Origin of the sequence: Nocardioides marinquilinus, from assembly GCF_039543705.1 — a bacterium.
Classification (GTDB): Bacteria; Actinomycetota; Actinomycetes; order Propionibacteriales; family Nocardioidaceae; genus Nocardioides; species Nocardioides marinquilinus.
On record NZ_BAABKG010000007.1, the window covers coordinates 55,037 to 112,707 of the forward strand.

At 74.6% G+C, this 57,671-nt stretch carries 55 protein-coding genes, 1 pseudogene and 1 riboswitch (2 of these 57 running past the window's edge); of the genes and pseudogenes, 27 read left to right on the forward strand and 29 right to left on the reverse strand.

The genetic code is table 11. The features are described 5' to 3' along the window. The 4 genes in view from ABEA04_RS21455 to ABEA04_RS21470 are tightly spaced (at most 33 nt apart) and all read right to left on the reverse strand, a layout consistent with a single transcriptional unit that may run on beyond the window. Positions 1-1,619, reverse strand: partial view of a S49 family peptidase gene (locus ABEA04_RS21455; RefSeq protein WP_345463844.1) — the 5' portion only. It extends 100 nt beyond the left edge of the window; the window shows 1,619 of its 1,719 coding nt (coding positions 1-1,619); the start codon lies at positions 1,617-1,619; the stop codon falls past the left edge of the window. Between the two features lie 33 nt (positions 1,620-1,652). Further along, positions 1,653-2,999: a hemolysin family protein gene (locus tag ABEA04_RS21460; protein WP_345463847.1), complete on the reverse strand. Its 1,347-nt coding sequence runs from the start codon at positions 2,997-2,999 to the stop codon at positions 1,653-1,655. 29 nt (positions 3,000-3,028) lie between these two features. Beyond that, the gene (gene ybeY, locus ABEA04_RS21465) at positions 3,029-3,478 is read right to left on the reverse strand and encodes an rRNA maturation RNase YbeY (protein WP_345463850.1); all 450 of its coding nucleotides are present in this window, start codon (positions 3,476-3,478) and stop codon (positions 3,029-3,031) included. 19 nt (positions 3,479-3,497) lie between these two features. Beyond that, a complete protein-coding gene (locus ABEA04_RS21470; protein ID WP_425577060.1) occupies positions 3,498-4,562 on the reverse strand; it encodes a PhoH family protein in 1,065 nt (354 codons plus the stop codon). 109 nt (positions 4,563-4,671) lie between these two features. Here ABEA04_RS21470 and ABEA04_RS21475 point away from each other — a divergent pair, with 109 nt between their 5' ends. Then, positions 4,672-4,941 (forward strand): hypothetical protein, encoded by a 270-nt coding sequence (locus ABEA04_RS21475; protein ID WP_345463854.1) that lies wholly within the window; start codon positions 4,672-4,674, stop codon positions 4,939-4,941. 51 nt (positions 4,942-4,992) lie between these two features. Here ABEA04_RS21475 and ABEA04_RS21480 read toward each other — a convergent pair whose 3' ends face one another. Beyond that, complete coding sequence (locus tag ABEA04_RS21480; RefSeq protein ID WP_345463857.1) at positions 4,993-5,340, reverse strand: HIT domain-containing protein; 348 nt, start codon at positions 5,338-5,340, stop codon at positions 4,993-4,995. Between the two features lie 74 nt (positions 5,341-5,414). Here ABEA04_RS21480 and ABEA04_RS21485 point away from each other — a divergent pair, with 74 nt between their 5' ends. From ABEA04_RS21485 to ABEA04_RS21505, 5 genes are all read left to right on the forward strand, one after another. Then, the gene (locus tag ABEA04_RS21485; RefSeq protein WP_345463859.1) at positions 5,415-5,987 is read left to right on the forward strand and encodes a SigE family RNA polymerase sigma factor; all 573 of its coding nucleotides are present in this window, start codon (positions 5,415-5,417) and stop codon (positions 5,985-5,987) included. After that, positions 5,984-7,030: a Gmad2 immunoglobulin-like domain-containing protein gene (locus ABEA04_RS21490; protein WP_345463862.1), complete on the forward strand. Its 1,047-nt coding sequence runs from the start codon at positions 5,984-5,986 to the stop codon at positions 7,028-7,030. Before ABEA04_RS21485 ends, ABEA04_RS21490 begins: the two co-directional genes overlap by 4 nt. Positions 7,031-7,067: 37 nt before the next feature. Further along, positions 7,068-8,033 carry a Gmad2 immunoglobulin-like domain-containing protein gene (locus ABEA04_RS21495; RefSeq protein ID WP_345463865.1) on the forward strand — a complete coding sequence of 322 codons (966 nt, stop codon included), beginning with the start codon at positions 7,068-7,070 and terminating at the stop codon, positions 8,031-8,033. Next, positions 8,030-9,085, forward strand: a complete 1,056-nt coding sequence (locus ABEA04_RS21500) for a winged helix DNA-binding domain-containing protein (RefSeq protein ID WP_345463868.1) — start codon at positions 8,030-8,032, stop codon at positions 9,083-9,085. The genes ABEA04_RS21495 and ABEA04_RS21500 overlap by 4 nt, the downstream gene beginning before the upstream one ends. Before the next feature lie 70 nt (positions 9,086-9,155). Further along, positions 9,156-10,844 (forward strand): alkaline phosphatase D family protein, encoded by a 1,689-nt coding sequence (locus ABEA04_RS21505; RefSeq protein WP_345463871.1) that lies wholly within the window; start codon positions 9,156-9,158, stop codon positions 10,842-10,844. A gap of 460 nt (positions 10,845-11,304) precedes the next feature. Here the strand turns inward: ABEA04_RS21505 and ABEA04_RS21510 are convergent, their stop codons facing one another. The 3 genes from ABEA04_RS21510 to hrcA all read right to left on the reverse strand — a co-directional run bounded on the left by ABEA04_RS21510 (position 11,305) and on the right by hrcA (position 14,297). Next, positions 11,305-12,045, reverse strand: a complete 741-nt coding sequence (locus ABEA04_RS21510) for a 16S rRNA (uracil(1498)-N(3))-methyltransferase (RefSeq protein WP_345463874.1) — start codon at positions 12,043-12,045, stop codon at positions 11,305-11,307. A gap of 10 nt (positions 12,046-12,055) precedes the next feature. After that, positions 12,056-13,219: a molecular chaperone DnaJ gene (dnaJ, locus tag ABEA04_RS21515; RefSeq protein ID WP_345463876.1), complete on the reverse strand. Its 1,164-nt coding sequence runs from the start codon at positions 13,217-13,219 to the stop codon at positions 12,056-12,058. A gap of 67 nt (positions 13,220-13,286) precedes the next feature. Further along, positions 13,287-14,297 carry a heat-inducible transcriptional repressor HrcA gene (gene hrcA / locus ABEA04_RS21520; protein ID WP_345463879.1) on the reverse strand — a complete coding sequence of 337 codons (1,011 nt, stop codon included), beginning with the start codon at positions 14,295-14,297 and terminating at the stop codon, positions 13,287-13,289. A 176-nt stretch (positions 14,298-14,473) separates the two neighbouring features. On the opposite strand from hrcA, the gene ABEA04_RS21525 reads away from it, so the two are divergent. From ABEA04_RS21525 to ABEA04_RS21545, 5 genes are all read left to right on the forward strand, one after another. Then, positions 14,474-15,214, forward strand: coding sequence for a hypothetical protein (locus tag ABEA04_RS21525; protein WP_345463882.1), 741 nt, complete (start codon positions 14,474-14,476; stop codon positions 15,212-15,214). A gap of 88 nt (positions 15,215-15,302) precedes the next feature. Continuing rightward, entirely contained in the window at positions 15,303-16,181 is an 879-nt protein-coding gene (locus tag ABEA04_RS21530) for an MBL fold metallo-hydrolase (protein ID WP_345463885.1), read from the forward strand. 90 nt (positions 16,182-16,271) lie between these two features. Next, on the forward strand, positions 16,272-16,502 hold the full coding sequence (locus ABEA04_RS21535; protein WP_345463888.1) for a hypothetical protein: 231 nt from the start codon (positions 16,272-16,274) through the stop codon (positions 16,500-16,502). Positions 16,503-16,537: 35 nt separating this feature from the next. Then, the gene (locus tag ABEA04_RS21540; RefSeq protein WP_345463891.1) at positions 16,538-17,368 is read left to right on the forward strand and encodes a DUF3097 domain-containing protein; all 831 of its coding nucleotides are present in this window, start codon (positions 16,538-16,540) and stop codon (positions 17,366-17,368) included. Between the two features lie 47 nt (positions 17,369-17,415). Continuing rightward, positions 17,416-17,841 (forward strand): DUF4870 domain-containing protein, encoded by a 426-nt coding sequence (locus ABEA04_RS21545; RefSeq protein ID WP_345463894.1) that lies wholly within the window; start codon positions 17,416-17,418, stop codon positions 17,839-17,841. Positions 17,842-17,994: 153 nt separating this feature from the next. On the opposite strand, the gene hemW is transcribed toward ABEA04_RS21545, so the two are convergent. The 15 genes from hemW to ABEA04_RS21620 form a co-directional block, all read right to left on the reverse strand. Next, positions 17,995-19,227, reverse strand: a complete 1,233-nt coding sequence (gene hemW / locus ABEA04_RS21550; protein WP_345463897.1) for a radical SAM family heme chaperone HemW — start codon at positions 19,225-19,227, stop codon at positions 17,995-17,997. Between the two features lies 1 nt (position 19,228). Continuing rightward, complete coding sequence (locus ABEA04_RS21555; RefSeq protein ID WP_345463902.1) at positions 19,229-20,473, reverse strand: serine hydrolase domain-containing protein; 1,245 nt, start codon at positions 20,471-20,473, stop codon at positions 19,229-19,231. Next, positions 20,470-23,388 (reverse strand): aminomethyl-transferring glycine dehydrogenase, encoded by a 2,919-nt coding sequence (gene gcvP / locus ABEA04_RS21560; RefSeq protein WP_345463905.1) that lies wholly within the window; start codon positions 23,386-23,388, stop codon positions 20,470-20,472. Before gcvP ends, ABEA04_RS21555 begins: the two co-directional genes overlap by 4 nt. An 86-nt stretch (positions 23,389-23,474) precedes the next feature. Next, positions 23,475-23,582, reverse strand: a riboswitch (glycine riboswitch). 131 nt (positions 23,583-23,713) lie between these two features. Then, the gene (locus ABEA04_RS21565; RefSeq protein WP_425577061.1) at positions 23,714-24,322 is read right to left on the reverse strand and encodes a MerR family transcriptional regulator; all 609 of its coding nucleotides are present in this window, start codon (positions 24,320-24,322) and stop codon (positions 23,714-23,716) included. 125 nt (positions 24,323-24,447) lie between these two features. Next, positions 24,448-24,918: a bifunctional nuclease family protein gene (locus ABEA04_RS21570; protein ID WP_345463908.1), complete on the reverse strand. Its 471-nt coding sequence runs from the start codon at positions 24,916-24,918 to the stop codon at positions 24,448-24,450. A gap of 34 nt (positions 24,919-24,952) precedes the next feature. Beyond that, a complete protein-coding gene (ftsR, locus tag ABEA04_RS21575) occupies positions 24,953-25,732 on the reverse strand; it encodes a transcriptional regulator FtsR (protein ID WP_345463911.1) in 780 nt (259 codons plus the stop codon). 25 nt (positions 25,733-25,757) lie between these two features. After that, entirely contained in the window at positions 25,758-26,294 is a 537-nt protein-coding gene (locus tag ABEA04_RS21580) for a zinc-ribbon and FHA domain-containing protein (protein WP_345463914.1), read from the reverse strand. Between the two features lie 149 nt (positions 26,295-26,443). Beyond that, a complete protein-coding gene (gene gcvH / locus ABEA04_RS21585; RefSeq protein WP_345463917.1) occupies positions 26,444-26,830 on the reverse strand; it encodes a glycine cleavage system protein GcvH in 387 nt (128 codons plus the stop codon). 158 nt (positions 26,831-26,988) lie between these two features. Beyond that, on the reverse strand, positions 26,989-27,741 hold the full coding sequence (locus tag ABEA04_RS21590) for a DUF881 domain-containing protein (RefSeq protein ID WP_345463920.1): 753 nt from the start codon (positions 27,739-27,741) through the stop codon (positions 26,989-26,991). Then, complete coding sequence (locus tag ABEA04_RS21595) at positions 27,734-28,066, reverse strand: small basic family protein (RefSeq protein ID WP_345463923.1); 333 nt, start codon at positions 28,064-28,066, stop codon at positions 27,734-27,736. The genes ABEA04_RS21590 and ABEA04_RS21595 overlap by 8 nt, the downstream gene beginning before the upstream one ends. After that, on the reverse strand, positions 28,063-28,995 hold the full coding sequence (locus tag ABEA04_RS21600) for a DUF881 domain-containing protein (protein WP_345463926.1): 933 nt from the start codon (positions 28,993-28,995) through the stop codon (positions 28,063-28,065). The genes ABEA04_RS21595 and ABEA04_RS21600 overlap by 4 nt, the downstream gene beginning before the upstream one ends. After that, the gene (gene clsA / locus ABEA04_RS21605; protein ID WP_345464411.1) at positions 28,988-29,569 is read right to left on the reverse strand and encodes a cardiolipin synthase ClsA; all 582 of its coding nucleotides are present in this window, start codon (positions 29,567-29,569) and stop codon (positions 28,988-28,990) included. The genes ABEA04_RS21600 and clsA overlap by 8 nt, the downstream gene beginning before the upstream one ends. Positions 29,570-29,734: 165 nt before the next feature. After that, positions 29,735-30,781 carry a hemolysin family protein gene (locus ABEA04_RS21610; RefSeq protein ID WP_345463929.1) on the reverse strand — a complete coding sequence of 349 codons (1,047 nt, stop codon included), beginning with the start codon at positions 30,779-30,781 and terminating at the stop codon, positions 29,735-29,737. Next, positions 30,778-31,896 carry a hemolysin family protein gene (locus tag ABEA04_RS21615; protein ID WP_345463932.1) on the reverse strand — a complete coding sequence of 373 codons (1,119 nt, stop codon included), beginning with the start codon at positions 31,894-31,896 and terminating at the stop codon, positions 30,778-30,780. Before ABEA04_RS21615 ends, ABEA04_RS21610 begins: the two co-directional genes overlap by 4 nt. Further along, positions 31,893-33,248: a hemolysin family protein gene (locus tag ABEA04_RS21620; protein ID WP_345463935.1), complete on the reverse strand. Its 1,356-nt coding sequence runs from the start codon at positions 33,246-33,248 to the stop codon at positions 31,893-31,895. Before ABEA04_RS21620 ends, ABEA04_RS21615 begins: the two co-directional genes overlap by 4 nt. A gap of 322 nt (positions 33,249-33,570) precedes the next feature. Here ABEA04_RS21620 and ABEA04_RS21625 point away from each other — a divergent pair, with 322 nt between their 5' ends. From ABEA04_RS21625 to ABEA04_RS21660, 8 genes are all read left to right on the forward strand, one after another. Further along, the gene (locus tag ABEA04_RS21625; RefSeq protein WP_345463938.1) at positions 33,571-35,178 is read left to right on the forward strand and encodes a DUF1800 domain-containing protein; all 1,608 of its coding nucleotides are present in this window, start codon (positions 33,571-33,573) and stop codon (positions 35,176-35,178) included. Between the two features lie 46 nt (positions 35,179-35,224). Then, positions 35,225-36,511 (forward strand): DUF1501 domain-containing protein, encoded by a 1,287-nt coding sequence (locus ABEA04_RS21630; protein WP_345463942.1) that lies wholly within the window; start codon positions 35,225-35,227, stop codon positions 36,509-36,511. A 125-nt stretch (positions 36,512-36,636) separates the two neighbouring features. Continuing rightward, a complete protein-coding gene (locus ABEA04_RS21635; RefSeq protein WP_345463945.1) occupies positions 36,637-36,798 on the forward strand; it encodes a hypothetical protein in 162 nt (53 codons plus the stop codon). A gap of 43 nt (positions 36,799-36,841) precedes the next feature. Further along, positions 36,842-37,156: a DUF1330 domain-containing protein gene (locus tag ABEA04_RS21640; protein ID WP_345463948.1), complete on the forward strand. Its 315-nt coding sequence runs from the start codon at positions 36,842-36,844 to the stop codon at positions 37,154-37,156. Between the two features lie 54 nt (positions 37,157-37,210). Further along, the gene (locus tag ABEA04_RS21645) at positions 37,211-37,348 is read left to right on the forward strand and encodes a hypothetical protein (RefSeq protein ID WP_345464441.1); all 138 of its coding nucleotides are present in this window, start codon (positions 37,211-37,213) and stop codon (positions 37,346-37,348) included. Between the two features lie 16 nt (positions 37,349-37,364). Beyond that, a complete protein-coding gene (locus ABEA04_RS21650; protein ID WP_345464414.1) occupies positions 37,365-37,958 on the forward strand; it encodes a glycoside hydrolase family 25 protein in 594 nt (197 codons plus the stop codon). Between the two features lie 128 nt (positions 37,959-38,086). After that, positions 38,087-40,039 (forward strand): N-acetylmuramoyl-L-alanine amidase, encoded by a 1,953-nt coding sequence (locus ABEA04_RS21655; protein WP_345463951.1) that lies wholly within the window; start codon positions 38,087-38,089, stop codon positions 40,037-40,039. Positions 40,040-40,099: 60 nt separating this feature from the next. Then, positions 40,100-41,902, forward strand: coding sequence for a metallophosphoesterase family protein (locus ABEA04_RS21660; RefSeq protein ID WP_345463954.1), 1,803 nt, complete (start codon positions 40,100-40,102; stop codon positions 41,900-41,902). Between the two features lie 187 nt (positions 41,903-42,089). Here ABEA04_RS21660 and ABEA04_RS21665 read toward each other — a convergent pair whose 3' ends face one another. Then, complete coding sequence (locus ABEA04_RS21665; RefSeq protein ID WP_345463956.1) at positions 42,090-42,896, reverse strand: CPBP family intramembrane glutamic endopeptidase; 807 nt, start codon at positions 42,894-42,896, stop codon at positions 42,090-42,092. Positions 42,897-43,054: 158 nt separating this feature from the next. Beyond that, positions 43,055-43,471, reverse strand: coding sequence for a hypothetical protein (locus ABEA04_RS21670; protein ID WP_345463959.1), 417 nt, complete (start codon positions 43,469-43,471; stop codon positions 43,055-43,057). Between the two features lie 243 nt (positions 43,472-43,714). On the opposite strand from ABEA04_RS21670, the gene ABEA04_RS21675 reads away from it, so the two are divergent. From ABEA04_RS21675 to ABEA04_RS21710, 8 genes and pseudogenes are all read left to right on the forward strand, one after another. Next, positions 43,715-45,091, forward strand: a complete 1,377-nt coding sequence (locus tag ABEA04_RS21675; protein WP_345463962.1) for a lytic transglycosylase domain-containing protein — start codon at positions 43,715-43,717, stop codon at positions 45,089-45,091. Positions 45,092-45,167: 76 nt separating this feature from the next. Continuing rightward, positions 45,168-45,878, forward strand: coding sequence for a nickel pincer cofactor biosynthesis protein LarB (gene larB, locus ABEA04_RS21680; RefSeq protein ID WP_345463965.1), 711 nt, complete (start codon positions 45,168-45,170; stop codon positions 45,876-45,878). Continuing rightward, on the forward strand, positions 45,875-46,702 hold the full coding sequence (larE, locus tag ABEA04_RS21685; protein ID WP_345463968.1) for an ATP-dependent sacrificial sulfur transferase LarE: 828 nt from the start codon (positions 45,875-45,877) through the stop codon (positions 46,700-46,702). The genes larB and larE overlap by 4 nt, the downstream gene beginning before the upstream one ends. Continuing rightward, positions 46,699-47,985 carry a nickel pincer cofactor biosynthesis protein LarC gene (gene larC / locus ABEA04_RS21690; protein ID WP_345463971.1) on the forward strand — a complete coding sequence of 429 codons (1,287 nt, stop codon included), beginning with the start codon at positions 46,699-46,701 and terminating at the stop codon, positions 47,983-47,985. Before larE ends, larC begins: the two co-directional genes overlap by 4 nt. A 153-nt stretch (positions 47,986-48,138) precedes the next feature. Then, the gene (gene dhaK / locus ABEA04_RS21695; protein ID WP_345463974.1) at positions 48,139-49,137 is read left to right on the forward strand and encodes a dihydroxyacetone kinase subunit DhaK; all 999 of its coding nucleotides are present in this window, start codon (positions 48,139-48,141) and stop codon (positions 49,135-49,137) included. Next, on the forward strand, positions 49,134-49,778 hold the full coding sequence (gene dhaL, locus ABEA04_RS21700) for a dihydroxyacetone kinase subunit DhaL (RefSeq protein WP_425577065.1): 645 nt from the start codon (positions 49,134-49,136) through the stop codon (positions 49,776-49,778). Before dhaK ends, dhaL begins: the two co-directional genes overlap by 4 nt. 10 nt (positions 49,779-49,788) lie before the next feature. After that, positions 49,789-50,199: pseudogene (gene dhaM / locus ABEA04_RS21705) on the forward strand (dihydroxyacetone kinase phosphoryl donor subunit DhaM); the annotation flags it as partial. 63 nt (positions 50,200-50,262) lie between these two features. Then, positions 50,263-52,128, forward strand: coding sequence for an HPr family phosphocarrier protein (locus tag ABEA04_RS21710; RefSeq protein ID WP_345464417.1), 1,866 nt, complete (start codon positions 50,263-50,265; stop codon positions 52,126-52,128). A 479-nt stretch (positions 52,129-52,607) separates the two neighbouring features. On the opposite strand, the gene ABEA04_RS21715 is transcribed toward ABEA04_RS21710, so the two are convergent. The 4 genes in view from ABEA04_RS21715 to ABEA04_RS21730 are tightly spaced (at most 21 nt apart) and all read right to left on the reverse strand, a layout consistent with a single transcriptional unit that may run on beyond the window. Then, positions 52,608-53,543, reverse strand: coding sequence for a lysophospholipid acyltransferase family protein (locus ABEA04_RS21715; protein WP_345463980.1), 936 nt, complete (start codon positions 53,541-53,543; stop codon positions 52,608-52,610). Positions 53,544-53,564: 21 nt separating this feature from the next. After that, on the reverse strand, positions 53,565-55,148 hold the full coding sequence (larAH, locus tag ABEA04_RS21720; protein WP_345463983.1) for an NPN-dependent hydroxyacid isomerase, LarAH14/15/16 family: 1,584 nt from the start codon (positions 55,146-55,148) through the stop codon (positions 53,565-53,567). Positions 55,149-55,164: 16 nt separating this feature from the next. Continuing rightward, on the reverse strand, positions 55,165-56,370 hold the full coding sequence (locus tag ABEA04_RS21725; protein WP_345463986.1) for a zinc-dependent alcohol dehydrogenase: 1,206 nt from the start codon (positions 56,368-56,370) through the stop codon (positions 55,165-55,167). 7 nt (positions 56,371-56,377) lie between these two features. Further along, positions 56,378-57,671, reverse strand: partial view of an HAD-IB family hydrolase gene (locus ABEA04_RS21730; protein ID WP_345463989.1) — the 3' portion only. Its footprint extends 989 nt past the window's final position; only the last 1,294 of its 2,283 coding nucleotides appear in the window; its start codon lies beyond the right edge, outside the window; its stop codon occupies positions 56,378-56,380.

Genomic DNA, 57,671 nt, shown 5'->3' on the forward strand with positions numbered 1-57,671 from the left:
AGCGCCTCCGGGCCCACGGGCGCCGCGACCGACGCGAAGCCAGCGGCCCGGGCGCCCGCCGCAGCGGCCTCGCTCGACTCGGGCGGGCGCAGCTGCTTGAGGAACGCCAGCGGCGACGGCGTCGCGAGCCGGACCCGGTCGCGCTCGACGCCGGCGAGCGCGCACGCCCGGTCGAGGGCGAGCGCGCTGCCGCCGAGGTGGTCGACCAGGCCCCGCTCGGCCGCGTCGGCGCCGGTCCACACCCGGCCGCGGGCCAGCGGCTCGAGCACGGCGAGGTCGAGGCCGCGGTCGGCGGCCGCCTTGGTCGTGAAGTCGGCGTAGACCTCGTCGAGCCAGGCGTCGAGCACCCGCCACGCCTCGTCGTCGAAGGGCACGGTGGCGGCCATCAGCGACGCCCGCGGGCCGGCGTCCACCGGCTCGTGCACGATGCCGGCGCGCTCGAGCAGCCGCCCGACGACGATCTTGCCGGCCAGGACGCCGATCGAGCCGGTGAGCGTGGTGGGCTGGGCCACGACCTCGTCGGCGGCCATGGCCACGAAGTAGCCGCCGGAGGCCGCCGCGGTGCCCATGGTGGCGACCACCGGCGTGCCGGCCTCGCGCAGCCTGACCACCTCGCGCCGCATCGCGTCGCTGGCCACGTAGGAGCCGCCCGGGCTGTCGACCCGCAGCACCACCGCGCTCACGTCGTCGTCACGACCGACCTCGCGCAGCCGGGCGGTGACGTCGTCCCCGGCCTGCCCGGGCCGGGCGGGGCCGAGGACGATCGGCCCGGTCACGTCGACCACCGCGACGGCCGGCTGGTGGTGCCGCGTGAGACGGGCCAGCGTCTCGCGGCGCCCGCCGTCGGAGTGGTAGCGCTGCAGGTAGCGCAGGTCGACCCCGCCATCGCCGCCGTCTGCGCCGCTTCCGTCGCCCCACTGCTCCCGCAGCCGGGCGTAGACCTCGTCGCGGTAGCCGAGCCGGTCGACCAGCCCCGCCTCGAGCGCCCGCGCGGCCGACAGCGGCGCCTGCGCCACCGCCTCGCGCACCGGCGCGGGGTCGAGGGAGCGGCGGGCCGCGGTGCGGGCGACGGTGTCGTCGAGGATCGAGTCGGCCAGGCGCTGCACCATCTCGCGGTTGGCGTCGCTGACCTCGGTGGCGCCGAGCTGGTCGGCGGCGGACTTGTACTCGTGGCGCTGCCCGAACTGCGGGTCGAGGCCGAGCTTCTCCAGCCCGCCCCGCAGCAGCGTGATGCCGAGGTGGACGCCGGCCACCCCGAGCGCGCCGGACGGCTGCAGCCACACCTCGCCGGCCCCGAGGGCGGCGCGGTAGCCCGCGAGCCCGCTGGTCAGCTCGCCGAAGGTGGCGGTCCAGGCGATCGACGGCTTGTGCTCGGTGAAGTCGGCGACCAGGCCGGCGACCTCGTCGGCCTGGGCGAGCGTCAGCGGGCAGGTGCCGAGGTGGACGACGAGGCCGCGGACGGCGTCGTCGCCGGCCGCGCGCCGCAGTCCCTCGCGCACCGCACGCACCGACGGCGCGAGCCGCAGCCGCCACGCCTCCAGCGGGTTGGCCGGTGGCGCGAACGCCACCCCGCCGGCGAGGTCGAGCTCGAGGACGACGTGGCGCGCACGCTTGCTCATGCCCCGACCCTAGGGCGGGGGCGAAGCCGCACCTCAGGTGCCGGCCGGCTCGCTCTCGGCCGGGTCGGGCGTGGCCGGGACGACGCGCCGGATGCGCACCGTGCCGATCTTGTTGCGGCGGCCCGCGGCGTCCTCGGCCTCGAACCGCAGGCCGTGCGCCTCGACGGTCGATCCCGGGATGGGCACCCGGCCTAGGTGCTTGGCCATGAGGCCGCCGACGCTGTCGACGTCCTCCTCCTCGACGTCGAAGCCGAAGAGCTCGTCGAGGTCGTCGACCGGGTAGCGCGAGGAGACGCGGAACTCGACGTCGGGGTCGTCGGGGTGCTCGCCGCGGCCGTCGGTGGGCCCGGTGCCGGCGTCGAGCCGCTCGACGGCGATCTCGTCCTCGTCGTACTCGTCGGTGATCTCGCCGACGATCTCCTCGAGCAGGTCCTCGATGGTGATCAGGCCGGCGGTGCCGCCGTACTCGTCGACCACGACCGCGATGTGCTGGCGCCCGGCCTGCATGTCGCGCAGCTGGGCGTCGACGGGCTTGGACTCCGGCACCCACACCACCGGGCGCATGACCTCCTCGACGTGCTGGGTCAGCTCGACGTCGGGGGCCTCGAAGTCACGGCGGACGATGTCCTTGAGGTAGGCGATGCCGCGGATGTCGTCGAGGTTCTCGCCGATCACCGGCAGCCGCGAGAAGCCGCTGCGCAGGAACAGCGACATGGTCTGGCGCAGGTTCTTGTAGTGCTCGATGAACACGACGTCGCCGCGCGGCACCATCACCTCGCGCACGGTGGTGTCGCCGAGCTCGAAGACCGAGTGGATCATGCGGCGCTCGTCGTCCTCGATGAGCGCGGAGGCCTCGGCGATGTCGACCAGCTCGCGCAGCTCGGTCTCGCTCGAGAACGGTCCCTCGCGGAAGCCCTTGCCGGGCGTGATCGCGTTGCCGAGCAGGATCAGCACCTTCGGCAGCGGCCCGAGGACGGCGGTGAACCCGGTCAGCGGGGCCGCCGACCACAGCGCGACGGTCTCGGAGTGCTGCCGGCCCAGCGTGCGCGGCCCGACGCCGATGACCACGAACGAGATCACCAGCATCACCGCGATCGCGACCAGGATGCTGATCCAGCGCTCGCCGTCGAGGCCGCGGTCGAGCTCGATGGTGACCAGCACGATGGCGGAGATCTCGCACAGCAGCCGCAGCAGCAGGGCGGTGTTGAGGTGGCGGGGGGCATCGTCCAGCAGCCCGACGAGCCGCTTGGCCCCGGCCCGCTCGTCGGCGGCCAGCTCGTCGGCGCGGGCCTTGGAGAAGCCGGCCACGGCGGCGTCCACGGCGGTGAAGACACCGGCCAGCACGACCAGGACGGCGGCGGCGACCAGGGTGAGGGTCACCGCGTCATCACCGGGTCATCACTGCGACATCACTGCGACCGCCACGCGGCGAGCAGCTCGTCCTGCAGGCCGAACATCTCGCGGTGCTCCTCGGGCTCGGCGTGGTCGTAGCCGAGCAGGTGCAGGATGCCGTGCACGGTGAGCAGCTCGAGCTCGGCCTGCGTGCCGTGGCCGGCGGTCTCGCCTTGCTTCTCCGCGATCGCGGGGCACAGCACCAGGTCGCCGAGCACGCCCTCCTCGGGCTCCTCGTCGAGCAGCCCCGGGCGCAGCTCGTCGATGGGGAAGGCGAGCACGTCGGTGGGGCCCTCCTTGTCCATCCACTGCTCGTTGAGCTGGGCGATGGTCTGCTCGTCGACGGCCTTGATGCACAGCTCGGCGAGCGGGTGCACCCGCATGCGGTCCATCACGAACCGGCTCAGGCCGGCGAAGTGACGCACGTCGAGCCGGTGCCCGGACTCGTCGAGCACCTCGATGCTCACGCGTGGATCACCCGGCCCGTCAGCGCTGGCGCTCGGTGGCCTGGGCGAGGCCGCCGCGCGCGTCGAACTCGTCGTAGGCCGCCACGATGCGGCCGACCAGGCGGTGGCGGACGACGTCGTGCGCGGTGAGGCGCTGGAAGGAGATGTCGTCGACCTCGTCGAGGATGTCCTGGATGACGCGCAGGCCGCTCTTGGTGCCGCTGGGCAGGTCGACCTGCGTGACGTCGCCGGTGACGACGATCTTCGAGCCGAACCCGAGCCGGGTGAGGAACATCTTCATCTGCTCCGGCGAGGTGTTCTGCGCCTCGTCGAGGATGATGAAGGAGTCGTTGAGCGAGCGGCCGCGCATGTAGGCCAGAGGCGCCACCTCGATGGTGCCGGCGGCGAGCAGCTTGGGGATCGTCTCGGGGTCGATCATGTCGTGCAGCGCGTCGTAGAGCGGGCGCAGGTAGGGGTCGATCTTCTCGCTCAGCGTGCCCGGCAGGAAGCCGAGGCTCTCGCCGGCCTCGACGGCGGGGCGGGTGAGGATGATGCGGTTGACCTGCTTGGCCTGCAGCGCCTGCACCGCCTTGGCCATCGCCAGGTAGGTCTTGCCGGTGCCGGCGGGGCCGATGCCGAAGGTGATGGTGTGCTTGTCGATGGAGTCGACGTAGCGCTTCTGGTTGAGCGTCTTGGGCCGGATCGAGCGGCCGCGATTGCTCAGGATGTTGAGCGAGAGCACGTCGGCGGGGCGCTCGGTGGTCTCGGCGCGCAGCATCTGCAGCACCCGCTCGACGGTCTCGGTGGTGACGCCCTGACCGGTGCGGATGATGGTGACGAGCTCGTCGAGCAGCCGCTCGGCCAGCGCCACCTCGCCCGGCTCGCCGCGCAGCGTGATGCGGTTGCCGCGTACGTGCACCTCGGCCTCGAAGCTCTTCTCGATGAGGGCGAGGTGCTCGTCGCCCGGCCCGAGGAGGCTGACCATGTCGATGCTGTTGGGGACGATCACGGTGTGGCGGGTCTGCAGGTCACCCGAGCCGCCGGGATCGCGGTTCACGCGGGTCTGACGGGCGGCTGCGCGGGTGCCGGTGTTCGGTTCGGTCATCAGTGCCCGGTGCGGGCGGCCTTTCGGTGCGACGAAGTTCTGGTGCAGATTCCATGCTACGTGAGCGTTCCGACCACTCCCAGCGACTTCGAGGCCGTACGGTGGGAGCGTGCGACAGGACGAGTGGCGCGACGAGTTCGACGAGGACGTCGACCCGGACGACGACGCGCCGCCGTACTGGTTCCCCGGCCAGCACCTGCCCGAGCACGCCCGCGGCATGGGTCTGACCCACCACGTGCCCGACGGCGCGCTGCTCGACTTCGCCGGCAGCCTCGACGGCACCAAGCCGCTGCACCGCATCACCGCCTGGGTGCTGCTGGTCGTCTTCGGCCTGCCGGTCGTCTTCGCCGTGATGCGGCTGTTCTACGCCTGGGGCTGAGCGTCCGCGCGACCCGTCGCCCACGGCGGCGCGGGTGGTGACGACCCCGGGTCAGCCCGGCGGCCAGGCGAGGTCGCGGCCGGCGAGCACGTGCAGGTGGGCGTGGAAGACGCTCTGGCCGGCGCCCGCGCCGGTGTTGAACACCAGGCGGTAGTCGTCGTGCCCGGCGGCGACCGCCACCGCCGCGGCGGTGCGCACCAGCTCGGCCGACGTCTCGGGGTCGCCCGCGGCGAGGGCGGCGGCGTTCTCGTAGTGGTCACGTGGCACGACCAGGGCGTGCAGCGGCGCCTGCGGGCTGACATCGCGGAAGGCGACGGTGCGCTCGGTCGTGTGCAGCACCTCGGCGGGGACGTCGCCCGCCACGATCCGGCAGAACAGGCACTCGGGAGCATTAGCCACGCCGACACGGTAAACCCCGGGACCGGGGTGCGCGTCGCACTAGCGTGACCATCCATGCGGTTCTCGAGGCGCCCGTGACGCGCGGCCGCGCACGCAGCCACCTCTCGGCCGTCCCGGCCGAGGGGCCGGCCGAGGCGAGCCGCGCCTGGGACGCCGACGCCGCCGTCGAGGCGCTCTACGCCGCCCACTGGCGCCGCCTGGTGCGGCTCTCGGTGCTGCTGGTGCGCGACGTCGGCACGGCCGAGGAGGTGGTGCAGGACGCGTTCGTGGCCATGCACGGCCACTGGAACCGGCTCCGCGACCCCGACAAGGCGGCCGCCTACCTGCGCCAGACCGTCGTCAACCGGTCCCGCTCGGTGCTGCGCCACCGCGGCGTCGTCGAGCGCCACGCGGCGCGCGAGCGTCCGCTCGAGCCCGACGTCCCGGCCGACGCCGACGTCCTCGCCCGCGACCGCCGCGAGCAGGTGCTCGACGCCCTGCGGGCGCTCCCCCAGCGGCAGCGCGAGGTGCTCGCGCTGCGCTACTACCTCGACCTCTCGGAAGCCGACATCGCCGACACCCTGGGCATCAGCCGGGGCGCGGTGAAGTCGCACGCCTCCCGCGGCGCCGCCGCGCTGCGCGCCCACCTGGACGGAGCGGACCTGTGAGCCACGACCCCGACGACGACCTGCGTCGCCTGCTCGACGACGCCGTCTCGCGCGTCGAGCCCGCCGACCGGCTCGGCGAGATCCGCGAGCGCACCCGGACGACGTCCGCCGTGACGTCGCGCCGCCGGGGCTGGCTGGTCGCGGGCGGCGGGGTGCTCGCCGCCGCGGCCGCCGCGGCGGTCGTCGTCGCGGTGGTGACGACGTCCGGCACCGACGACGGCCTCGATGAGGCCGCGGACCCGGCCACGTCGGCATCGACCCCTGCGTCGACCACGGCGTCGACCACGGCGTCCGGACCCCCCGCCGCCGGCCTCTCACCGAGCGGCGACCCGTCGCGGTCGGTCGCGCCCGAGCCCGGCCAGCCCGCCGGCACCACGCCGGTCTACTACGTCGGCGACGGCCCCGACGGTCCCGACGCCCCTGCCGAGGTGCTCTACCGGTACTTCGAGCCGGCCGCCGACCCCCTCGAGCTGTTGATGAGCGAGCCCACCGACCCCGACTACCGCACGCTGTGGCCCGAGGGCTCGCTGCTGTCGTTCAGCGAGGAGGACGGCCGCTTCGTCGTCCTGGTCGACGGCGACACCCCCGTGGACGACGAGCTGGCCCGGCAGCAGCTGGTCTACACGCTGCAGGGCGCCACCGGGTCGGACCTGACCGTGCAGCTGCAGTACGCCGACGACATCGGCATCACCATCCCGCCGATCGAGCGCGCGCCCGAGCTCGACGTCCTGTCGCACATGAGCATCAGCGATCCCGGGGAGGACTTCGTCTACGACGACGACTTCACCGCCCGCGGCCGCGCAAACGGCTTCGAGGGCACGGTGTTCTGCCAGCTGCTCGACGCCGACGGCGAGGACGTGTGGTCGGGCGCGGCCATCGCCGGCGGACTGCTCGACAGCACCATGAACCCGTGGCGGCTACGCGTCGACCTCGACGGCGTCGCGCCCGGTCGCTACACCTTCCGCTGCCAGACCGACGACCCGACCGGCGGCGCGGAGGGCCGCGGCTCCGACGTCGACACGCGCACCATCACCGTCGAATGAGCCTGGATCAGACCTCGACCCCCACAAGGATGGAGCCATGACCCCCCTCACCCGTGCCGCGGGCCTCGCGACCGCCGCCCTGCTCGCGACCTCGCTGCTCGCCGGCTGCGGCGACGACGACCCCGAGCCCACCTCGGGCGACCGGGCCGACGACCCGGCCGCCATCCCGTCGGCGAGCGACGACGCGCCGTCCGAGTCCGCGACGAGCGACGCGGGCGAGACCGGCGAGCCGTCGAGCGAGCCCACCGAGGCGACGTCCGAGCCCGCCGAGGAGGCCGAGACGGTGCCCGTCTACTTCACCGGCGACAGCCCGACGGGCCAGCGGCTCTACCGCGAGTTCCACCCGCTCACCGGTGACGACGCGATGACCGAGGCCGCCGCGCTGCTCGTCGCGGGCGACGCCTTCGACCCCGACTACGGCACGCTGCTCGACGGGGTCGACGTGGCACGCGTCGAGCAGGCCGACGGCGCCATCGTGGTCACCCTCGGCGAGGAGTCGCTGACCCAGGCCGGCAAGGGCCTGTCCCCCGACGACGCCGCGACCGCCGTGCAGTCGCTGGTCTACACGCTGCAGGGCGTCGCGGGCACCCGCGAGCCGGTGCGGGTGCAGCTGGCCAACGGCGACCCCGTCGACCTGTTCGGCCAGCCCACCGGCGACGGCATGAAGGCCGGTCAGCAGCTCGAGGTGCTCTCGCTGGTCAACCTCGACCTCCCCGAGGAGGGCACGGTCGTCGACGACGGCACACTCGAGATCCAGGGTGTCGCCAGCTCGTTCGAGGCCACCGTGCCGTTCTTCGTCACCGACGCCGACGGCAAGGAGGTGCTGCGCGACTTCACCACCGCCGACGGCTGGATCGACAGGCTCTACCCCTGGGAGGCCGAGCTCGACGTCTCGTCGCTGCCGCCGGGCGACTACGTGCTGCACGCGCAGACCGACGACCCCACCGGCGGCACCGAGGGTCCCGGCCCCTACGAGGACACCCGCGCGTTCACGATCGGGTGAGGATCACCGCCCGGCAGCTCAACCGCACCCTGCTGCGGCGCCAGCACCTGCTCGAGCGCCGCAGCGCCACCGTGCTCGACGAGTGCCGCCACCTCGTCGGCCTGCAGGCGCAGGACAACCTGCCCCCGTTCCTCTCCCTCGCCGCCCGGCTCGACCCGTTCGACCCCCACGAGGTCACCCGCGGCCTCGAGGACCGCAGCCTGGTGCGGCTGCTGACCATGCGCGGCACGGTGCACCTGCTCGGCGCGCGCGACGTCGGGCTGCGGGCCTGGACGGCGAGCGTGCACGAGCGCGAGATCGGGTCGAGCCAGGTCCTCGGGTCGGTGCGCGAGGTCGACCGGGCGGCGTTCCTGGCCGCGCTGGACGACGTCCTCGCCGGCGGGCCGCTGCCGCAGAAGGCGATCGGCGAGGCGCTGGCCCCGCGGTTCCCGGCCTACACCGCCGTGCAGCTCGGCCAGCTCGCCCGCTCGGCCGCGCCGCTGGTGCAGCTGCCGCCGCGCGGCACGTGGGGCGGCTCGGGCGCCGTCGTCTACGACCACGCCGCCCGGTGGACCGGGCTCCCGCTCGACGCGCCGCCGGTCGAGGACGTCGTCCGCCGCTACCTCACCGCCTTCGGCCCGGCCCGCGCCGCCGACGTCACCGCGTGGTCGGGCGTGACCCGGCTCGGCCCGGTGCTCACCGCGATGCACGCCGCCGGCGAGCTGGAGCGGCACGAGGACGAGCGCGGCCGGGCGCTGTACGACGTCCCCGGCGGCGAGGTGGCCGACGCCGGCGAGCCCGCCCCGGTGCGGCTGCTCGGCACCTACGACAACGTGTGGCTCAGCCACGCCGACCGCGACCGCGTCACCGAGCCCTCCGCGCGCAGCGGGTGGGCGCCGCTGCCGGGCGGCCGGGTGCCGAGCACGCTGCTGGCCGACGGGTGGGTCGTCGGGCTGTGGGTCGTGACCGAGGGCCGCGTCGAGGTCATGAGCACCCTCCGGCCCCTCACCCGCCGCGAGCGTGACGAGCTGGCCGAGGAGACGGCGCGGGTCGAGGCGCTGCTGGCCGGCTGACCGATCCCGACGCCCACTGTTCACCGCGGCGTTCACCTGGACGTCGTCCGGGCGCGGCTGGCTGGACGGCATGACCTCTCGGACCCCCCTCTCGGCCCCGACCACCCGCCGCACCGTCCTCGCCACCACCGCCGTCGCCGGCGGCCTCGGCACCGCCGCCGTCACCGGCCTCGCCGACCAGCGCGCCACCGCCGCGGCCGCGCCGCTACGCCGCGACCCCTTCACCCTCGGTGTCGCCTCCGGCGACCCCTCCCCCGACGGCTTCGTCATCTGGACCCGGCTCGCGCCGCGGCCGCTCGCCGACGACGGCCTCGGTGGCATGCCGTCGCGGCGCCAGGAGGTGCGCTGGGAGGTCGCCGTCGACGAGCGGTTCCGGCTGGTGGTCAAGCGCGGCACCGTGCGCGCCGAGCCCCGCTCGGCGCACGCCGTCCACGTCGAGGTCGCGGGGCTCGCGCCGGGCCGCGAGTACTTCTACCGCTTCCGCGTGGGCCGCTGGGTCTCGCGCTCCGGGCGCGCGCTCACCGCGCCGGAACCGGGCACGCTGCCGGCGTCCCTGGCGATGTCGTTCGTCTCGTGCTCGCAGTTCGAGCACGGCTTCTTCACCGCCTACCGGCGGCTGGCCGAGGACCACCCCGACCTGGTGCTGCACCTGGGCGACTACCAGTACGAGTACAAGCGCGACGACTACGTCTCCCCCACCGGCAACGTGCGCGACCACCGCGGCCCCGAGACCACCACGCTGGCCGGCTACCGCCAGCGGCACGCGCAGTACAAGACCGACGCCGACCTGCAGGAGGCGCACGCCGTCGCGCCGTGGCTGGTGGTCTGGGACGACCACGAGCTCGACAACAACTGGGCCGACGAGACGCCGGAGAACCCCGAGTCGGTGCCCGGCTTCCTGCAGCGCCGGGTGGCCGCGTTCCGCGCCTACTACGAGAACATGCCGCTGCGCCGGACGTCGGTGCCGGTCGGCATCGACATGCAGCTCTACCGCCGGGTGCGGTGGGGGCAGCTGGCGACGTTCCACATGCTCGACACCCGCCAGTTCCGCGACGACCAGGCCTGCGGCGACGGCTACGACGACTGCCCCGAGGCCTCCGACCCGGCGCGCACCATCACCGGCGCCGAGCAGGAGCAGTGGCTGCTTGACGGGTTCCGCGAGTCGACCGCACGCTGGGACGTGCTCGGCCAGCAGGTCTTCTTCTCCCAGCGCGACAACGACGCCGGCCCGGCGACCGTGACCTCGATGGACTCCTGGGACGGCTACGTCGCCTCCCGCGAGCGGATCACGCAGGGTTGGCTCGACGCCCGCGTGCGCAACCCCGTCGTCCTCACCGGCGACGTGCACGCCCACTGGGCCAGCGAGATCAAGCAGGACTTCGCCGACCCCGACGGCCCCTCGATCGGCACCGAGCTGGTGTGCTCCTCGATCACCTCGGGCGGCGACGGCGCCGACGAGCCGACCGGCAGCCACCCGTGGTTCCCGCAGAACCCGCACCTGAAGTTCTGGAACAACCTGCGCGGCTACGTGAACACCACCATCACGCCCACCCGCCTCGACGCGGACTTCCGGTGCCTGCCCAAGGTGACCCGCCCCGGCACCAAGGCCTTCACCCGCCGCTCGTACGCCATCGAGGACGGCGACCGCACGCTCCACCAGACCGCCGACCACCCCTCGACCTCGCGGACCTTGCGCTCGCGCGGCATCACCCCGGCCGACGTGGTGCGGGAGACGGTGGCGCAGGAGACGGCGGGCTGAGAATCGTCGTCGCTCCGGCTCGGGTCGGGGCGGCGGTGAGCTGGTGACCGTTCCGGGCCGAGATTCGGAAACTGAGGCACCGCTGCGCCCGTCTGACCCTGGGCGGCGGTGAGCTCGTTACCGTTCCGGGCCGCCATCCGGTCACTGACGCACCGCCGCCCCGGCCCGACCCTGGGCGGCGGTGAGCTGGTGACCGTTCCGGGCCGCCGATCGGTCACTCGCACACCGCTGTCCCGTCTCGACCCGGTGGGCGGTGTCCCAGCCACCGTCCCGTCGCCCGGAACCGTGGCCCATACACCTCCGCCCGGCCCGGCCCCGATGAGCGGTGCCCCAGCCACCGTCCCGTCGCCCGGAACCGTGGCCCACACACCGCCGCCCGGCTCGACCCCGGTGGGCGGTGCCCCAGCCACCGTCCCGACGTCGGGAACCGTGGCTCACGCACCGCTGCCCCGGCCCGACCTCAGCCCCACCGCCCCGTGCGCGACAGCATCGCCGCGACGGCGGCGACGCCGGCGGTGGAGGTGCGGAGGACCTCGTCGCCCAGCCGGACGACGTGCCCGCCGGCGGCGGTGAGGGTGGCGACCTCGTCGTCGGTCAGGCCGCCCTCGGGGCCGACGACGACGACCACGCGGCCGGACGACGGCACCTCGAGCGAGCCGAGCGGCGTGGTGGCGTCCTCGTGCAGGACGACGGCGAGGTCGGCCTCGGCCACCAGCGCCGTCACCGCGGCGGTGTCGGCGAGGGGCGCCACCTCGGGGTGCCAGGCGCGGCGGGCCTGCTTGGCGGCCTCGCGGGCGGTCGCGCGCCACTTCGCCAGCGACTTGTCGGCGCGCTCGCCCCGCCACACCGCCACCGACCGCGCGGCGGCCCACGGCACGACGGTCGCGACGCCGACCTCGGTCAGCACCTCGACGGCGAGCTCGCCCCGGTCGCCCTTCGGCAGCGCCTGGACGACGGTGACGGCCGGCTCGGGCGCCGGGCGGTGGGCGACGTCGTCCACGGTCACCGTCATCGACCGCTTCGCGGCCGCGGCGACGGCGCCGACCGCCCAGCCGCCGACGCCGTCGGTCAGCGCGACGCGCTCACCGACCCGCAGCCGGCGCACGACGACGGCGTGGTGCGCCTCGTCGCCCTCGACGACGACGTCCGCACCGGTCGCGACGCCGTCCAGCGACGCCACGAGGTGCACCGGGAGCGACACGTGCGCGACCTCAGTGCCCGAACAGCCGACCGAAGACCGACTTCTGCTGCGTCTTGCCGAGACCGTCGGGGCGCTCCTCGTCGCGCGCCTTGGCCAGCTCGCGCAGCAGCTCCTCCTGGCGGGCGTCGAGGCGGGTCGGGGTCTCGACGACCACGGTGACCACCAGGTCGCCGCGCCCGCCGCGCAGGCCGGGGACGCCGCGTCCACGCAGGATCCGCTCGGTGCCCGACTGCGTGCCGGCCTCGATCTCGAGCTCGAAGCCGAGCTCGACCTCGGTGTCCTCGCGGCGGTCGTCGTCGACGACGTCGGCCTCGAGGGTCGGCAGGCTGAGCGTCGTCCCGAGGGCGGCGGCGGTCATCGGCACCGTGACCGTCGCGTGCAGGTCGTTGCCCTGCCGCGAGAACGTCTCGTGGGGCGCGACCTGGATCTCGACGTAGAGGTCGCCGGCGGGCCCGCCACCGGGTCCGACCTCGCCCTGCTCGGCCAGCTGCACCCGGGTGCCGGTGTCGACCCCCGCGGGGATCTTGACCGTCAGCGTGCGGCGCGAGCGCACCCGTCCGTCGCCGGAGCACTCGCGGCACGGCTCGGGGATGATCGTGCCGAAGCCGCGGCAGGCGGCGCAGGCCCGCAGCGTGCGCACCTCGCCGAGGAACGAGCGCTGCACGTGGGCCACCTCGCCCTGGCCGCGGCAGGTCTCGCAGGGAACAGGGGTGCTGCCGGGCGCCGCGCCGTCGCCGCCGCACGCGGTGCAGACGACGGCGGTGTCGACCTTCAGCTCGCGCGAGACGCCGAACGCCGCCTCGGCGAGGTCGATCTCGATGCGGATGAGCGCGTCCTGGCCGCGTCGCACCCGCGACCGCGGACCCCGGCCGGCACCCGCGCCCGGCCCGGCGCCGCCGAAGAAGGCGTCCATGATGTCGGTGAAGGAGAACCCGGCCCCCTGGCCGAACCCGGCCTGGCCGCCGAAGGGGTCGCCGCCGCGGTCGTACGCCGCCCGCTTCTGCGGGTCGGAGAGCACCTCGTAGGCGTGCGAGACCTCCTTGAACCGCTCCTGGGTCTCGGGGTCGGGGTTGACGTCGGGGTGCAGCTGGCGCGCCAGGCGCCGGTAGGCCTTCTTGATCGCCTCGGTGTCCGCGTCGCGCGGCACGCCGAGGGTGTCGTACAAGTCGCTCAAGGGTTTCCTTCGCCGGTCTCAGCAGAGTCTGGATGGGTTGCGCGGGAGTGCTCGGGAGGGGAGGCGGTCAGGCCTCGTCGAGGATGCGGGAGACGTAGCGGGCCACCGCGCGCACCGCTGCCATCGTGCCCGGGTAGTCCATGCGGGTGGGGCCGACGATGCCGAGGGTGGCGAGCGCGTCGTCGTGGGGGCCGTAGCCGGTGGTGACGACGCTGGTGGCCGCCAGCTCGGTGTAGGGGCCCTCGGCGCCGATGCGCACCGTGACGGTGCCGGCCGAGCCGGCCTCGCCCATCAGCCGCAGCAGCACCACGTGCTCCTCGAGCGCCTCCAGCAGCGGGCGGACGGCGGTGTCGAAGCTGTCGCCGTAGCGGGCCAGGTTGGCCGCGCCGCCGACGGCCACCCGCTCGTCGGAGCGGTGGTCGCTCATCGCCTCGACGAGCGTGGCGGCCACCGCCCTCTCGGGCGCGCGGCCGTCGTCGGCGAGCGCGCGCAGGGCGGTGGTGGCGTCGGCGATCACCTCGCCGGTGGCCGCCTGGTTCAGGGTCGAGCGCAGCCGGGCGAGCTCGTCGTCGTCCAGCGGCGCGGCCAGCTCGACCACCCGCTGCTCGACCCGCCCGGTCGAGAGGATCAGGACGACGAGCAGCCGCTCGGGCGCCAGTGCGACCACCTCGACGTGGCGCACCGTCGAGCGCGAGAGCGTCGGGTACTGCACCACCGCGACCTGCCGGGTCAGCTGCGAGAGCAGCCGCACCGAGCGGCTCACGACGTCGTCGAGGTCGACGGCGCCGTCGAGGAAGGTGGCGATCGCGCGCTTCTCGGCCGTGCTCATCGGCTTGACCGTGGTGAGGCGGTCGACGAAGAGGCGGTAGCCCTTGTCGGTGGGCACCCGGCCGGCGCTGGTGTGCGGCTGGGTGAGGTAGCCCTCGTCCTCCAGCGCCGCCATGTCGTTGCGCACCGTGGCGGGCGAGACGTTGAGGCCGTGTCGCTCGACCAGTGCCTTGGAGCCGACCGGCTCCTCGGTGGACACGTAGTCCTCGACGATCGCCCGCAGCACGGCGAGCCGTCGCTCCTCCTGCACAGCCCACCTCCGAACGGCCGGTCCGTCGCGCCGCCGGACGGCGTCGCTGGCACTCACGTGTAAGGAGTGCCAAGTCTAGCGCCGACCCCCGGCGACCCGGTTCCCGCCGCACCAAAACATAGGTTAGGCTCGCCTTACTCGATCGACTCGTTGACTTGCGACGTGCAGGAGCCACGATGACCACGCTCGGACCCGACCTGGCGACGGCCTCCCCGGCCGCCACCGCCCGCAGCATCCTGGCCTGCCCCGAGGCGGTGAACCTCGTCGTCGACGGCGTGGACGACGTGCTGGCCGACCTGCGCGGCCCCGACGGCGCGGGCGAGCTCGGCATGCAGGACCTCGCGGGCGTGCCCACGTTCTCCTGCCCCTCCGGCACCCGGCTCGTCGACGCCGCCGTCCGCCGTCGCCGCGCGCTGCTGACGCTCGAGAGCGGACTGGGCGCCCCCGGCTCGGCCGAGCGGGCCCTCACGCTGACCCTCGGCGGGCGCCTCGAGGCCCGCGGGCGCGAGCGGTGCGAGTGCTGCGACGAGACCCGTGAGGGCGTCGTCCTCGTGGTCGACCTCGTCGTGCTCACCCCCGTCACCGGTCACCCGGACGCCGTCCCCCACCGCGTGCCGGTCGAGGACTTCGCCGACACCGCGCTCGTGCTCAACCCCGGTTACCTGCAGCGCTCGGTCGAGCACGCCAACCGCTGCCACCAGGACGAGCTGCGCCGGGCCGTCGCCACCGCCACCGGCACCGCGGTCTCGCGGGTCATCGGCGTGGCGCTGAGCGGCCTGTCGACCGGCGGCGTCGAGGTGCAGTGGGTCGACCCCGACGGCTCCCACGTGCGCCCGATCTCCTTCGCCCACGACGCCGCCACCCCCGACGACCTCGGAGACCTGCTGCGCCACCACCTGCACGCCGGCCTCTGCTGACCTTCTGGGCGGACCCGCCGGGCTGACCTGCCCGGGCCGACCGACGTCCGGTCGCGGGGGCGGGAGCCCCCGCTCCTAGAGTCGGGGCGTGAGCGCAGCCGAGTTCGTCGAGATCGCCGACCGGGTCTGGGTCGCGCGCCAGGAGTGGTTCGACGTCAACGTCACCCTCGTCGGTGGCGCGCGGGGGCTCATGGTGGTCGACACCCACGCCTCGGCCCGGGCGGCGCGCGACGTCGTCGAGCAGGTGCGCCGCCTCGGCGCCGGTGACGTCGTCGAGGTCGTCAACACCCACGAGCACTTCGACCACTGCCTGGGCAACGGCACCGTGCGCACCGCCTACGGCGAGGTGCCGGTGCGCGCCCACGAGACGGCCGCGGCGAACATGGCGGCGGCGGTCGAGCGGGTCAAGGAGCTCTACCGCGCCAGCGACGACCCGGCCGACCTCGAGCACGCCGCCGAGGTCATCGAGACCGAGCCGGTCGTGCCCGAGACCGTCTTCTCCTCCGCGGTCGTCGTCGACCTCGGCGACCGGCTCGTCGAGCTGGTGCACCCCGGCCGCGCCCACACCGCGGGCGACCTCGTGGTGCGCGTGCCGGACGCCGACGTCGTCCTGGCCGGCGACCTCGTCGAGGAGTCGGCCGCCCGGGAGGCCACCCCCGGCTTCGGCGATGACTGCTTCCCGCTGGAGTGGCCGCTCAGCCTCGACACCGTGCTCGGCCTCACCACGACGAGCACCGCCGTGGTGCCCGGCCACGGTGCCGTGGTCAACCGCGACTTCCTCGAGCAGCAGCGCAACGACATCGGGGTCGTGGCCGAGACGATCCGCGACCTCGCCGGACGCGGCGTCCCCCTCTCCGAGGCTCTGGACGCCGCCGAGTGGCCCTTCCCGCGCCAGCACCTGGCCGACGCCGTCCGCCGCGGCTACGAGCAGCTGCCGCGCAGCCAGAAGCGGCTGCCGCTCATCTGACCCGTCCGACCCCTCCGACCCCTCCGCCCCCGGCGCACCGCACCCGCGGAGGCGAGGCGCACCTCACGCGGGCGTCGGTAGCGTCGCGCCATGAGCGAGTCCGAGAGCGAGACCCCGGCCCCCGAGGCCATCGACGACGAGCAGCTGCCCGAGGACCTGCAGCCCGGCGAGGACAACCCGCTCGCCGAGGGTCTCGAGCCCGGCGAGGACGCCGGCGACCTGCTCTCCGACGGCAAGCAGGCCGAGGAGGGCGTGCAGACCCCGCCGCCCGACGAGAGCGACGAGAGCGACGAGAGCGCAGACGACGACGGCGAGTCCTGACTCCCACAGGCCCCACGCGCCTCTAGCGTTACGGGGTGGATCGCTACGGCACCGACGTCCTGGCCGGTGACTGGCGCGCCCCCCAGCGGGGTCGCGCCGTCGAGGCGCCCGCCGAGCTCGGCGCGGTCGTCGAGGAGGTCATGACCGACATCGTCGGCGAGATCGTCGCCGTCGACCGCGACCTGCACACCCTCACGCTCGAGGACCGCCACGGCCGCCGCCGCACCTTCCCGCTCGGCCCCGGCTTCCTGCTTGAGGGCCGCCCGGTGGTGCTGGTGGCGCCCGTGCGCGTGCGCCGGCCGGCGACACCCACGCGGACGGCGTCCGGCTCGGTCGCCGTCGCCGACCACCGCGCCCGCGTGGCCCGGGCCGGCCGGATCTTCGTCGAGGGCCGTCACGACGCCGAGCTGGTCGAGCGGGTCTGGGGCGACGACCTGCGGGTCGAGGGCGTCGTCGTCGAGCTGCTCGACGGCGTCGACCACCTGCCCGAGGTGCTCGCCGAATTCGGACCCGCCGAGCACCGGCGCGCCGGCGTCCTGGTCGACCACCTGGTGCCCGGGTCGAAGGAGCAGCGGGTCGCCGACGCCGTCGCGGGCCCGGGCGTGCTGGTCGTCGGGCACCCCTTCGTCGACGTGTGGGCCGCGGTGAAGCCCGCCCGGCTCGGCCTCGAGCGGTGGCCCGACGTGCCGCGCAGCATCGAGTGGAAGCGCGGCATCTGCCAGGCCCTCGGCTGGCCGCACGACGACCAGGCCGACATCGCCCGCGCCTGGCAGCGCATCCTCGGCCGGGTCGGGTCGTTCGCCGACCTCGAGCCGGCGCTGCTCGGCCGCGTGGAGGAGCTCATCGACTTCGTCACGGCCGGCTGAGCGGCAGGTCCCGCGCCGGCCACCGCTCCCGCCGTAGGGTCGGGGCCGTGAGCAGCTATCCCCCACCGCCCGTCTACCCCGCCGGTGGCGGCCTGCCCGGCGGCGTCCCCAGCAGCGAGGACCGCACCTGGGCCGGCGCCGCGCACTGGGGCGCGATCGTCTGCGCGTTCGTCGCGTTGGCCTTCCTCGCGCCGCTGGCCGTGCTGGTGCTGCGCGGTGGACAGTCCCCGTTCGTGCGCCGCCACGCGGTCAACGGACTGAACTTCCACCTCTCGATGCTCATCTACTCGGTGGTCGGCGGCGTGGTGGCGGTGCTGGTCGCGATCGTGACCTTCGGCCTCGGCATCCTGCTCATCATCCCGCTGGCGATCGCGGTCGGCGTGTTCTGGCTCGTCGTCACGATCATCGCCGCGGTCAAGGCCAGCAACGGCCAGGAGTACCGCTACCCGCTCGCCATCCCGATGGTGCACTGACCCGGCTGTCCGTGGCGGGTGTGGCTCGAGTGACTCGGGTGGTCGTCAGCGATACCCGGTTCACCGGGTATCCCTGACGTTCTCGGGCAATGCACTGCCCGAGAAGCGGGGGGACAGCCCGAGAACCCTCGCCGGACGCCGGCGGGACGGCGGTCAGGGCAGCACGGCGCGGACGACGGCGTCGGCCAGCAGGCGGCCACGGCGTGTGAGCACCAGCCGCCCGCCGTCCGCTTCGTCCTCCACGACACCCAGCCCGTCGGCGACCACGTCGGGGACGGCGGCGCGGCCGGCGTCGTCGAGGACGTCGAGCGCGAGGCCCTCGCGCAGCCGCACCTCGAGCAGCACCCGCTCGATGCGGCGGGTCTCGTCGTCGAGCACCTCGCGAGCCTGGGCGGGGCTGCGGCCGGCGGCGAGCCGGGCGGCGTAGGCGGCGGGGTGCTTGACGTTCCACCAGCGCACGCCGCCGACGTGCGAGTGGGCGCCGGGGCCGACGCCCCACCAGTCGGCGCCGCGCCAGTAGGCCAGGTTGTGCCGGCAGCGGTCGGCGGGTGAGAGCGCCCAGTTCGACACCTCGTACCAGCCCAGCCCCGCGGCGGTCAGGCGCTCGTCGGCGAGCGCGTACTTGTCGGCGAGGTCGTCGTCGTCGGTGGCGGGCACCTCGCCGCGACGCACCCGCCGCGCCAGCGCGGTGCCGGGCTCGACCACCAGCGAGTACGCCGAGACGTGGTCGGGACCGCACGCGAGCGCGGAGTCGACCGAGGTGGCCCAGTCGTCGAGGCTCTCGCCCGGCGTGCCGTAGATGAGGTCGAGGCTGACGTGCTCGAACCCGGCCGCGCGTGCCCAGACGACGACGTCGGGCACCCGCGCGGGGTCGTGGGTGCGGTCGAGCACCGCGAGCACGTGCGGCACCGCGGACTGCATGCCGAAGGAGATGCGGGTGAACCCGGCCTCGCGCAGCGCGGCCAGGTCGGCGGGGGTCACGGAGTCGGGGTTGGCCTCCGTGGTCACCTCGGCGTCGGGCGCCAGGCCCAGCTCGCCGTCGATCGCGGCGAGCACCGAGGCGAGGGCGCCCGGGGACAGCAGGGTCGGCGTCCCGCCGCCGAGGAAGACCGTCGAGACCGGGTCGCCGGCTGGTAGCGCGTCGCCGAGCACCCGCCGCGCCAGCCGCACCTCTTCGACGGCCGCCGCGGCGTAGTCGCCGCGCGACGCGCCCGGGCCGAGCTCGTCGGCGGTGTAGGTGTTGAAGTCGCAGTAGCCGCACCGCACCGAGCAGAAGGGCACGTGCACGTAGACCGACAGGCCGCGGTCGCCGAGGCCGGACAGCGCGGACGACGGCAGCGCGCCGTCGTCGGGCGCCGGCTCGCCGTCGGGCGGGGCGGAGGGCACGTCAGGCTCCCGGGATCGGCGCGGCCGGGTCGTAGGGCGTGCGCGTGTAGACGAACGTCGCGCACTCCAGGTGCGTCGGGTGCACGTGCAGCGTCTCGCCGCGGTGGTAGCCCTCGACGCCGACGATCGCGCCGTCGGCGCGCAGCTCGAAGGCGTGCGCGAACCCGGCGTCCTGCAGGCGGCGCACCTCCAGCCGCCCCTCGCTCCACCGCAGCTCGAGTGCCGTGTGGCCCCAGAACCAGAAGCCGAGCAGCGGCGCGACGGCGTCGGGGACGTCGGTGGACGGCGTCCACGGCGCCGTGCTGCCGGCGGGCTCGGGGCCCTCGAGCAGCGCGGCCGCCGCCCCGTCGGTGTCGAGCCCGGTGGTGGCGTTCGCCAGCACGATCACGGCGTCGCCGGTGGCGGGGTCGGTGAACAGGCTCGCGAGGAAGCCCGGCATCGAGCCGGTGTGCCCGGCCAGCCGGCGTCCGCCCGCCTCGACCAGCCGCAGCCCGAAGCCGTAGCCGGGGTCGAGCCGGGGCCGGCGCATCTCCTCGGCCGTGGCGGGAGCGAGGACGTCGGGACGGCGTCCGGCCAGCACGCCCGCCCAGACCGCGAGGTCGGCCACGGTGCTCCACGCCTGCCCGGCCGGCGCCATGGCGCCGGTGTCGGTGTGGGGCTCGTCGGCCAGCCGGCCGGTGAGGTGCTCGACGCTGTGGCCCTGCGCGTGCGGCGCGACCGGTCCGTAGGTGGTGCGCGTCAGGTCGAGCGGCTCGAGCAGCCGCGTGCGGACGACGTCCCACCACGGCGCCTCGCGGAGCCGGGCCACGACCTCGCCGAGCAGGCCGTAGCCGAGGTTGGAGTAGTGGAACCACTCCCCCGGGCCGGCGACCGCGCCCGAGCCGTCGTTGGCGGCGGCGAGGGTGGCGAAGTCGCCGCCGTCGGTGCGCTCCCACCACGGCCCGCACGGCTCGCTCTGCATGCCGCCGGTGTGGCCGAGCAGGCCGGCGAGCGTGAGGTCGCCGTAGCCGACGCCGGGCAGGTGCCGCGCGAGCGGGTCGTCGAGGCCGAGCCGGCCCTCGTCGCGCAGCTGCATCACGAGCACCGCGGTGAGGGTCTTGGTGATGGAGCCGATGCGGAACGCGACCTCGGGGTCGGTCGCCACGCCGGCGGTCTCGACCAGGACGCCGTCGCGCACCACGCCGCCGACCACCGAGGGCAGCCGGCCGCGACGCTGCAGCACGACCAGCCGGTCGTGCAGCGTCACTCCCCGCCGCCCTCCTCGGCCTGCGCGAACGCCTCGGGCGAGGGGCATGAGCAGACCAGGTTGCGGTCGCCGTACGCCTGGTCGATGCGGCCGACCGGCGGCCAGTACTTGTCGGGGTCGGGGCCGGTCGGGAAGACGGCGACGTCGCGGCTGTAGGCGCGGTCCCAGTCGCCGGTGAGCGCGGCGGCGGTGTGCGGGGCCCCGCGCAGCGGCGAGTCCTCGACGCTCCACTCGCCCCGGGCGACCTGCTCGACCTCGCCGCGGATGGCGATCATCGCGTCGCAGAAGCGGTCGATCTCGGCGAGGTCCTCGCTCTCGGTGGGCTCGACCATCAGCGTGCCGGCCACGGGGAACGACATCGTCGGGGCGTGGAAGCCGTAGTCGACCAGCCGCTTGGCGACGTCGTCGACGGTCACGCCGGTGGCCTTGGTCAGCGGCCGCACGTCGAGGATGCACTCGTGGGCCACCAGCCCGCCGTGCCCGGTGTAGAGCACCGGGAAATGGTCGCGCAGGCGGCGCGCGACGTAGTTGGCGGCCAGCACGGCCACCGACGTCGCGTGGGTCAGGCCCGCCGCGCCCATCAGCCGGATGTAGGCCCACGAGATCGGGAGGATGCCGGCGCTGCCGTAGGGGGCCGCGCTCAGCGCGCCGACACCCTCGCGGCGCTCGGCCTCGGGGTGCATGCCGTGCGAGGGCAGGAACGGCGCGAGGTGCTCGCGCACCGCGACCGGGCCCACGCCGGGGCCGCCGCCGCCGTGCGGGATGCAGAAGGTCTTGTGCAGGTTCAGATGCGAGACGTCGCCGCCGAACTCGCCGGGGCGAGCGTGGCCCAGCAGCGCGTTGAGGTTGGCGCCGTCGACGTAGACCTGGCCACCGTGCTCGTGCACGATCTCGCAGAGCCGGGTGATCGAGCCCTCGTAGACGCCATGGGTCGAGGGGTAGGTGACCATGATCGCGGCGAGGTCGTCGGCGTGCTTCACGCACTGGGCCGCGAGGTCGTCGAGGTCGACCGCACCGTCGTCGGCGGCCCTGACGACCACGACGCGCATGCCGGCCATCACCGCCGACGCGGCGTTGGTGCCGTGCGCCGAGCTGGGGATCAGGCACACGTCGCGCTTCTGGTCGCCGCGCGCGTGGTGGTAGCCGCGGATGGCGAGCAGCCCGGCCAGCTCGCCCTGCGAGCCGGCGTTGGGCTGGATCGAGACCTTGTCGTAGCCGGTGACCTCCGCCAGCCAGCCCTCGAGCTCGTCGACCAGGCGCCGGTAGCCCAGCGCGTCGTCGGCCGGTGCGAACGGGTGCAGGTCGGCGAAGCCCGGCAGGCTCACCGGCTCCATCTCGGTGGTCGCGTTCAGCTTCATCGTGCACGAGCCGAGCGGGATCATGCCGCGGTCGAGGGCGTAGTCGCGCGCCGAGAGCCGGCGCAGGTAGCGCAGCATCGAGGTCTCGCTGCGGTGGGTCGAGAACACCTCGTGGGTGAGGTAGGGCGTCTCGCGGCGCAGCGCGTCGGGCAGCGCGTCGCCGCTGACCCGGTCGACGGCGTCGACGTCGCGCTGGTCGGCCGCGACGCCGAAGGCCTTCAGCACGCTGTCGACGGTGGAGCGCGTGGTGGTCTCGGACGTGGTGAACGCGACGGTGTCGTCGTCCACGAAGCGCAGCTGGACGCCCAGCGCGCGGGCGCCGGTGACGACGGCCTCGGCGCCGCCCGGGGCGGTGACGGTGACGGTGTCGAAGAACTGCTCGTGGGCGATCTCGAAGCCGGCGTCGCGCAGGGCGCGGGCGAGCACGGCGGCGTACCGGTGGGTGCGGGTCGCGATCGCCCGCAGGCCCTCGGGGCCGTGGTAGACGGCGTACATCGCGGCCACGACGGCCAGCAGCACCTGGGCGGTGCAGATGTTCGAGGTGGCCTTGTCGCGCCGGATGTGCTGCTCGCGGGTCTGCAGCGCCAGGCGGTAGGCCGGATTGCCGTGGGCGTCGACGCTGACGCCGACCAGGCGGCCCGGCAGGTGCCGCTCGAGGCCGGCGGCCACCGACATGAAGCCGGCGTGCGGGCCGCCGTAGAACAGCGGGACGCCGAACCGCTGGCTCGACCCGACGACCACGTCGGCGCCCATCGCGCCGGGCGCCTCGAGCAGGGTCAGGGCGAGCAGGTCGGCCGCGACGACGGCGAGCCCGCCGCGCTCGTGGGCCGCCTCGATCACCGGTCGCGGGTCGACGATGCGGCCCGAGGTGCCGGGGTACTGCAGCAGGACGCCGCACAGCGCGCCGTCGGGCAGCGCGGCGGCCAGCTCGTCACCGGTGCCGGACAGGTCGGCGACGACGACCTCGATGCCCATGGCGGCGGCCCGCGTGCGCACGACCTCGATGGTCTGCGGCAGCGCGTCGGCGTCCACGACGAACGGGCCGCTGGCCTTGCGGTTGGCGCGGCGCACGAGCGTCATCGCCTCGGCGGCCGCGGTGCCCTCGTCGAGCAGGCTGGCGCCGGCGGTGGGCAGGCCCGTCAGGTCGGCGACGACGGTCTGGAAGTTCAGCAGCGCCTCGAGCCGGCCCTGGCTGATCTCGGGCTGGTAGGGCGTGTAGGCGGTGTACCAGGACGGGTCCTCGAGCACGTTGCGGCGCACCACCGGCGGCGTGATCGTGGGGTGGTAGCCGAGCCCGATCATGGCCTCGCCGGGCCGGTTCGCGGCCGCGATCTGGCGCAGCTCGCGCGCCGTGGCCTCCTCGGTGAGCGGCCGGGGCAGGTCGAGCTCCTCGGCGCTGCGGATGCCCTCGGGCACCGCGGCCGCCATGAGCTCGTCGAGCGAGGCGTAGCCGAGCGTCTCGAGCATGCGGGCGACGTCGTCGGCGCCGGGCCCGACGTGCCGCTCGACGAACGGCGAGGCGGCGTCGAGCTCGGCGAGGCTGGGGTGGTCGGTCATCGCGAGGACTCCTCGGGTGGGGTCGGCCGGAGACGGCCTGGCTCCCTCCCCCTCTGTCACCACGGCGAGCCGGGCTCCACAGGTGCCTGCACCACGCGGTCCTGGGTGCCTGAGAGGTTCCGGGGAGGATTTGCCCCTTCGGCGCTGCGCCCGGACCCGCTGGACCCGGACGAAGTCTCTCCCGCGCGGGATCGACAGCCCTCCCAAGGTAGCGGATCGAGCCACACCCGCCCCAAAACCACGCTGACCCGTCAGACATGTCTGACGGGTCAGCGAAATGACGCTGACCCGTCGCCTATGAGCGACGGGTCAGCGGGGAGAACGATCAGCCGGCGGTACGGGCCTGGCGGCGGGCGGCGAGCTCGTCGCCGGCGACGGGCTCGGTGGCCGCGGTGGCGGGGACGTCGGCGCGCTCGCTGGGCAGCTCGGCGAGGGTGCCCTCGATCTCGCGCCAGACGCCGCCGATGGCGATGCCGAAGACGCCCTGGCCGCCCTGGAGCAGGTCGATGACCTCGTCGTTGGAGGTGCACTCGTAGACCGAGGCGCCGTCGCTCATCAGCGTGACGGTGGTGAGGTCGTCGGTGCCGCGCTCGCGCAGGTGCGAGACGGCCACGCGGATCTGCTGCAGCGAGATGCCGGCGTCCAGCAGTCGCTTGATGACCTTGAGGATCAGGATGTCGCGGAACGAGTACAGCCGCTGCGAGCCCGAGCCCTTGGCGCCGCGCACCTCGGGCTCGATCAGGCCGGTGCGGGCCCAGTAGTCGAGCTGACGGTAGGTGATGCCGGCGGCGTTGCAGGCCGTGGGCCCGCGGTAGCCGCGGTCGCTGGGCAGCGGCGAGACGTCGTCGGTGAACAGCAGGCCCTGCTCGCCGGCCGCCTCCACCGCGGCAGCCTGCTCGGCGGGCGCGTCCCCAGCCCGGGGTTGCTCGTTCACATGCGTCTCCGCTCGATAGTTACAACGACGAGACTCGACGGTACGGCGGGCACGGCACCCGGTCAAAGACCCCAGGGGCGTGTCGCACCCTCACGTCGAGGGTGAGGGTTGTGCGGTGCCGAGGCTCAGCGGTCGGCCTCGAAGTCCTCGGGGGTGACGTGGTCGAGGAACTCGCGGAACTTCTCGACCTCGTCCTCCTGCTCGGCCGGGACGGCGAGCCCGGCCTCGTCGAGGACGTCGTCGGCGCACACGATGCGCGTGCCGGTGCGCAGGGCGAGGGCGATCGAGTCGGAGGGCCGGGCGCTCACCTCGACACCGGAGCCGAAGACCAGCATCGCGTAGAAGACCCCGCCCTTGACCTCGGTGATGCGCACCTCGTCGAGGGTCGAGCCGGTGGCCTCGAGCACGTCCTTGAGCAGGTCGTGGGTCAGCGGCCGCGGCGGGACGACGCCCTGCTGCGCGAACGCGATCGCCGTCGCCTCGACCGCGCCGATCCAGATCGGCAGGTAGCGCTCGCCGGTCACCTCGCGGAGCAGCACGATCGGCTGGTTCGAGGGCATCTCGACCCGGACTCCCATGACATCGACCTCGCGCACGCCTTCACAGTACGCCGCACGGCCGAGCCGTGTGTCACCCCCGGCGCAGACCCGCGCGCGCCAGGCCGGCCTTGACGAGCGTGGCGTGCAGCCGCACCGACAGCGCCGCCACGGTCTCGACCGTCTCGTCGGCGCGGGCGCGGGCTCCGGCGTCCCGGCCGCGGTGCAGCGGGGCCACGACCTGCTCGACGAGGCCGACCTCACGGTCGGAGGCGGCGCGGAAGGCGCGCAGGTGGCGAGGCTCGAGACCGAACTGCCCCAGCTCGCGCGCGGTCTGCGCGATGACCAGCGCGTCGGTGTCGTAGTGGCCGGTGCCCGGCTTGGCGGTGACGAGGCCGTAGTCCTCGAGCTGGGCGAGCAGCGCCTCGTCGATCTCGGCGATCTTGAGCAGCTCGCGGCGCGAGAGGCGCACCGCGTCGCGCCGGGCGAAGGACGCCGGGCTCGGCAGGCCGTCGTCGCCGAGCGCGACCGTCGGCACGGTGGGCACCACGGGCTCGATCGGCGGCGGCTCGAGCCCGCGGTCGATGGCGTCGAGGTGCTCGCGGATGACCTTGTGCGGCAGGTAGTGGTCGCGCTGCATCGTGAGCACGTAGCGCAGCCGGTCGACGTCGGCGGTGCAGAACTTGCGGTAGCCCGACGGCGTCCGCTCGGGCTTGATGTGCCCCTGGTCCTCGAGGAAGCGGATCTTCGGGATCGTGATGGTCGGGAAGTCGGGGCGCAGCAGGTCGAGCACCTGCCCGATGTTCATCCGGGCGGTGTCGTCGGGGTGGCTCGAGCCGCCGGAGGGGTCGGGCTGCGGCTGGGAGCCGGGCACGGCGGGCACAGCGGGCGGGGCTCGCTCAGGCGCTCTCGTGGCCGGCGAAGAAGACCAGCCGGTACTTGCCGACCTGGACCTCGTCGCTGTCCTTGAGCGTCACCTGCTCGATGCGGTCGCGGTTGACGTAGGTGCCGTTGAGGCTGCCAGCGTCGGCCACGGTGTAGCCGTCGCCCTCTCGGCGGAAGACCGCGTGCCGGCGCGAGACCGTGACGTCGTCGAGGAAGATCTCGCTGTCGGGGTGGCGGCCGGCGTTGACGACGTCGGAGTCGAGCAGGAACCGGCTGCCCGCGCCGGGGCCTTTCTGGACGACGAGCAGCGCGCTGCCGACGGGCAACGCGTCGACGGCGGCCGCGTCGACCGGGTTCAGCGCCCGGTCGGAGGTGTCGGCGCCGGGGCCGACACCGATCTGGATCGTGGCGGTCGACTCCCCCGACGGGTCACCCTCGGCGGGCGCGTCGCCGGTGCGCGGCGGCCCGGCGGTCACCAGGCGGGTGCCGCACTGCGCGCAGAAGCGTGCGTCGTCGGGGTTCTGCCTGCCACACGCGGTGCAGAACGGCATCGTGCTCCTCCCAGGACCGGCGCCAACCCTCAACGCACGGCTGAGGCTGACGGTTCGAGAAACCTACCAGCCGGGCACACGGCCCGGGGGCGGGTCGACAGCATCCGACGACGTCCCGACGGCACCGCGCGCGGCGGCCGCGGGACGGCTCAGCCGTCGAGGCTGGCGGTGTAGGCGCCGGCGTCCATCAGGGCGTCGACGTCGCCCGCGGTGGCGGGCACGACCTCGAAGAGCCAGCCGCCGCCGTAGGGGTCGTTGTTGACGAGCTCTGGGGTGGCGTCGAGAGCCTCGTTGCGGGCCACGACCTCGCCGGTGACCGGCGCGTAGACGTCGCTGACCGACTTGGTCGACTCGAGCTCACCGCAGGTGCTGCCGGCCTCGACGGTCTCGCCCACCTCGGGCAGCGAGACGTAGACGATGTCGCCGAGCGCGTCCTGGGCGTAGTCGGTGATGCCGATGCGCACCGACCCCTCGTGCTCACCGGGGGTGCGCACCCACTCGTGCTCGGCGGTGTACTTCAGGTCCTCGGGGTACACGGTGCTCCTGGGGGCTGCTCGTGGGACGCGGGGCGCGCGGCACGAGGGGCCTGCAGCACCCTCGCTCGCGTCACAGCACCTTAGTGGCCCCCACGGACGTCGGCAGCCGGGGGCACCCGCCCCGTTCACGGGTGCGGCGGCGGGTGCGGAGGTCGCGGCTAGCGCGGCCCGGCCACCTCGGGGTCGAGCGGCTCGCGCACGGTGTCGACGTCGAGGGAGGTGAACTCCTCGACCTGCACCGTGGCGCCGTCGCGCTCGAGGCTGTCGCGCGGGCCGAGCGCGAACGACATGGCGCCCGCGAGCGTCGCCGGGATGCCGATGGCGTCGACCACGTAGGGCGACTCGATCAGCTGGCCGTCGACCTCGAGGCCGCCGGTCGTCTCCTCGAACGACGTCTGGGCGACCACGCGCACCAGGCCGTTGACCTGGATAGCCTCGGCCCCGACCGAGCGCAGCTCCTGGATGGTGTCGAGCATCGAGGAGACCTGCACCCGGCCGGTCTCCTCGGTGATGGTCACCCGGATGCCGGGGCCGGTGACCGGCACCGCGCCCGCCAGCACGTTGAGGGTCGCGATCTCGTCCTGCGCCTGCTCCAGCGCGGCCTGCCGGCTGGTCGACTCCTCGAGCAGGTCGTCGCGCACCTGGGTGAGGCGGTCGATCTCGGCCTGGGTGCGCTGGGTGGTGGCGGCGAGGCCGGAGATGACGTCGATGAGGTCCTGCTGGCGGTAGCCGGCGTAGGTGGTGTCGTCGTCGTTGGCGCGGATCTGCGTGACGGCGGCGAAGCCGAGCAGCGCGAGCAGCACGGCGGCGACGAGCTGGTTGCGCGAGGGCGTCGACAGCGCCCGGCCGAGCCGCGCACGGCCGGTGGGCTGGGACGACGGCGTCTCGGGCGCCGCGGCGGGCTCAGGCATGGAACAGGTGCCGACGGATCGCGGCGACGTTGGAGAAGATGCGGATGCCGAGCACGACAATGACGCCGGTGGAGAGCTGTCCACCGACGCCGAGGCGGTCGCCGAGGTAGACGATGGCCGCCGCGATCACCACGTTGCTGAGGAACGAGACCACGAAGACCTTGTCGTCGAAGATGCCGTCGAGGTAGGCCCGCAGGCCGCCGAAGACGGCGTCGAGGGCGGCGACGACGGCGATGGGCAGGTAGGGCTCGAGGCCCAGCGGCACGTCGGGGCTCAGCACCAGGCCGAGCACCACGCCGATGAGCAGGCCGAGGGCGGCGATCACCGGCCGTCACCTCCCCGCTCGGCTCGTGGGTCGTCGCTGGAGGTGACCGCGGTCCGCAGCACGGCCAGGCCCGGCGGCGCCGCGGGCAGCTCGAGCGCGTCGACGTTGTCGAGGTCGTAGGAGAAGCCGTAGGTGGTGGCGTTGTCGGCGAACAGCAGGCCGGAGGTGGTCTCGAACAGCCGCGCCGCGAGCACGCGGGTGTCGCCGACGGCCTCGACGGTGTAGGGCGCGGCGATGCCGACGCCGTTGACCTTGATGGCCAGGCCGCTGGTGCGGATGGCGCTGCGGGCGGTGAGCCGTCGTCCGTTGACCGCGACGGCCTCGGCGCCGGCCTCCCACAGCCCGTTGACGAGCAGTGCGAGGTCCTCGTCCTTGACCTGCTGGTTCTCGTCGGCGTTCTCGGGCTCGGTGACGGTGACGCGCAGCCCCTCGCCCTCCACGGCGACGAACCCGGTGCCGGTGGCGAGGGTCTCGCGGACGCCGTCGGCCTCGAGGGTCTGCCCGGTCAGGTCGGTGACGCTGCGCTCGAGGGCGGTGTTGCGGTCGTTGAGCCGTGCGACGCGGTCGGTCTGGCGCGCCAGCACGCCGCGGCGGTTCTCGATCTGGGCGATGAGGGTCTCGCGGCTGGCCGAGGCTGCGTCGGCGTTGCGCGAGGTCTGCACGAACGCCGTGGCGGCGAGCAGGCCGAAGACGCCGATGACGACGGCCGCGGTGCGCCGGGGCCGGTCGCGCGGCGGCAGCGGGGCGCCGGCGGCGCGCCGGGCGGCGGCGGTGCGGTAGTCCTCGTCGAGCGACTGCTGGGTGATGAGGGTGAGCAGCGGCAGCCGCACCTGCTCGGGGACGTCGGCGGGCGGACGTCGTCCCGGCCCCGTCGGCCCGGTGGGCCTGGTAGGCCCGGTGGGCCCGGTGGGCCCGGTGGGCTCAGCCATCGCGGGCCGGCCGTCGCTCGGTCGTGGCGAGCAGCTTGCGCACCTGCCAGGCGTAGAGCACCCCGGCCCACCAGTAGAGGCCGATGCCCCAGATGGCGAAGGCCCAGCCGAACACGTCGGCGAGCGAGGCCACCGTGCCCTCGCCGTCGCCGAGCAGCAGCAGCGGGAAGGCGTAGAGCAGGTTGGCGGTGGCGGCCTTGCCGAGGAAGTGCACCGGCAGCGCGCTGTAGCCGCGGGTGCGCAGCAGGGGCACCAGGCCCCACATCAGCAGGTCGCGCAGCGGCAGCGAGATCGCCACCCACCACGGGATGACGTCGCGCAGAGCGAGGCCGACGACCACCGCCAGGATGTAGAGGCGGTCGGCGACCGGGTCGAGGATCTGGCCGACCACCGACTGCTGGTCCAGCCGGCGCGCGAGCCAGCCGTCGAGGAAGTCGGTGACGCCGGAGGCGACGAGCACGAGCAGGGCCCAGGCGTCGGCCTCGGGCACCAGCACCAGCCAGAGGAACAGCGGGACGCCGAGCAGCCGCAGCGCGCTGAGCGCGTTGGGGAGCGTGAAGACCAGGGGGCGCACCTCGCCCTCGCCGTCTCGCGCCGCCCGGGCCGCGGCACTCACCTGCTCTCCCGCCACGGGAGAGAGGATAGGCGGCGCGGTCGGCGCCGCCGGGGTCGCGTCGCCGCGCCGCCGCACGCGAGTCGGCCGTCGCCGTCCCGGCGGGCCGCGCCGCTCATCGCACGCTCACGGGTGGCTGCCGCTGACGGCGTCGCGGATCTCGCCGACGAGCTCCTCGATGGCGTCCTCGAGGGTGGCGACGCCGACGACGGCACCGGCGTCGTCGACGACGCGCGCCATGTGGGCACCGCGGCGCTGCAGCACCTCGAGCGCCTCGTGGAGCGGGGCGTCGCGGCGCACGGTGGCGAGCGGTCGCACGCGCTTGGCGTCGATGGCGCCGAGGCGTCGGCGCTCGTCGGACTCCAGCACGTCCTTGATGTGCACGTAGCCGGCCAGCTCGCCGTCGCCGTCGGTGACGGGGAAGCGGCTGTAGCCGGTCTCGGCGCACAGCGCCTCGACGTCGGCCGGGCTGGTGCCGCGACCCACCGTGGTCATCTCGGCCAGCGGCAGCACCACGAGCGCGACGGTCTTCTCGGTGAACCCGAGCGCGCCGGCGAGGCGGTCGTACTCCTCGGCCGCGATCATCCCCTCGCCCCGCGACTCCTCGACCAGGGCGGCGACCTCCTCGCGGGTGTAGGTGGAGGCGACCTCGTCGCGCGGCTCGACGCGCAGCAGCCGCAGCGTGCGGTTGGCGATGGCGTTGAGGGCGACGATCAGCGGACGCAGCAGGGTGACGACGGCCAGCATCGGCGGCCCGAGCACCAGCGCGGCCCGCTCGGGCCCGGCGATGGCGATGTTCTTGGGCACCATCTCGCCGAGGACGACGTGCAGGAAGACCACGACGAGCAGGGCGAGCACGAACGCGACGGGGTGCAGCAGCCCCTCGGGGACGCCGACCCGCTCGAACAGCGGCTCGATGAGGTGGGCCAGCGCGGGCTCGCCGACCGCGCCGAGGCCGACGGAGCAGATCGTGATGCCGAGCTGCGCGCCGGCCATCATCAGCGAGACGTTCTCCATCGCGCGGAGGGTGGTGCGCGCCATCCGCGAGCCGGCCTGGGCGGTGGGCTCGATCTGGCTGCGCCGCGCCGAGACGAGCGCGAACTCCGCGCCGACGAAGAAGGCGTTGAGGCCGAGCAGCGCGACGGCCAGGGCGAGGCCGGCGTAGTCGCTCACGAGGCCGTCCCGAGGTTCGGGGCGAGCCGGTCGAGCGGCGCGAGCGCCCCGCCGTGGCCGTCGGGGCCCACGTGGTCGTCGAGGTGCGCGGCGTCACGGATCTCGCCGACCAGCTCCTCGATGACGTCCTCGAGCGTGGCGACGCCGATCGTCGCGCCGGCGTCGTCGACCACGCGGGCCATGTGAGCGCCGGTGCGCTGCAGCGCCTCCAGCGCCTCGTGCAGCCGGGTGCCGGCCCGCACGGTGGCGAGCGGGCGCACCCACCGGTCGTCGACCGGTCGGAGCCGGCGGCGCGGGTCGGGCTCGAGCACGTCCTTGATGTGGAGGTAGCCGACCAGCCCGCCCTCGCCGTCGGAGACGGGGAAGCGGCTGAAGCCGGTCTGCGCGCAGGCCGCCTCGACGTCGGCGGGGGTGCTCCCACGATCGACGAGGGTCAGCTCGGCCGGGTCGAGGCGCACCTCCTCGACGGTGCGCTCGGTGAAGCCGAGGGCGTGGGCCAGCCGGTCGTACTCGGCGTCCTCGAGCAGGCCCTCGCCGCGCGACTGCTCGACCAGCGCCTCGACCTCCTCGCGGGTGTAGGTGCTGCTCACCTCCTCGCGCAGCCGGACGCCGACCAGCCGCAGCGCGCCCGCCGCGGCGAGATTGATGACGACGACCACGGGGCGCAGCACGGTGACGAAGGCCCAGATGGCCGGCGCCAGCACCAGCGCCGCGCGCTCGGGGGCGGCGAGGGCGAGGTTCTTGGGCACCATCTCGCCCATCACCACGTGCAGGAAGACCACGAGCAGGAGCGCCACCGCGAACGCGATCGGGTAGGCGAGGCCCTCCGGCAGCGACAGCGCGACCAGGGCCGGGTCGATGAGGTGGGCCACGGCGGGCTCGCCGATGGCGCCGAGCAGCAGGGAGCACAGCGTGATGCCCAGCTGGTTGACCGCGATGACCAGGCTGATGTTCTCCATCGCCTTGAGGGCCACGGCGGCCAGGCGCGACCCGTCGACGGCGAGCGGCTCGATCTGGCTGCGGCGCGCGGAGATCATCGCGAACTCCGAGCCCACGAAGAACGCGTTGCCCAGGAGCAGCAGCACCGCCAGACCGATCGCGGCCGGCGCGCTCACGCGTCGGTCCCGGCCGGCTCGACGTCGGGCAGCGTGAGCGAGAGCCGGTCGACGCGCAGGCCGTCCATGTGCTCGACGGTGAGGACGGCGAGCCGCTCGCGCGGCGTGTCGGGCTCGCTGCGGTCGGGCACCGGCACCTCGGCGAGGTCACCGGTGACGGGGATGCGGCCGAGCACCTGGAGCACGAGGCCGGCGATGGTGTCGTAGTCCTCGCTCTCGGGCAGCTCGACTCCGGTGATGTCCTCGACCTCGTCGGGACGCAGCAGCCCCGAGAGCGACCACGAGCCGTCGCGCCGCTGGCGGGCGCGGGCGCCGAGCCGGTCGTGCTCGTCGGAGATGTCGCCGACGATCTCCTCGATGACGTCCTCGAGCGTCACGATGCCGGCCTGGCCGCCGTACTCGTCGAGGACGACGGCCAGCTGGAAGCCGTCGGCGCGCAGCAGCGCGAGCAGCGGGTCGAGCCGCAGCGTGTCGGGGACCACGATCGGCTTGGCCATCAGGTGCTTGACCTTGGTCGTCGGCCGCTCGTGCAGCGGCAGCGCGACGGCGTGCTTGACGTGCACGGTGCCGACGACGGCGTCGTCCTCGAGCACCGGGAAGCGGGAGTGGCCGGTCTGGCGGGTGAGCTCGAGCACGGCCTCGGCGCGGTCGTTGACGTCGAGGCTGTGGGTGCGCACGCGAGGCGTCATGATCTCGCCGGCCGTGCGGGTGCCGAACTCGACCGAGCGCTCCATCAGCTCGGCGGTGTCGGCGTCGAGGGTGCCCTCGTCGGCCGAGCGCTGGATCAGCGAGGCCAGCTCGGTCGAGCTGCGCGCCGAGCGCAGCTCCTCCTGCGGCTCGACGCCGAGCCGGCGCACGATGGCGTTGGCCGAGCCGTTGAGCACCCGGATCGGGCCGGCCATCGCGGCGGTGAACCACCGCATCGGCCGCTGGGTGGCTCGCGCAGTGGCCATGGGCAGCGCGATGGCCAGGTTCTTCGGCACCAGCTCGCCGAACAGCATCGTGAGCACGGTGCTGACCACGAACGCGATGCCGAGCGCGATCGCCGGGACGGCGCCCGCGGGCAGCCCGACGCCCTCCAGCGGCCCGCGCAGCAGCGCCGAGAGCGCGGGCTCGGCCAGGAAGCCGATGCCGAGGTTGGTGACCGTGATGCCCACCTGCGCGCCCGAGAGCTGCGTCGAGAGCGAGCGCAGGGCGGTGCGGACGCCGGCGGCGCTGCCGTCACCGGCCTCGACGGCTCGCTCGACCTGGCCGCGGTCGACGGTGACGAAGGCGAACTCGGCCGCCACGAAGACGCCGCACGCCGCGATCAGCACCAGCGCTAGCGCCAGCAGCAGCCACTCGGTCAGCACCGCTCGTCCCCCGCTCCGCGTCGGCCTGCGTGCCCGGCGCCGGCTGGGCCGGCTGCGTCGTCGGTGCGCGGTGGGGGGTTCGTACTTTGAGAGCCGTCCATCGGGCGGTGCGGGTTCCTTGACGTCTCGGCGACGGTGACCCGCCGATCGTAGCGCCCCGCGGCGGCCTGGGGGCCCTCCGCGGGGCCCCCGCCGGCCCTCACCCCGGCCCTCACCCCGGCCTCACCCCGGCCTCACCCGGCCGTGCGGTGAAGTCCGACCGTCGCGGTGCCGATGCTCCCCGCGGATCGACCCCCACGACCCGCCAGCCCCCGGAGTGCGCATGTCCCCCCACCCCGCCCCGGCCGACGTCCCCGCCGAGGCCACCCCCGAGCGTGCCTCACGCCGCGCCCTCGTGACCGCCGCCGTCGGTGGAGCCGGAGCCGCCGCCGTCCTGCCCGCCGTCGCGCCCGACAGGGCCGAGGCCGCCTCGTACCGACCCCGGCGGCACCGGGGCACCCCGCTGCTGGGTGCCGCCGACCGGCACCTGGTCACCCGCTTCTCCTACGGCCTGACGCCGGGGCTGACCCGCGCGGTGCGCGGCGCGGGCGGCGGCCGCCGCTGGTTCGAGCGGCAGCTGCAGGCCGGGCAGACCGACGCCGCCACCCGGGCGCTCGCCTCGTGGTGGCCGAGCCTGCACTACTCGCCGCAGAAGCTCTGGCAGCGCAACATCGACGAGGTCGAGGGCGGCTGGGAGGTGATGGCGGACTACCAGCGCTGGCTGCTCCTGCGGCGCATCACGACCACGCGCCCGGTGCACGAGCTGATGACCGAGTTCTGGATGAACCACCTCAACGTGCCCGTGCACGCCGACGCCGTCTTCGGCTACCGCTTCGACTACGACCGCGTCGTGCGCGCCCGCGCGCTCGGCCGCTTCTCCGAGCTGCTCAAGGCCGCCATCACCCACCCCGCCATGGGCATGTACCTGAGCAACGCCGTCTCGACCAAGCACCACCCCAACGAGAACCTCGGCCGCGAGCTGCTCGAGCTGCACACCGTGGGTCGCGGCAACCACTACGACGAGGACGACGTCAAGAGCTCGGCCCGCATCCTCACCGGCTACCGCGTCGACATGTGGCGCACCTGGGAGGCGAGGTACCGCCCCGAGGACCACTGGACCGGCCCGGTGAAGGTGATGGGGTTCGAGCACCGCAACGCCGACCCCGACGGACGCCGGGTGGCCGAGGCCTACCTCGACTACCTGGCCCACCACCCGCGCACCGCCCAGCGCATCGCCCGCAAGCTGGCCGTCAAGTTCGTGCGCGACGACCCGCCGCAGGCGCTCGTCGACACCCTGGCCCGCACCTACCTGCGCCACGACACCGCGATCGTGCCCGTGCTGCGCGCGCTCGTCGCGAGCCGTGCCTTCAAGGCCTCGGCCGGCGACAAGGTGCGCGACCCCGTGGAGGACCTCGTCGCCACCTACCGCGCCCTCGGCGTGCGCGTCACCCGGCCCACCCGGCCAGTCGAGAACCCCGCCGCCGTCGCGATCCTGTGGCAGTCGGACTCCATCGGCGCGGTGCCCCACGACTGGCCGCGGCCCGACGGCGCGCCGATCGACAACGACTCGTGGTCGTCGCCGGCCCGGCTGCTCGCCTCGATGGACGTGCACTTCACGATGTCGGGCCGGTGGTGGCCGAACAAGGGCATCGCCTACCGCGAGCCCGTCGACTGGCTGCCCGCCCCGGCGGTGCGCTTCGACGTGCTCGTCGACCACCTGTGCCAGCAGCTGCTCGGACGCCGTTCCACCTCGGCCCTGCTCAAGGCCTGCTGCCAGGCCGCGCGTGTCGGGCCCGCGACCCGCATCGACCGCGAGCACGGGGTCGTGAAGTGGGAGTTCCCGCGCGTGCTCAGCACCATCCTCGACTCCCCCGCCCACCTGACCCGCTGACCGACCCGCTGACCGACCCGCTGACCGACCCGCTGACGGTGACCCCATGACCACGACCCCCCTCCCGGCCCGCACCGCCGAGGCCGCCCCCTGCTGCGACGAGTTCGCCCGGCTCTCGCGCCGCGGCCTGCTCACCGGCGGCGCCGCCCTCGGCGCCACCGCCGTCGTCGGCTCGGCCGTCATCACCGCGGCGACGGCCTCCGCCGCCTCGGCCGCGGCCGGCAAGGCCGACTCGGTGCTCGTCGTCCTCTCGCTGCGGGGTGCCGCCGACGGGCTCTCGCTCGTCGTGCCCTACAGCGACCCCGCCTACTACCGCGCGCGGCCCCGCATCGCGATCCCGAAGAGCACGCTGCTGGCCACCGACGGCACCTTCGGGCTGCACCCCGAGCTGCGGCCGCTGCTGCCGCTGTGGACCTCGGGTGAGCTGGCCGCCGTTCACGCCACCGGCCTGCCCGCGCCGAACCGCTCACACTTCGCGGCCATGGAGGCCATCGAGGACGCCGACCCCGGCTCCGAGCGGCGTCAGGGCTGGCTCAACCGGCTGGTCGGGCAGATCCCGGGCAGCTCGCCGCTGCAGGGCTTCAACCTCGGCGGCGGCGTCGTGCCGACCTCGCTGTTCGGGCCAAACCCGGTGATGGCGGCCGGCGACGTCGACGGCGTCCGCTTCGCCGGCGACGACGAGTGGGACGAGGGCGGCCGGCTGCGCTCGCTGCACACCCTCTGGGACGGCCAGCGCGGGGCGCTCGGCACGGCCATGCGGTCGGCGTTCGACTCGGTCTCCGACTTCGAGCCGGTCAAGGCCACCGCCGACAACCGCACCGCGCGCAGCTACCCGAACAGCGAGCTGGGCCGCGCCCTGTCGCAGGTCGCCCGGATCGTCCGCGGCGACGTCGGGGTCGGCGTCGTCACCGTCGACCAGGGCGCGTGGGACATGCACACCGACGTCGGCACCCTCGAGTGGGGCGCGATGCGCCGCAACGCCGCCGACCTCGCCGCCAGCATCGCGGCCTTCTTCACCGACCTCGGCTCGCAGCGCTCCAAGGTCACCCTCGTCGCGTTCAGCGAGTTCGGTCGCCGGGTCGCCGAGAACGACAGCTGGGGCCTCGACCACGGCTACGGCAACGTGATGCTGCTGGCCGGCGCGGGCGTCAAGGGCGGCCGGTACTACGGCACCATGCGGCCGCTCGAGGACGGCCTCGACTCCGACGTCGCGGTGACCACCGACTACCGCAGCGTGCTCTCCGAGGTCGTCACCACCCGGCTCGGAGCGTCGCGGGCCTCGGTCTTCCCGGGCTTCCAGCCCGAGGACGTCGGGGTCATGTCGTCGCTCTGAGGCCGGCGCGCGAGTCCACCCGGAGGGGTGGTCGGGGCGCGTTTGTGGGGGGTCACCCGAAGGAATGATCCAGGTCACAGCCCGGCACCGAGCCGGGGTCTCGGGAGGACGCCGAGGAGGCCACGATGACCACGAACCGCCTGTCCCCGCAGCCGGCCGCCCAGGTCGCCCAGGTCGCCCGGGTCGCGTCCGCGGTGCAGGCCGGCGCCCTCGCCGACGTCGCCCTCCAGCGCGTCGCCGACGCCTCGGTGTGGCTGATCTTCCGCATCAGCGGCGTCCGCTCCTGATCCACGGACCCGGGCTCGTGCGGGCCGGTGGCACGATGCCCCGGTGAGCGCGTACTGGATCTGCAGCTACCTCGAGATCGTCGACGAGGCCAAGGTGGCGGCCTACGCCGAGCTGGCCCGGCCCGCCATCGTCGACGCCGGCGGCACCTTCCTGGCCCGCGGCCAGGCGCACGCGGCGTTCGAGGCCGGCCGTGAGCAGCGCACCGTGGTCATCGAGTTCGCCTCGGTGGACGCCGCGCTCGCCGCCCATAGCTCCCCCGCCTACCAGGAGGCGCTCGTCGCGCTCGGCGACGGCGCCGTGCGCGACCTGCGCATCGTCGCCGGCGTCGAGCCGGAGACCCCCGTCGACCGGCCCTGACCCGATGAGCCGGCGGGCGCTCGTCGTCCTCGTCGGGGTCGTCGTCCTCACGGCGTGCGGACCCGGGCAGCCGGACGCCGCGCCGCCGCCGTCCGCGTCACCCTCCCCGTCCCCGTCGTCCGAGCGGTCGCCGAGCGCGACGCCGACGCCGTCCCCGACCGCCGCGTCGCCGAGGCCGGAGCCCTCGCCTGAGCGCGCGCCCAAGCCGCTGCTCGGCGTCGACGTCTCGCACCACCAGGGCGAGATCGACTGGTCACGCGTGGCGGGCGACGGCATCGCCTTCGCCTACCTCAAGGCCACCGAGGGCAGCAGCTTCACCGACCCCCGCTTCGCGACCAACCACGCGGCGGCCGACGCGGCCGGGCTGCGCGTGGGCGGCTACCACTACTACACGCTGTGCTCGCCGCCCGAGGGTCAGGCCGACCACTTCACCGCCACCCTCGACGCGGTGCCGCCGGCCCGGCGTCCACTGCCCCCGGTGGTCGACCTCGAGCTGATCGGCAACTGCGACCCGCCGCCCGACCTCGACACCCTGCTCGCCGACGTGCGCGTCTTCGTCGATCGCGTCGAGTCCGCCACCGGACGCCGGGTGGTCGTCTACACCCACCCCGACCTCGACGAGCGCTACGGTCCGACCCCGTTCGCCGACCGGCTCGAGCGTCGGCGCTGGGTGCGTCGTCCGGGCGAGCGGCCGCCGTCCGGGTCGTGGTGGGTGTGGCAGCGCGCGGACGACGCCCGCGTGGCCGGGGTGGCCGGGCCGGTCGACCTCGACGTGATGCGTCCGCCCCGCAGGTCTTCCTGAGCCCCGGGCGTCCCACCGGACGAGCTGTTGCGCTGGACAACCGTCTCGACAACGACGAAGGTGGAACGCGTTCGTCCACCACCCATCCACCGCAGCCGTTCTCGGGCTTCAGGACTCCGGAGGATCCGTTGAGCACGTCCTCGCTCTCCCGTCGTCACTTCCTGCTCGCCACCGGCGCCACCGCCGGCGCCGCGACCGCAGCCCTCGCCGGACCCGCCGGGTCCGCGACCGCCACCCCGCCGACCGTCCGGGTCGACGACCACGACATGTTCTGGCGCGCGGGCAAGGAGCACGGCGTCCCGCCGGCCCTGCTCGCGGCCGTCTCCTACGCCCAGACCCGCTGGCAGGACCACGGCGGCCGGCCGAGCGCCTCGGTCGGCTACGGCCCGATGCACCTCGTCGACGGCGCCCTCGCCGCCGAGGCCCGCGCCGCGCGGGTGGGCAAGGACGCCGCGCCCGCCACCCTCGACACCCTCGGCGACGCCGCCGCCGCCTCCGGGCTGTCGCCCGAGGCCATCCGCACCGACCCCGAGGCCAACATCCGGGCCGCGGCCGCGCTGCTGGCCCGGCACCAGCGTCGCGCCGGCCGGCCGGTCGGCGTCCGCACCGCGCCCGGTGCCTGGTTCGCCACCGTCGCCGCCACCAGCGGCCTGACCACCTCGGCCGCCCAGCTCGACCTCGCCGACGTCGTCGTCGCCACTCTGCGTGACGGCGGCCGCGTGCAGCTGGCCGACGGCGCCCGGCTGGTGCTGCCCTCGCGCAACGTCAGCGTCGCCCGCCGCCAGCGCGACCCGCTCGTCGCCCGCACCCGCCGCGCCCAGCGCGAGCAGGCCCGCCGCGGCGCGAAGGTCGAGGCGCCGCGCGGGCTCGACGTCGAGTGGCACGAGGCGCCCTACGAGCAGTACGGCGAGGGCGCCGGCGACTACGGCAACCACGACCTCGCCTTCCGGCCGCGGGCGCCGAAGATCACCCACATCGTCGTCCACGACACCGAGTGCAGCTACGAGACCGCGCTCGACCTCGTCAGCGACCCGACCTACGTGTCGTGGCAGTACACCCTGCGCTCCTCCGACGGCCTCATCGCCCAGCACGCGCTCGCGCGCGACGTGTGCTGGCACGCCGGCAACTGGTACGTGAACATGCACTCGATCGGCATGGAGCACGAGGGGTACGCCGCCGAGGGGGCGCCCTGGTACTCCGAGCCGATGTACCGCACGTCGTCGAAGCTGCTGAGCTGGCTCTCGCGCCAGCACGACATCCCGCTCGACCGCGCCCACGTCATCGGCCACGACCAGGTGCCCGGCACCACGACGCCGACCATCCCCGGCATGCACTGGGACCCCGGCCCGTTCTGGGACTGGGAGCACTACTTCGAGCTCATGGGCGCCCCGCTGCGCCGCGGCACGTCGAACCGCAAGCCGCGCGTCGGCGACGTCGTCCGGATCCTGCCCGGGTTCGTCGGCAACGTGCAGCCGGTCACCGGCTGCGAGACCGGCGGCGACGCGTGCGGCGGCCCCCGCGACACCAACTTCGTCACGCTGCGGGTCGCGCCGTCGTCCTCGGCCGCCCTGGTCAACGACATCGGCCTGCACCAGAACGGGCAGCCGGCCACCACCGAGGTCGCCGACATCAGCGCCCGGGCCACCGCCGGCACCGAGTTCGTGGTCGCCGACGTGCAGGGCGACTGGACCGCCATCTGGTTCCTCGGCGTCATCGCCTGGTTCGTCAACCCGCGGCGCCGTCCGACCGCGCGGGTCGTCGAGCGGCCGGTCGGCCGCGTGCGGGCCAAGCCCGGCGTGGCCAAGGTCAAGGTCTACGGGCGCTGCTACCCCGAGCAGGAGGCCTACGACGTGGCGGCCGACTACCAGGCCGTCTCGCCGCTGGTCTACGAGCTGCCGGCCGGCCAGATGTACGCCGTCGGCGAGCTGAACCCGGTCACCGACTACTACAAGGCCAAGACCTACTCGCTCGACACCCCGAACGACCACGTCGACATCGTCGGCCAGGACAAGTACGTGCAGATCAGCCTGGGCCACCGCATCGGCTTCGTGCGGCGCGCGGAGGTCGACGTCCTGCGCTGATCCCACGGTGACCCGTCGCTCATGAGCGACGGGTCACCGTCGGTTCCCTAGCCTGGGGGCGTGGACGACGGGGGTGGGTGGCGCGCGCGGGCGCGCCCGGTGCTGCTCGGCGCCCGCAGGCTCGCGGTGTGCGTGGTGCTCGCCGGGGTCGTCGGGCTGCCGCTCGCGTTCTCGTGGGCGGTCACCCACACCACCGTCGAGACGCAGGTCGGCACCTCGCCGACCACGCTGACGCTCTCGACCCAGGGCGCCAGCCAGGTGCGGCTCGGCATCGCCGGCACCGTCTACGTGCCCACCGCCGCCGGGCCCTTCGGCGCGGTCGGGATGATCGCCACCGTCGACGGCCCGGGCGACCCCGGCGCGGGCGACGGCGACCTGGCCAACTACGTACGGCCCGAGATGCTCGAGCTGTACGCTGGCCTCTTCCACGACCCGCAGGCCGCGATCGACGAGTACGTCGGGCTGGTCGAGGCCGAGCTGCGCTACCAGCTGCTCGTGGCGATCGCGGTGGTCGCGGGGCTCGGCGGGCTCGGGCTCTACGCGCTGGTCGAGGTGCTGCCGGTGCGGTGGTCGCGCGAGGGACGCCGCGACGTCGCGCGCCTCGGGCTGGCCGTCGTCCTCGTGCTGTCGATGACGACCGGCCTGGCGTGGGTGCAGCTGCGCGGCTCGGCGGGCGGGCGCGGGCCGACGTCCGGTGGCTACGCGCTCTCGGCGCTCGACGGCACCCTCGCCGCGGGCGCCACCACCGACAGCCCGGTGCTGCGGCTGCTCCTCGGCGGCGCCATCGACAAGGCCGGGGTGCTGGTCAAGCGGCAGGAGGCCCGCGACCGCGAGTACCGCGACCTCGCCGAGGCCGGGCTGACGGCCCAGGCCGACGCGATGACCGGCCCGCGCGAGGGCGAGCTGGCGGTGATGATGCAGTCCGACATGCACTGCAACACCACGATGATCCGGCTGCAGCGGCAGGTCGTCTCGATGCTCGACCGCGCCTACGGCGGGGAGGACGACGAGGACGCCGTCCCGTCGCTGCTGGCCGTCAGCGGCGACCTCACGACCAACGGCACCGCCGCGGAGGGCACGTGCATCCGCGACGAGGCCGACATCGCCGGCCGGGCCCCGGTGGTGGCCATCGGAGGCAACCACGAGACCGACGTGAGCCTCGACCAGATGGCCGACGCCGGCATGACGGTGCTCGACGGCGAGGTCGACGAGGTCGGCGGCGTGCGGGTGCTCGGCGACACCGACCCCTCCCGCACCGAGCTGTTCGGCGGCTCGACGCTGCGCGGTGACGAGTCGCAGGACGGGCAGGGCGAGCGGCTGCGGCAGGAGGCCGAGGACGCCGGCGACGACCAGCCCGACCTGGTGATGGTGCACGAGGCCTACGCCGCACAGGCCTTCCTCGACGTCGAGTCGGTCGACGACCTGCTCACCGACCCGCCGCCCGCGCCCGCGGAGGCCACGACCCCGGTCGCCGACGGCGACGACGGCGTGCCCGACGTGCCGGCGTCCGCGGTCTTCTACGGGCACTGGCACCGCTCGCTGCCGCCCCGCGTGGTGTGGAACTCCGACGGCACCTGGACCCTGGTGATGGAGCTCGACACCAGCGGCGGCGCCGTCGACACCCCCACCATCACCAACTTCTCGACCCCGTGGTCGCGCCCGCAGCAGGAGGCCTCGTTCCCCGTGGTCTTCCTCGACGAGGACTCCCGCCTGGTCACCGGCTACCAGCTCTACCGCTTCGACACCGACGGCACCGTCACCGTCGAGCCCCGCGTCGACGTCGGCGCCCCGCCCGAGGACACCGACGACACCGAGGACGCCGGGGACGCCGACGGCGCCGTCCCCGCCGTCACCACCGACTGAGGGCGGCCGCTGTCCGTCGCCGGTAGTCCCGGACGTTTCAGGGGTCGATCGGCGCTGCGGACCCCGTAATCGTCCGGGACTACCCGCGCGGGTCCGGGGCGATAGTCCCTGACGAAAATCAGGGTTCTCGTGCCCGGAACCTTGATCTTCGTCAGGGACTACCGGCTGAGGCGGGGCGACCAGACGGTCACGTCGGGAGCCAGGAGACGTGGCCGGCGAGGGCGGCGTAGCCCACGAAGGCGCCGACGTCGAGGAGGGTGTGGGCGACGACGAGGGGGGTGACGCGGCCCCAGCGCAGGTACAGCCAGCCGAACAGCACCCCCATGACCGCGTTGCCGATGAAGCCGCCGAAGCCCTGGTAGAGGTGGTAGCTGCCGCGGAGCACGGCGGCCAGGGCGACGGCGGTGGTGTCGGCGAGGCCGAGCTGGCGCAGCCGCACGATGACGTAGCCGAGGACGACGCACTCCTCGAGCACGGCGTTCTCGAAGGCGGAGAGCACCAGCACCGGCACGTGCCACCAGCGGGAGGTGTCGAGCTCGGAGGCGACGACGGTGAGGCTGAGCCCCATCGCGTGCGAGACCAGGTAGAAGACCAGCCCGATGCTGCCGACCACCGCGGCGATCGCGGCGCCGAGGCCGACGTCGCGGCCGACGTGCCCGCCGCCGCCGAACCACACGTCGCGCAGCCTGCTGCCCGAGCGCACCAGCAGGTAGCCCGCCAGCGCCACCGGCACCAGCGCGAAGACGATGCCCAGCAGCTGGTAGGTGAGGTCGAGGTAGGGCCGGTCGGGCGCGTAGCTGGAGTTGAGCGTGGCGGTCTGCGCGGCCAGGCCGCCGGGCTCGGTGGCCACGGCGATGATGCGGACGATCGAGTAGATGCCCGACTTGCCGAGCGAGAGCGCCAGCACGATGACCAGCTCGGCCACCAGCAGCGGCTTGCTCGGCAGCGCAGCGAGGACGTCGGCGCGGCGCGTGTCACCGGGCTCGGTCGTCACGCCCGCCAGTCTGCCAGCGGGGTGTCAGCCGGGACGCCGTCCGCCACCGACGGCCACACCGACGGCCACACCGACGGCCACACCGACGGCCACACCGACAGCCGGCCCGGCCGGGTCCCGACGACCCGGCCGGGCCGGCCCGGCGTCCACGCCGAGGGCTACCCGCCCAGCGCCGAGCGGGGCACCGCCCACACGTCGACGGTGTAGGGCGACCACCCGCACAGGACGCCCGGCTCGCCGTCGTCGACCTCGAAGCGGGGGCCGGCGTCGTCGAGGACGACGAAGCTCGACTCGGTGCAGCGGTGGTAGCCGCCGGCCACCAGCACGGACTCGTACAGGTCGACCGCCTCGACGGCCGAGGTGTCGACGCTGCGCGGCAGGTCGGCGAGCAAGGCGTCGCGGGCGGCGTCGTCCGCGATCACCTGCGCCTCGACGTCGACCTCGCCGAGCCGCTCGTGCTCGGACTGCGACCACGAGTCGACGAGCGTCGCCGGGCTCGGCGGCGGCGACGGGGGCGGCGCCGAGGAGGTGCCGAACAACGCGAACAGGCCGAGCAGTCCGAGGAGCCAGGTCATGGGGCTGGGACGGCGGCCGCGAGACGCCGGTTCCGCACTGCTTCCGCACCGGTTCTGCACCGATCGGGGGGCGGCTCCGCACCGGTTGCGCAAGACCACCGCAACGGGTGAGCCGGGCCCGCCTCAACGAATCCCGTGGATTCTCCGAATCGGCCACGCGCCCGCCCGGCCGCTGCTCTAATGACGAGCGAGGACGTCGCCGCGACCGGGCGCGCGACGACCCGACCGGGGAGAGCCAGGTAGATGACGCGTAGGACGTTCCGTCGCTCGACGATCGCGACGGTGGTGCCGCTCGCGCTGCTGTCGGCGTCGTGGACCGTCACGATCGCCCTCGACGGCGTGGCCGGGCCCGCCGCCGCGCAGTCCGACGACGCCGCGGCCACCGACCCGACCACCGCCGACGCCGCGACCTCTGCGCCCGCCGCCCCCGCCGACCTCTCCGAGCGGCTCGCCGCCGCGGCCGGCGTCACCGACGACCCGGTCAGCCTCAGCTCGAGCGAACCCGTGGCCGAGGCCACCGACGGCGACTACCAGCAGGTCACCTACGCCCCCACCACCGGCGACGTCCCGGTCGTGGCGCTCAACGCCTACCAGCGCGCCGAGACCGTCATCAACGCCGCCGACACCACCTGCCACCTCGACTGGACGCTGCTGGCGGCCATCGGCGAGATCGAGTCCGACCACGGCCGCTTCGGCGGCAGCGCCCTCGACGCGAACGGCGTGGCCACCCCGCCGATCCTCGGCCTGCCCCTCGACGGGCGTCCGGGCACCTCGGTCATCACCGACACCGACGCCGGACAGCTCGACGGCGACACCGTCCACGACCGGGCCGTCGGGCCGATGCAGTTCATCCCCGCCACCTGGCAGGTCGTGGGCGTCGACGCCGACGGCGACGGCCAGCGCGACCCGCAGGACATCGACGACGCCGCTCTCGCCGCGGCCGTCTACCTCTGCTCGGCCGACGACGACCTGGCCACCGAGGCCGGCGTGCGGTCCGCCGTCCTGCGCTACAACCACAGCAGCGCCTACGTCGACCACGTCGTCTCGCTGATGACCGGCTACCAGCAGGGCGACGTCACCACCACCGAGACGCCGTCGAGCATCGTCAACGCCGGCACCGTGCCCGACCCGACGCCGATCACCCCCGCACCGACGCCCGTGCCGGTCCCGACGCCGACCCCGACGCCCACGCCGACCCCGACGCCCACGCCGACCCCGACGCCCACCCCCACGCCCACCCCCACGCCGGGAGGCGGCGGCAGCGGCGGTGGCAGCCCCTACGGTCCGAGCGAGCCCCGCGACCCGGCCACGCCGTCGGTGCCCGCCGACCCGGGCGACCCGCTGCTGGCCGGCACGATGTCCGCCGAGGACGCCCAGCTGTACTGCGCCGAGCTCGGTCTGGTCGACGACCCGCGGCCGACCGTCTGGGACGCCTACGACGAGTGCGTCGTCACCTACACCGTCGCCCTCGACCCGGCCGACTCCACGATGCGGACGCCGGCGCCGAGCCCCACGCCGAGCACGCCCGCCCCCACCAGCAGCAGCACGCCGAGCACCACCCCCGGCGCACCGGTCGACCCGACGCCGTCGACCGCGCCGACCACCGCCGCCGGCGAGTAGCCAGCGGGCCGACGAGGGTCGGACCAGGGGCAGGGCGCGGCTCGGCCCGCCTGCGGCGGGTGGCAGGATCGGGGCCATGCCCGAGCCCACGCCGTCCGGCGAGCCCGGGGCCCAGCGGCCCGACGAGCTGACCCTCGACCACCACCGCCAGGCCCGCACCGGGCTGGCCGAGGCCGTCTACGGGCCCGGCAAGAGCCCGGAGCAATGCGCGGCCGCCGTGGCCGGGCTGCTGGCGGGCGACGGGGAGGGTCCCGTCATCCTCACGCGCGCCGACGACGACCAGGTCAAGGCCGCCCTCGCCGCCGCGCCGGGTGCGCAGACCACGCCCACCGGCCCCGGCCTGCAGACGTTGGTCTGGCGCGCCGCGCCGCCGCGTGAGGGCGCCGTCCCCGTGCTCACCGCCGGCACCGGCGACCTGCCGGTGGCCCGGGAGGCCGCGGCCGTGCTGGCGGGCTACGGGCTCGACTCCCCCGTCGTCGCCGACGTCGGCGTCGCCGGGCTGCACCGCGTCCTGGCCCACCGCGAGACGCTCGAGACCGCCGACGTCGTCGTGGTCGTGGCAGGCATGGAGGGCGCGCTCGCCAGCGTGGCCGCCGGACTCACCTCGGCGCCGGTCGTCGCCGTGCCCACCAGCACCGGCTACGGCGCCTCGTTCGAGGGCGTCACCGCGCTGCTCGCGATGCTGTCGTCGTGCTCGCCGGGCGTCAGCGTCGTCGGTATCGACAACGGGTTCGGCGCGGCCTGCGCCGCGGTGCGCATCCTCGGCGCTCGGCAGGGCGCCGCGTGAGCGACCTCGACACCCGGCTGGCCGACCTCCACGCCCGGCTGCGCGACCTCGGCACGGTGCTCGTCGCGTTCTCCGGCGGCGCCGACTCCGCCTTCCTCCTCGCCGCTGCGGTGCGCGCGCTCGGGCCCGACGCGGTCGTCGCCGCGACGGCCATCAGCCCCAGCCTGCCCGCGAGCGAGCTGGACGGCGCCCGCGGCTTCGCGCTCGACCAGGGCGTGGCCCACCACACGCCGCGCACCGACGAGCTGGCCCGGCCCGGCTACGTCGCCAACGGCGCCGACCGCTGCTTCCACTGCAAGGCCGAGCTGCTCGACGTCCTCACCCCGCTCGCGGCCGAGCTCGGGCTGGCCGCCGTGGCCACCGGCACCAACGCCGACGACGTCGTCGACCGGTTCCGGCCCGGCATCCGCGCCGCGGCGCGGGCCGGCGCCGCGACGCCGCTCGCCGACGCCGGCCTCACCAAGGACGACGTCCGCGCGGCGTCGGATGCCTGGGGGCTGGTCACCGCCGACAAGCCCGCCGCGGCCTGCCTGTCGAGTCGGGTCGCCTACGGGCTGCAGATCACCCCGCTGCGGCTGGGCCGCGTCGAGCGCGCCGAGCGCGACCTGCGGCGGGCCCTGACCGAGGCCGGCCTCACCGTCCGCGACCTGCGCGTGCGCGACCTCGGCGACCGGGCCCGGGTCGAGGTCGACGCGGCGCTGGTCGACGAGCTGGTCCGGCGTCCCGACCTTCTCGAGGCCGTCGCCGGGTTCGACGCCGTCGAGGTCGACCCGCGCGGGTTCCGGTCGGGGTCGATGAACGACGCGCTGCGTCGCTCGTCGTGACCGGCCCGATGACCACCGGCTGGCTCGACCTCTCGGGCGGCGTCAGCGGCGACATGCTGCTCGGCGCGTGCCTCGACGCGGGCGTCCCCGTCGAGGTCGTGCGGGACGCCGTCGACCGGCTCGACCTGCCCGAGCCGATCACCATCACCCCGACGCCGGTGCTGCGCTCGGGCATCGCGGCGACGCACGCGGTGGTCGAGGTGGGCGAGTCGCACCACCACCGCGGGCTCTCCGACGTGCTGGCGCTGCTGCAGCGCCTCGACGAGCCGGTCCGCTCGCGCGCCGGCGCCGTCTTCGAGCTGCTGGCCCGGGCCGAGGCGCAGGTGCACGGCGTCGACGTCGAGCAGGTGCACTTCCACGAGGTCGGCGCGCTCGACAGCATCGCCGACGTGGTCGGCGTGGTGACGGCGCTGCACCACCTCGAGACCACCCTCGGCCTGAGCCGGCTCGTGGCCGGGCCCATCGCGCTCGGCGGCGGCCGGGCGCGCACCGAGCACGGCTCGATCCCGGTGCCCGGCCCGGCGACCCTCGAGCTGCTGCGCGCGCACGGGGTGCCCGCGCACGGCGGTCCGCTCGACCTCGAGCTCGCCACGCCCACCGGCGTCGCGCTCGTGGCCGCGGCCGCCGACGAGCACGGTCCGATGCCCGCCCTCGCGCCCGAGGTCGTCGGCACCGGTGCCGGCACCCGCGACCCCGAGGGGCACGCCAACGTGCTGCGGCTGGTCGTCGGCACCGAGATCGGTGCGACCGGGACGTCGCTGTCGTCGCTGTCGGCGCTGTCGGCGCTGCCGTTAGTGGCGTCGGCGGGCGTGCAGGTCGAGGCGGCCGTCGTCCTCGAGGCGAACGTCGACGACCTCGACCCGCGGCTGTGGCCGGGGGTGCTCGCCGCGCTGATGGCCGCCGGCGCCTCCGACGCGTGGCTGACGCCGATCGTGATGAAGAAGGGACGGCCCGCCCACACCGTCTCGGTGCTCTGCCCGCCCGCGGCGGCCGACGCCCTGGCCCGCGTCGTCCTGACCCACACCTCGACCATCGGTCTGCGTCGCCGCACGCTCGACAAGCTGGTGCTCGACCGCAGCACCGAGCAGGTCGACGTCCTCGGGCAGGCGGTGCGGGTGAAGCTCGCGCACCTCGCCGGCGAGGTCGTCAACGCCAGCGTCGAGCACGACGACGTCGTCGCGGCGGCGACGGCGCTCGGCCTGCCCGAGAAGACCGTGCTCGCGCAGGCGAGCCGGGCCGTGGCCGAGCGGTGGCCGCCGGCGCGCCCGGCCGACGACGACTGACCGCCGGCCCCCTGGATCTCGCCCTGTCGGTGGCGCCGTCGTCGTGAGTACTGTGGCGGCGTCCGTCCACGGCCCTCCCGTCACGCGTCAGGGCACCCGCCCCGGCGCCGCGCCGGGGTCGAGGACACATCGCCGCGACCGAGGGAGCAACCGGTGAAGAAGCTGATCAACGACCCCGCCGACGTCGTCGCCGACGCGCTCAAGGGCATGGAGGCGGCCCACGCCGACCTGCTGCGCGTCAGCCACGAGGACCGCGTGATCTTCCGCAAGGACGCACCGCGCCAGGGCAAGGTCGGCCTCGTCTCCGGCGGCGGGTCGGGCCACGAGCCGCTGCACGGCGGGTTCGTCGGGCTCGGCATGCTCGACGCCGCCTGCGCCGGCGAGGTCTTCACCTCCCCCGTGCCCGACCAGATCATGGCCGCCACCCGCGGCGTCGACGGCGGCGCCGGCGTGCTGCACATCGTGAAGAACTACACCGGCGACGTCATGAACTTCGAGATGGCCGCCGAGATGGCCGCCGCCGAGAGCGGCACCGAGGTGCGCGCCGTGGTGATCGACGACGACGTCGCCGTGCAGGACAGCCTCTACACCGCCGGACGTCGCGGGGTTGGCCTGACCGTGCTGCTCGAGAAGATCGTCGGTGCGGCCGCCGAGGCCGGCCAGTCGCTCGACGAGGTCGAGAGCCTGGCCAAGCGGGTCAACGAGCAGGGCCGCAGCATGGGCCTCGCGCTGACCTCCTGCACCGTGCCGGCCGCGGGCAAGCCGACCTTCGACCTGCCCGACGACGAGGTCGAGATCGGCGTCGGCATCCACGGCGAGCCGGGTCGCTCGCGCGAGCCGATGGCGCCGGCGTCCGAGCTGGCTGCGCGGCTGGTCGAGCCGGTGCTCGAGGACCTCCCCGGCGACGGACCGGTCATCGCCTTCGTCAACGGCATGGGCGGCACGCCCCTGATCGAGCTCTACATCGTCTACCGCGAGGTCGCCCGCATCCTCGAGGGCGCCGGCGTGACGATCGCCCGCTCGCTGGTCGGCAACTACATCACCTCCCTCGAGATGGCCGGCTGCTCGGTGACGCTGCTGCGGGCCGACGAGGCGATGCTCGGGCTCTGGGACGCCCCCGTGCACACCCCCGGCCTGCGCTGGGGTCGATAGGCATGCCCCACGGCACCATCACCACCGACGACCTGCTCGGCTGGCTGCGCGCGCTCGCCGACGCCGTCCACGAGCAGGCGGGTCACCTGACCGAGCTCGACGCCGCCATCGGCGACGCCGACCACGGCTCGAACCTCGACCGCGGGTTCAAGGCCGCCGTCGCCGCCGTCGGGGAGATGACCGACACCCCGCCCGGCAAGGTGCTCGGCAAGGTCGGGATGACGCTCGTCGGCTCCATCGGCGGCGCCAGTGGCCCGCTCTACGGCACGTTCTTCCTGCGCTGCGGCACCTCGCTCGGCGAGACGCCCGAGGTCGACGCGGCCGGCTGGGGCGCCGCGCTGCGGGCCGGGGTCGAGGGCGTGCTCGCCCGCGGCAAGGCCGAGCGGGGCGACAAGACGATGTACGACGCCTGGGCGCCGGCCCTCGAGGCCTACGACGCCGACCTCGCGGGCGGCGGCGACCTGTCGTCGGCGCTAGCGGCGGCCGCCGCCGCGGCCGCGCAGGGACGCGACGCCACGGTCGAGCTGGTGGCCCGCAAGGGCCGGGCCAGCTACCTGGGCGAGCGCAGCGCCGGGCACGCCGACCCGGGCGCCACGAGCACTGCTCTCCTCCTGCAGTGCGCCGCCGACACCCTCGGGTGAGGCCACGCCCGTGATCGGGATCGTCGTCGTCTCCCACAGCCGCGCGCTGGCCGAGGCGACCGTCGGCCTCGCCCGTCAGATGCTCGACGAGAGCACTGCTCTGCGCATCGAGGTGGCCGCCGGGCTCGACGACGGCGGTCTCGGCACCGACGCCACCGCGGTCGCGGCGGCGCTCGGCTCGCTGGCCGACGCCGACGGCGTCCTCGTGCTCGTCGACCTGGGCAGCGCCGTGCTCAGCGCCGACATGGCGCTCGAGTTCGTCGACGACGACCTGCGCTCGAAGGTGCGCATCTCGAGCGCGCCGCTGGTGGAGGGCCTCGTCGCGGCGGCGGTCACGGCCTCGACCGGTGCCGACCTCGCGACGGTGGCCGCCGAGGCGGGCCGGGCGCTCGCGGCGAAGGCCGAGCACCTGGACGACGAGCCCGCACCCCCGGCGGTCGACGGGGCGGCCACGGGGCCGACGGGGCCGACGGAGTCGGTCGAGGTGCGGCTGACCGACCCTCACGGGCTCCACGCGCGGCCCGCCGCAGCGGTCGCCCGCGCCGCAGCGGGCCACGACGCCGAGGTGTGGCTGACCGACCTCGGCAGCGGCCGGGGACCGGTCGCCGCCCGCAGTCTCTCCGCCGTCGCGACGCTCGGCGCCGGCCACCGTGCCCTGGTGCGGGTCGAGGCCACCGGACCGGACGCCGCCGCAGCGGTCGGCGAGGTCGCCGCCGTCCTCACCGGCGGTGCCACCGTCGCCGAGACGGCGACGACGAGTTCGAGCGGCCGCCCCGCGGCGGCGGGCAGCGGGCTCGACGTGGCCCTCGGCCCGGCCGTGGTGGTGCGGGCCGGCGTCAGCCTCGACGGCTACGACGCGGGTCCGGTCGAGACCGAGCTCGACCGCTCGTCGTCTGCGGCGGTGACGACCTCGGAGGCGCTCGCCGCGATCGGTCGGGCGGGCGACGCCGACACCGGCGCGGTGCTGGCGGCCCAGCGGCTGCTGCTGGAGGACCCCTCGGTCCTCGACGACGTGGTCGCCGACATCCGAGGCGGGACGCCGGCGCCGCACGCCTGGCGGCAGCGGCTCGACGCCGTCGCCGCCGGGCTCGAGCAGCTGCCCGACCCCTACCAGCGCGAGCGCGCCACCGACGTGCGCAGCGTGCGCGACCGGCTGCTGCGCGCGCTCACCGGCACCGAGGAGCCGGCGGCCGGACCCGGGCCGGGCGTGCTCGTCGTCCACGAGCTCGACGCCGCCACGGCCGCCACCGTCGACGCCACCCGCACCGCGGGCATCGTCGACGTGACCGGCGGCCCCACCGGCCACGGCGCCATCGTGGCGCGGGCGCGGGGCATCCCGCTGCTCACCGGGGCCGGGTCGGCCGCCGACGGCCTGCGCGACGGTCAGGTGGTCGCCTTCGACGCCCGCAGCGGTGAGCTGTGGGTCGACCCCGACGACGCCACCCGCCGCGACGTCGAGCAGCGGATCGGGCGGCGCACGACCGAGCGCGCCGCTGTCCTCGAGCGGGCGGCGGAGCCGGCGGTCACGCGTGGTGGCCGGCGGGTGCCGGTGCTGGCCAACGTCGCCTCCCTCGCCGAGGCCGAGGCGGCCGCGGCGTGGGCCGACGGCAGCGGGCTGGTGCGCACCGAGCTGCTGTTCGGCGGGCCGGGGCGCCCGGGCGTCGACGAGCAGGAGCGGGTGCTGCGCGAGGTGGTCGCGGCCTTCGGCGAGCGGCCGGTGACCGTCCGCAGCTGGGACGTCGGCGCCGACAAGCCGCTGCCGTTCTTCCCGCGCGTCGCCGAGGAGAACCCCGCGCTCGGCGCCCGCGGCATCCGCATGATCGGCACCACGGCCGAGCCGCTGCTGGTCGAGCAGCTGCGGGCGGTGTGCCGCGTCGCCGCGTCGCACCCGCTGCGGCTGATGTTCCCGATGGTGACGACCCGCGGCGAGGTGGACGACGCCCTGCGGCTGCTGGAGGACGCCGCGGCGGCCGAGACGGGCGCCGTCCCGCCGGGGCTCGAGGTCGGCATCATGATCGAGGTGCCGGCCGCCGCGCTCTCGGTCGCCGAGGTGGCCCGGGGCCTGGACTTCGTCTCCATCGGCACCAACGACCTCACCCAGTACGTCACGGCCGCCGACCGCGGCAATCCCGCCGTCGGCCACCTCGCCGCCGGCGTCTCCCCCGCCGTGCTGCGGCTGATCGGGCAGGTCGTCGACGAGCGCCCGGACGGCGTCGAGGTCTCGGTCTGCGGCGACCTCGCCAGCCGCCCGGCCGTCGTCCACGACCTGCTCCGCCTCGGCGTCGACGAGCTCAGCTGCGCCCCCGCCGTCGTCCCCGAGGTCAAGGCCGCCGTCCGCGCCTGCGACTGACCGGTTCGGTGGGTGACACCACGATGGTCGATGGGCGAGGCGGGCCACCGTGCCCTTCGACAAGCTCAGGGTCCGTGGTGGGACCTGGGCACGGAGGGCCAGAGGTCTCGTTCCTCGCTGCTCGACCACCGGTGGTCGAGCAGCGCGAGGCCGTCGTCGAGACCCCTCCAGGTCAACGCGAACCCGACCTCACGGACCCTGAGCTTGTCGAAGGGCCACCCCACGGAGACGGTCCCGTGCAGGGCCGGTGGTGTCGACGACGCTCGTTCCTCGCTGCTCGACCACCGGTGGTCGAGCAGGCCGAGCGTCTGCGCGAGGCCGTCGCCGAGACCCCCTCAGGTCAACGCGAACCTGACCTCACGGACCCTGATCTTGTCGAAGGGACGCCGTCCGCCACCGTGAACGTGGAGGGCTGGTGGTGTCGACGACGCTCGTTCCACGCTGCTCAACCACCGGCCGAGCGCCCGGGCCGACGTACCTCAGCGGCGCCAGGGGCGCCGGGGTCGGTGGTCGGGGTCGGTGGGGAGGGGGGCGGTCTGCTCCCACAGGCGACGCCAGTCGGCGGCGGGCGGGCCGGACGGGTCGGGGGTCTCGCCGGCGGCGTGGCGGCGGCGGGCGTCCCACCAGGTGGTGCGGTCCTCGTCGAGCAGCGCGGCGACGCCGGCGCGGATGCGGGGGGCGAGGTCGCGCGGCGACTGGCCGGGCAGGGGGTGGATGGGCTCGCCGAACCGCACGCTCAGCTGCGGGCGGCCGCGCCCGGGCCAGCCCTGGCCGCGCGGCATCGCGGCGAACGTGCCGCGGTGCGCGATGGGCACCACCGGCACCTGGTGCTGGGTGGCGAGGTAGGCGGCGCCGAGCTGGAACCGGCCGAGCCAGCCGTCCTTCGACCGGGTGCCCTCGGGGTAGATCACCAGGCTCCAGCCGTCGTCGAGCACCTCGCCGGGCGTGGTCGCCATCGTCCCGCCGCGGCGGTCGATCGGGAAGGTGTTGAACACGACGGCCGAGCCGACGGCGCGCCACCAGGTGTCGAAGAAGTAGTCGGCCGCGGCCGCCACCGCCGTGCGCCGGCGCCACTCGTCGGGCAGCGCCAGCAGGATCAGCGGGGTGTCGAGGTGGGAGGCGTGGTTGGCGGCGAAGATCACCGGACCGTCGAGCCGCGCCAGGACGTCGAGCCCCTCGACCCGGCGTCGCACCTGCGAGCGCAGCAGCGGCTCGAGCACGCCCTTCTGGGCCACCTCGCGCACCGCCTGCCCGCCGGGACGACGCGCCCAGTCGGTCTCGAAGACCCGCGCCTGGTGGCGCGGGACGAACGGCTCGGCCGAGCGCGGGACGAGGGGACGCCGTCCCCAGCGCCACCCGCGCGCCACCGTGCGGACGTCGTCGACGCCGCCCTTGATGCCCTTGACCACACCCACCGTGACCAGCCCCTCAGACCCTCAGACGCTCACGTCGGCGATGAGGTGCGGCGGGTTGTGCAGGTAGGTGATCGAGGGGTCGCGGCCCACGGTGTCGGAGGCCATCTCGAGCGCGTCGGCCAGCGTCGTCGCCGCGCGGAAGCCCAGCCGCGACGCGGCCTTGCGGTCGCCGCCGACCCAGATGACGTCGTCGACGTGGTCCATCGCGTGCGCCGCCCAGTACCACATGTAGAACGGGTGGACGCCGTGGTAGGCGTGCGAGGTGCGGTAGAGGTGGATGTACCAGGGGTCGGTGGCGAACTGCTCCTCGTACTTCGCCTCGATCACCGCCGGGTCGGTCGACTCGGCCAGGATCTCGTCGTAGAAGTCGACGTACGACGGGTGGTGCAGCGTGTTGAAGCCCGCGTCGAGCGGGTGGTAGAGGATCACCGCTCCCCCACGCCGCACGACGGGCGCGCCGCGGTAGGAGTTGAAGTAGTAGCCGAGCCCCATGCACGTGGCGAGCACCGGGTTCATCGTGGAGTTGACGTTGTACGGGCCGAGGTAGGGCACCCCCATCACCAGCACGTCGCTCTGCCCCTGCACCGGCACCAGCTGCTGGCGGTGCACCGCGGCGATGGTGCGCTCGTGCACGGCCTCGACCTCGCCGGCGTGGATGCCGGTGAGCCCGTAGGGCGCGCGCAGGTCGTGGAACAGCTTGTGCTTGAGCCGCTTGGGCGCCACCGCGAGGCCGCGGCGCATCGCGAGCATGGAGGCCTGGTCGCGCACCGACCACTCCCACTCGCGCTTCTGCAGGAACTCGTAGGGCGAGCCGAAGACGTCGTTGTTGAGCGTGGTCTCGATCTGGAAGATGTCGAGGTGCTCGCGCAGCAGGCGCCCCATGCGCCACGCGGAGTGGTGCAGGTGGCTCTTCTTGTGGTCCATGAACGAGTGCGAGTGCGTCATGGTCTTGGCGTTGTGGTGGTGGCGCAGCGACTTGTACGACGCCAGCCCGATCGGCACCGACTTGTGGCCGCCGTCCATCGCCACGAGGTTCACGTTGACGTAGACCAGCAGGTCGGACTCGGCGGCCCGGCGGTTGATCTCGATGTCCTCGCCGCGGTCGGTGAGGCCGACGTGCAGCAGGTTGTCGCGGTCCTCGGCGTCGTGGTTGTAGAGCAGGCCCTGCGGTCCGAAGGAGCGCCAGACGCGCTCGCCGACGATGTGGCGCAGCTCGGCGTCGGTCATGCGGCGGTGCAGCGCGTTGGCGGCGATGATCTGGACGTCGTCGACGCCGGCCTCGGCGGCCATCGTCAGCACCTGCTCGATGATGCGCTGACGGATGTCGGGCGCGCGCATGGGCGGCAGCGGCAGCGAGATGTCGTCGAAGGCGATCGTCAGCCGCATGCCGGCGCGCAGCTTGGTGGGCAGCGGGTCGGCGTCGACGGGGTGCAGCAGCGCCTCGCGGATGGCGGCGTCGACGTCGGGGATGCCGGGCAGCGCCTCCGGCGGGTAGACCACCCGGGTGCCGAGGGGGAACTTCTCGAGCCGGAAGCCCTCGCCCTCGTGCACCACCATCGGCGGCGTGCGGTCGTCGACCTCGAGCACGAAGCCTGGACGTGACATCTGTGGTGCTCCTAGCTCACTTGGAACGGGGGTCGAAGGTCACCTTGGCGGTGCCCAGCCGACCGGCGCCGTGGGCGTGGTCGAGGGCCTCGCGCCAGCGGTGCAGCGGGTAGGTGGCGACGGTCTTGGCCAGCTGGACGGCCGCGTCGGCGGCCATCAGCTCGGTGGCGACGTCGAAGGCGGGCCGGCCGCCGGCGCCCGGCTCGCGGCGCGCCGAGGAGTAGGTGCCGACGATCTCGAGCTCGCGGAACCACGCCGCCGACAGGTCGGCCGGCTCGGGCATGCCCGAGAGGACGACGCGCCCGCCGGCCCGGGTGGCGCCGAGGGCGGTCTCGAGCGAGGCGCGGCTGCCCACGGCGTCGACGGCGACGTCGACCCCGCCGAGCAGGTAGGGCCGCGACAGCTCGGGCTCGACCAGGAACGCCCCGGTGGTGCGGCGCAGCCGGCGCAGCGCCTCGCCCGGGGCGACGACCTCGGTGGCGCCGAGGGCCAGGGCGTGCTCGCGCTGGTGGGCGTGCTTGGCCACGACGACGATCTCGCCGGCGTCGGTGAGGCTGCGCAGCGCGAAGGTGGCGAGCAGCCCGACGACGCCGGCGCCGCTGACCAGCACCGCGTCGTTGTCGCGCACCCCGGCGCGCAGCGCGGTGTGCACGGCGCACGCCATCGGCTCGATGAGCACGGCCTGCTCGTCGCTGTAGCCCTCGGGGACGACGTGCAGCTGGCTGCGGTGGGCCACCAGCACCTCGCCCCAGCCACCGCCGGTGTCGGCGCAGAAGCCGGTCTGCAGGCCGGGCGCGAGCCCGCCGACGGTGATGCGGGCGCAGCGGTTGGTGTGGTCGGCCGCGCACTCGGGGCACGGGTCGACGCCGCGGGCGGAGCAGGTGAGCACGGGGTCGACGACCACGCGGGTGCCGGCGGGCAGGTCGTCGCAGTCGTCGAGCAGGTCGGCGACCACCTCGTGCCCGGGCACGAACGGCAGCGAGACGACGCCGGTGAAGTAGCGGCTGGTGCGGCTCGACAGCGCCCCGAGGTCGGAGCCGCACACCCCGGAGAGCCGGGTGCGCAGCCGCGCCCAGCCGGGGCGGTCGACCTTCGGCTCGTCGACGGTGATGAGCCGCAGCGGCGCGACGCGGCCCGCGACCATCGAGCCGAGGCGGCCCGTGGCGGCGCGGCCGGCGACGTGGCGCGGCAGCGAGCGGTACATCTGCAGGGCGAGCATCATCGGCGCGTCACCGTCCGGCCGTGGGGGTCAGCGAGCGGGCGACGGCGTCCGGGCTCGCCCAGTCGACGATCTGCCACCGGTGGCGCCGCGCGTGCCGGAACAGCGGGACGTCGGGGCGCACCGCGACCGGGCGGCCGACCGCGGCGAGCAGCGGCAGGTCGGAGTGGCTGTCGGCGTAGGCGTAGGAGACCGACAGGTCGACGTCGTGCTGGGCCGCCCACTGCTCCATCCACGCCGCGCGCGACTCGCCGGTGAGCGGCGAGGCGGACAGGAAGCCGGTGCACACGCCGTGGTCGTCGACGTCCAGCTCGGCGGCCTCGATGTGGTCGAACAGCGGCTCGAGCGGGCGGGTCAGCGGCCGGATGGCGCCGGTGATGAGCACGGTGGGGTGGCCCTGCTTGCGGTGCTCGCGCACGCGGCGCACCGCGGCGGGGGCCAGGCGCGAGAGCACGTGGGTGGTCAGCACGCGGTCGACGACCTCCTCGAGGTCCTCGAGCCGGGCGCCCTCGTACTCGCGGTAGATCGAGCGCAGGAAGGCGCCGCGGTCGGCGCGCTCGGTGCGCACCAGGCCGGGCAGCCGGCTCGCGACGCGGCCCAGCTGGCCGGCGCGCTCGGCGGGGCTCAGCCCCTGCAGCCGCAGCCACAGGTAGGTCTCGACGACGTTCGAGGAGAGCAGCGTGCCGTCCATGTCGAAGAACGCGGCCACGCGCGGCTTGTCGGCGACCGGCTTCAGGCTGGTGTCGGGCTTCTTGCGGCGGCGGCGGATCTCGTCGAGCTGGCGCACCGGGGCGGTGACCGCCGGGCAGTGCACCTCCTGCATGTAGTGCTTCCAGTCGACGACGGCGGTGTCGAAGGCGAAGCGCCCACGGTCGGCCTCGCCGAGGCTGTCGTAGAGCGCCATCGTCGCGGTGTCGGAGAACCGCAGGTCAGCGGTCAGGTACTCGCGGTAGATGTCGAGGTAGCGGCGCAGGAACTCCAGGCGGCGTCCCTGCTGGTCGAGCTTGCGGGCCAGGTCGCGCGAGCGGTCGCTGCGCGGCGCGCGTCCGATGACGTAGTCGGCCACCTTGTGCGCGCGCTCGCTGGTGCTGAGCAGCCGCTCGACCGAGTGCGTGCCCGGGAAGCGCCAGTCGGGCAGCCGCACCTCGCCGCGGTCGCCGCCGGCGAAGGGGTGCTCGTCGAAGTAGGCCCGTGTGTAGTCGTAGAGCTGGTTGTAGGTGAAGGGGTTGCGGTCGCCGCTGGTGACGTGGAAGTAGGCCGGCGTGCCCCGCTCGGGCGGGTGGGCCAGGACGGCGACGGTCGCG

Bases quoted from the DNA above. Each gene is read 5' to 3' on its own strand.
- ABEA04_RS21590 (WP_345463920.1), bottom strand. From the start codon at position 27,741: ATGCCTGAGCCCGCCGCGGCGCCCGAGACGCCGTCGTCCCAGCCCACC.
- ABEA04_RS21535 (WP_345463888.1), top strand. From the start codon at position 16,272: ATGAGCGAGTCCGAGAGCGAGACCCCGGCCCCCGAGGCCATCGACGAC.
- ABEA04_RS21675 (WP_345463962.1), top strand. From the start codon at position 43,715: ATGACGCGTAGGACGTTCCGTCGCTCGACGATCGCGACGGTGGTGCCG.
- ABEA04_RS21470 (WP_425577060.1), bottom strand. From the start codon at position 4,562: ATGACCGAACCGAACACCGGCACCCGCGCAGCCGCCCGTCAGACCCGC.
- ABEA04_RS21725 (WP_345463986.1), bottom strand. From the start codon at position 56,370: ATGATGCTCGCCCTGCAGATGTACCGCTCGCTGCCGCGCCACGTCGCC.
- ABEA04_RS21495 (WP_345463865.1), top strand. From the start codon at position 7,068: ATGACCCCCCTCACCCGTGCCGCGGGCCTCGCGACCGCCGCCCTGCTC.
- ABEA04_RS21600 (WP_345463926.1), bottom strand. From the start codon at position 28,995: ATGGCTGAGCCCACCGGGCCCACCGGGCCCACCGGGCCTACCAGGCCC.
- ABEA04_RS21525 (WP_345463882.1), top strand. From the start codon at position 14,474: ATGACCACGCTCGGACCCGACCTGGCGACGGCCTCCCCGGCCGCCACC.
- ABEA04_RS21670 (WP_345463959.1), bottom strand. From the start codon at position 43,471: ATGACCTGGCTCCTCGGACTGCTCGGCCTGTTCGCGTTGTTCGGCACC.
- ABEA04_RS21635 (WP_345463945.1), top strand. From the start codon at position 36,637: ATGACCACGAACCGCCTGTCCCCGCAGCCGGCCGCCCAGGTCGCCCAG.
- ABEA04_RS21580 (WP_345463914.1), bottom strand. From the start codon at position 26,294: ATGCCGTTCTGCACCGCGTGTGGCAGGCAGAACCCCGACGACGCACGC.
- larB (WP_345463965.1), top strand. From the start codon at position 45,168: ATGCCCGAGCCCACGCCGTCCGGCGAGCCCGGGGCCCAGCGGCCCGAC.
- ABEA04_RS21630 (WP_345463942.1), top strand. From the start codon at position 35,225: ATGACCACGACCCCCCTCCCGGCCCGCACCGCCGAGGCCGCCCCCTGC.
- larAH (WP_345463983.1), bottom strand. From the start codon at position 55,148: ATGTCACGTCCAGGCTTCGTGCTCGAGGTCGACGACCGCACGCCGCCG.
- ABEA04_RS21505 (WP_345463871.1), top strand. From the start codon at position 9,156: ATGACCTCTCGGACCCCCCTCTCGGCCCCGACCACCCGCCGCACCGTC.
- gcvP (WP_345463905.1), bottom strand. From the start codon at position 23,388: ATGACCGACCACCCCAGCCTCGCCGAGCTCGACGCCGCCTCGCCGTTC.
- ABEA04_RS21625 (WP_345463938.1), top strand. From the start codon at position 33,571: ATGTCCCCCCACCCCGCCCCGGCCGACGTCCCCGCCGAGGCCACCCCC.